The following is a 43814-nucleotide window of genomic DNA, read 5'->3' as shown; positions in this document are numbered from 1 at the left end:
CAAACCTTCGCGAGAATCGATTATTTGCGAACGAATGGCAGTTGGTGAGCAAAAATGGCATTCACAATGTTAAATTTCACGCCGTTTATTTTACATTCTCTAAACCATAAAGTAAACGGATATAGAGAAAAATGATAAAAGAAGATGGCGCAACACCCCCCATTAAAAGCAATTTAACCCAAAAGAGTGATTAGAATAGCTTGGATTTTTAGTTTTGTAGTGCATATTGCTTGTGTTAGGCTTGAAGTCGATATGCACTACGCCAAAAGGATAACACAAGCAAGATGCCAATCAGTCACGACTTTGGGAGGTGCTTAAAGCCACAAGTGGCTAGGCATCCTTCCCCCGCATACACACCCACCGCCTTAATACTCGGTTTTCTCCACCTTCCCTTCCCACATTTTAAAAGCATTAATGGCCTCCTCGGGCAACAACAGCTCCATATTTTTGCTGCGTTCGTTAGGTTTAAGTGCTATTTCATGGTAGATGAAATCATCGTCGAAACCGATGTTGGCGGCATCTTCACGGTTATTGGCATAGTAAATGTTATCCAGTCGCGCCCAATAAATAGCACCAAGACACATGGGGCAAGGTTCGCACGAGGTGTAAATGTCGCACCCAGCGAGGTTAAACGTACCCAATTTACGGCTAGCCAATCGTATAGCACTCACTTCGGCATGTGCCGTTGGGTCGTTATCGAGCGTAACACGGTTAGCCGCTTCGGCCACAATCTCGCCATTTCGGGCAATTACTGTGCCAAAAGGGCCACCACCATTATTCACACTTTCTTCGCTCAAGGCAATGGCCCTGCGCATCAGTTCGTTGTTGTTCATTTCTATTCTTGCTGTATAATCTTAAGGTAATCGTCGTAAGGAATGAAGCGTCCACCCATCGAGCGCAGGTGAGCCGTTTCGAATTGGCAGTCGATGAGCAAGCCTTCATGTTCGTGCATGTAATGCGCTAAGAAGATAAGCGCAAGCTTACTGGCACTAGGAACAAGCGAAAACATACTCTCGCCAAAGAAGCATCGGCCGATGGTAACGCCATAAAGACCACCCACAAGGCGGTCGCTCTGCCACACTTCAACGCTGGCTGCAAAACCCTGTTCGTGCATTTTGCGGTAGGCTTTTATCATATCAACGCCCAGCCAAGCACCCTCTTCTTTGATACGCAGACGGCTACAATGTTTCAGTACATCGTCGAACTGCTGGTTAAACGTAACATTGTATGTGCCCTTATTAATTAAGGAGCGCATAGAGTGCGACACATGCACCTCTTCGGGGAAGATAACAAAGCGCTCCATGGGGCAATACCAAAGTATTTTTCGGTTATAACGGAAGGAGTACCAAGGAAAAATGCCATAGCTGTAGGCCAGCAACATGCGGTCTACAGAAAGGTCTCCGCCAACGGCTAACAAGCCATCGGGTTCTCCCAAGTGTGGGTCGGGAAACCAAAGTGTTGAATCAAGCGCGAACACCATAGTATAATAGGAATTTGGTTAACACCATCCGCGCGCTGCCCCAGTACATAAGCAGGTGTGTGGCCTGTGGAGACAAGCTCCAGCATAGCGCGCAGTATTCCCCCCTCAACGACCTTTTCAGCCCATTGTACGCGTAAAGAATGCTATATGTAGAAACAAACTTGGGCATTGCGAGAGAGATATTTTAAAACGATGTTAGCGATAGTGCAGCTCATTTTGGCACGTCGAGCACCAGCTGCATATTGGTGTCGTCGGGTGTTGGCGGTTCATTGGTCAGTGTTTTCACGATGGCCTTTCCGCCTTTTTTCAGCTTTCCGAAGAGAATTTCTCGGGTAAGCAGAGGTTTAAGCTTTGCAGCGATAACGCGATCCATCTCGCGAGCGCCGTACAAAGGTGTGAATCCCACCTTCAACAAATAGTTTTCGGCCTTCTCGTCGAGCGTTAGTTCCACGTTTCGGGCAAGCAATTGTTGCTTTAGGGCATTGATTTTTTTCTTTAATATCAGTCGAGCCATTGGTTCATCCATATCGTGGAACACCACGGTAGACGACAGTCGGTTGATGAATTCTGGTTTAAAAGTCTTCTTCACCTGTGCCATCATGGCTTCTCCGCGCGATATTTTGCTAGCAAATCCCACGTTGGCTTGGGATGCAAATTGTGCACCAGCGTTGCTCGTCATGATGAGAACCACGTTGCGGAAGTCGGCTTTCTGCCCTTTATTATCCGTCAAACGCGCATAATCCATCACTTGCAAAAGGATGTTATAGATATCAGCATGCGCCTTTTCTATTTCGTCGAGCAGCAGCACACAGTTGGGCGACTTACGTATAGCATCGGTAAGTAGTCCACCATCTTCATAGCCCACATATCCAGCTGGCGAGCCAATGAGCTTAGCAACGGCATGTTTTTCGGTGTATTCGCTCATATCGAAGCGCACCAGTTCGATGCCAAGTTCGGCAGCTAGCACGCGAGCCACCTCGGTTTTTCCCACACCTGTGGGGCCCACGAAGAGCATTGCGGCCAGTGGTTTTCCCTCTTCGGTGAGTCCAGCCTTAGCCGTTTGTATGGCTTGAGTTACCAGTTCTATGGCCTTATCCTGCCCATAGATTTGCTGTTTCATACGTTTTTCTAGGGTGAGCAGAGCCTCGTTGCCCTCGTCTTTGAGAGCCACGGCCTGCACTTTGCACACCTTTGTAAGCACATCGGCCACGAGTTCCTTGTCTACCTTTTGTCGTTTGGTGGGCAGTGGGTGCATTTGTCGGTAGGCACCAGCCTCATCTATGAGGTCGATAGCTTTGTCGGGCAAAAACCTATCGTTGATATATTTAGCGCTAGCTTTCACGGCAAACTCAATCACCTCTGGCGCATAGGTCACGTTATGAAACTTTTCGTATTGTCGTTTCAGTCCGCTAAGGATTTTCACAGCCTCTTCGGGCGAAGGTTCGGGCACGTCAATTTGTTGAAAGCGACGCACAATACCCGCGCTTTTTGCAAAATAACGATTATATTCGGCATAGGTGGTGCTTCCGATAAAGCGCACATCTCCACTTTCGAGATAAGGTTTGAGCATGTTCGAGGCATCCATTGAGCCTTCGCTTGCACGCCCTGCGCCCACAAGGTTGTGTATCTCGTCGATGTAAAGGATGGTATTTCCCTCCTCCAGCAGCCCGTCCATCACCTGCTTAATGCGTTTTTCGAGATCGCCGCGGTATTGTGTTCCTGCGAGCATTGTGCCCATATCCATCTGATAGATGCGACAGCCTTTGAGTCGTTCAGGCACATCTCCGTTTTCAATCATTGCAGCAAGTCCGTAAACCAGCGAAGTTTTGCCCACTCCAGGCTCGCCCACGTGCAGCGGATTATTCTTTTCTTTTCGGCAAAGCACTTGAATGGTGCGTTGCAATTCGTTTTCTCTACCGATGAGCGGGTTATGTTTTTTATAGGTTTCGTTTACGCAAGTAACCAGCGAGCGCCATAGTTCTTCGCGCTCTTCATCCATATCGAAATCGTCGTTAAAGGCGTCTGTATCGCCATAACCCGACAAGCCGTCGTCGCTATCATAGAGACTAACCAGTTCGGCGACAAAGCTTGAAGTGTTTTCTCCTAGCTGTTTGCCCAGTAAATAGGCAGCATTCGAATCTTGCAAACCCAGCAAAGCCATCACTAGATGGGGCACTTGCACCACCTGAACCTCGGCCAACATAGCCAGTTTATGCGCATTATCGAGCAACAGTTCCATCTGCATGGAGTGGTTAGGCAACTGATTCCAATCAACAGGCACAGTCTCCATCTTCGTCACCACATCCACTAGTTCGGCATTTAGTCTTGCTACGTTACCTCCCGACGTTTGCAACGAGAGCGCAAAGTTTTCTAAGCCCGTTAACGCCAGAAGCAAATGTTCGGGTGTAACGAACTCATTCCTATAGAGTACGGAATAATTTCGTGCCCCATTGAGAACCAAGTCGGTATCGTAAGAATTGATATATGCTGGCATAATGATTACCCAGGTTGACAGGTTAAACGTAAAGGGTAGCCTGCTTGGCGTGCCATAACAGTGGCTTTTCCCACTTTAGACATAGCCACATCGTAGCTATAAACGCCCACAACGGCTTTATCACTTCGGTGTACGGCGAGCATGAGCGATTCAGCTTCGGCATCTGACTTAAAGAACACAACCTTTAATATCATCACGACGAAATCCATTGTGGTGAAATCATCGTTATGAATTAACACCTTATACTTGCGCGGCTCGTGCAGGTTGGTACGCACACGCTCTCTAATTGCTTCTTGTTGCTTTGCCATACTGCTGCAAATATAGCGCGAAAGCTTGAAAGATCAAAACTTTTTAGCGTAAATCATTGTGTATAACTGCAGTTTTTCGGATTGTGATACAACCTAACAGCCATCGGGAACAACATTCGCTCGATCGACACCCATAACAGTAGGTATTTGCTTCTCTAATCCCTATCGCACAAGGATATGTTTCTTAGGTATTTTCATCGGTTAATTTCGTTGCTTTTTTAGTTATACAACAACACGAAAACAGACCAATTCTATGCCAAAGATTATGAACAGCATCCTTATTTATTGCTCCCCTATTCTTAGTAGACACGAAAGAAAGGTGTGTAAACATTTACCTAAATTTCGGTATTGCACAACTTGTAAATTATTAAGACCTTTGCAGCGATTTATAAACGTTATATTATCTAACAGCTGCAAATGTAAATAGCAATGCCCGCAACACCTGCTGGCAAGAAGAAAGCGTCTGATTAAGACACCACTCACCAACGTTTACAAGTAAATACTACGTTTATCTACAAACGTTACATACCTGCAACGCTTATATATAATAAGGTATAGGCATGTTTGGCGAAATTCTTAAACAGGCAAACTGCAACTACTACACACCGACCCACAGATAACGAGCCGGCCAAAACGGCCCCTTTCGAGAGGCCATTACTAATTAATAGGGAAACAATAACTCTACGTTATCTATAAACCAATATGAAATTAAATGAAACAAACAAAAGGTGCACTGCCCCTTGGGCTTGTTATGCTCGGCATGTGGCACTGTTCTTCACCCTTGCCTTGTGCTTAACGGGCATGCCATTGTGGGCCTATGCCACAGAAAACGTGTGCCTGCAATCCCCCACCAGCGATGATGCCATCATTCAAAACGTGGTGGTGGTGAGCGAAAGTTCTGGCGAACCCATTGCTGGTGCTGTGGTTAGATGCAACGCGGCCTTTGCTCCTGTAGTAACAGATGTTAATGGGCACTGCCAACTTAAACTAAAAGCCAATACCGAAAAGGCTAGAATTGAGGTATCCTCAGTGGGTTTTAAACGGCTTGTGCGCTCGTTTGCGCCCTCCCTTTCGCAAACACTTACGCTAAAAATGGCCGACGATGCCAAGATGATTGGCAACGTTGAGGTGACGGCAATGAAACGCCATACCAACCAAATGCAACAAACGGCGACTATAGGAAGCGATGCGCTGGAGAAAGGTGGAGCTACTTCGCTGGCCAAACTGCTTGAAGCGGTGCCGGGTGTAAGTTCTATCAGTACTGGCAACACCATCGCCAAACCTGTTATTCAGGGCATGCACAGCAGCCGAATTTTGCTTATGAACAACGGTGTTAGACTGGAAAGCCAAAGCTGGGGGGCTGACCATGCGCCCGAACTAGACTATACGGGGTCGAGTATGGTTGAAGTGGTGAAGGGTGCCGAATGCATTCGCTATGGCTTTGGCGCCATGGGTGGCGTGGTATTGCTTAACGATGCGCCACTGCCTTGGGGCAATAAGCACCTTACCACCAAGGGAAACGTAAACTTGGGCTACGACACCAACGCACGAGGCGCTAGCGGTAGCGCCACTGTTGAGGCGGGTTATGGTCGCTGGGGGGCACGAGTTCACGGCATGTACACCAAAGGTGGCGATTACAGCACGGCCGATTATCGCCTTAACAATACGGGATATAACACCATTAGCCTATCGGGGATGCTGGGCTACGAAGGCAAACACATCACGGCCACAATCTTCTCTAGCATTTATTATCAACGAAGTGGCATCTATTACGCCAGTAAGGTGAGCGACTTAGACCAACTTGTGAAACGCTTTGAGTATGGACGCCCCGACCCTCAAACCATTCAACCCTTTTCTTACGAGATTAAACCGCCTTTCCAACAGTCGCAACACGTCACGCTAAAGGGCGAACTGAAATGGCGACTCAACGCCAATCATCAGGTGGATTTCACACTGTCGTTTCAAGAAAATCTGCGTCAAGAGTTCGAAAATCGTAAAAAAGCACAATGGAGTTGGATACCCATGCAAGACCTCATCCTTAAAACATACAAGGGAGATGTGTTGTGGCACGCCAAATGGAAACTGTGGAAAATGACCACCGACGCTGGACTTTCTAACACTTATCAAACCAACTATAACTACCCTGGCACCAAACAGCCTGCCTTTGTGCCCAACTTTGCAGCCCTCTCCATGGGTGGATACTTCTTACACAAGGCCGAATGGGGCAAGCTGCAGATGGCTTTGGGTATGCGATACGACTTCCGCGTGATGTCGGTTAACGGCTATACCAGTTTGAGTAACTATACTTATTACGACGATTTTAAACTTTATAGCAACTTCACCGCTAGCCTGGCAGGCCATTATCAGCTTAACGACAACTGGGATATGAGGGCGAATATCGGTTGGTCGTGGCGTCCACCAGACATCAATGAGCTGTATGCCATCGGCCTTCAAGAAGGCTCTTACTGGGTGATTGGCAACAGACACCTGGCCAGCGAAAGAGGATATAAGTCGGTGGTGGGCGTGAGATATCGCAACACGTGGTTCAATATCGAACCCAGTTTCTTCTACCAACGCATCAATAGTTATATTTACGACCACATCGGAACGGGCAAAGACCGATTTCATAACCACCCTAGCGGCAAGTACCCCAAGTTTATTTACGACCAAGATGATGTGCAACTAACGGGTGGCGACATCGAAGCTACAGCCAAACCGATTGAAGGACTCACACTCGTGGCTAAAGGAGAATGGATGTTTGCACGCAACATCACACGCAACGACTGGCTGCCCTTTATGCCATCCGACCGCTATGGACTCTCGGCCACCTACACCCGACTGCTCAATAAAAGCGGTAAATGGCGCGCAACGCTGTCGCTATCGGGAATATATGTAACGAAACAAACTCGATTCGACCCCGATAAAGACCTCGTAAGCGACTCGCCCGACCCCTATTTCTTGCTCAACGGCACCGCCGAAGTGGCTTGGCGCATGCCCCAACACCGCGAACTAAAACTGATGCTCGTGGGCGATAATGTGCTGAACAATCTTTATAAGGAGTACACCGACCGCTTTAGGTACTACGCACACGAACGTGGAGCCAACTTCTCTCTGCGAACGCTCTTTAAATTCTAAAGACGTCGCTACTTCAACTATCACATAACAAGAAACGCTATGCTACACATATCATTTAAAAATGCTGCTGCAACGCTAGGCTTTATGATTCTTGCCTCTGCCTGCAGCAACGAACAGGTGGACGATTTCTTTAAAAAAATTATCCAAGCTCCTCCCTCGTCTATCGAAAGAGACGTGAAAGGACACGACCAGATATACAGCGTGCACGCCATTTTAAGAATGGGATATAAAGGCGGACTTATCGGTGTTGGACCGAATGGCGACGACTCCGTAACCGTTTACAACACATATCACGTGGCTACAGATAGCACCGTGGTGCCCATCACGCAAGAAATAGACATCGTAAAAGACGATAACGGAGAGATGACCGTCACAACGAGCCGACAACAATTTGATGTTGTGGCTGCACCCAACATCTATTATGGACTGGAATTGAGGTATTACGACCAAAACGGAATGCTCATCAATCACCAATTCTCGGCCTATCCCTTCATCAAAGATAAAGATGGGGTGAGTGTTCCTGACGAAAACACCTCTACACTGATGATGCACCAACACTTTTTTGGCATTGGCAACACCACGCTTGCTGCCGACGACTCGCTGAAACTTAACTCCAGCGCTGCGCAACAAGGCTTGCAACTGGCCTACCCACGCACACTTACACAGCCCGCCACCTACATCGACCGATACACTTTTAGGGAAGATGGCGGACAGGCTGTTGCTGCCACCAAGTTCTCGGCCACAAATATCTTTGCGCCCAGCAACTTTGGCTATGGCCAAAACAATGTGGTTTACAACCCCGAACTTGCTTGGAAAGCCATAGAACGCTCTGGAAAGCCCGAAGCTACACAGCCTTACACCGCTGACGATGGCAAAACATACAACCTTTTTAGGGTGATTGACATGATGGAACTAAATAAACTAACACCAGAAGTGTTTACCTACGAGTATAGAGACACCGACCCCGTGGAGGAAGAATTGGGAAAACTCTTCGTTGATTCGTACAACGACGACTTTACCGACCCCGACACTGATGCACCAAGGCAACGCTACGGAGAAACAGTGGGACTGCTAAGGCAAGCACGAAGCTTAGATGCCGGCGCTCCTTTAGACAGACTGGGCTTTAAAGGCGTGCTGCAATTTAAGCTGGCCCACATCTGTTTTTCGCTGCAAGTAAAGATTTGTAACATCCTTAATAAAGGTCAACAGCACGTGGGCGAACCCGAAAAGCCAGCCAAATACGTGAATGCTGCCAATAGCGAAAATGGTTATCTATGGGACTTTAACCAAATTCAGTCGGGATGGGACAGCTTCGACATCGACTATCCCCTACCCGTTAGAGTGATTGCCGATGTGAAAGACGGACAAGAGAAATGCGTTGCCGATGCCAAACGCTTCTATCCCAGCATCGACGCTGCACAACTTTGGATGCTGCTAACACAGCCTTCTTCCTTCTTTTACAAACATCGCAGAAGCGTGGTGGCCATGTAATTAGCCACAAAAGGCCTAGCCCAAGAGGTGAAGGCCATAACATTCAACTACAATAAACAGACTCATGCACTATATAAACCTATCCGACAGCGCACATAAGGCGCAACAACAGCCTGCCAAACGCTGCCTTCGCACGCAAATAATGGCTGTTTTGGTGGCCATAACTGCCTTAACCACTCTTGTGGCTTGCGACGATTTCGTGTTCGGAAACGTGAACATCAACTACAACGACAACCCTCTTGAGGCCAAACCCATACCTCATAGCGGAGCCGACAAGTACGTTGATAGCTTAAAAAAAATACACATCGCCGAACCTCTTACTAATAACGACCCCAACGGCGCCTTCGCTAATTGGGCTACTTGCTTGGCAATGTTCAAAGAAGGTCACTCGCATGGCGATGGGATGATGCACGGAAACTTTGTGTATCACAATGCTCCTTGGCGACAAGAACAGTTTGCTATTATCCACAACAACAACGCTACATGGCCCGATGTGCAGGTACAAAAACAAAGCACTGTTACTTATCTGGAACAGTATGCTGGCAAAGAGGGACCTAACTACATTCGCATCATTGGCGGACGACTGAAGCGATGGGGATTGTGCCTCTATTTCTTCGACAAAGATGGTAAGCTAATGAACGACGATATTCTAAACCACTCGGACGAGTATCAAATATTCTTCACCGTTAGCGATGTAGACGATAAAGGAAACCCTTACGAAATAACCGACTGCCGTGGCACTTGGCACCCCAAACGCAATAGGTTTGGCGAATGGAAAAAAGGCGGAACGATTGACAATACGCCCGTTGCTTCGCCTTTCTTTGCCGACAAAACCACCTGGAAACAACGAGCCGACGCCACACCAAAGATTTTTGAATACACCTATCGAGATACTTGGATACACGATGCTATGGGCGATGGCGCTCGCGAATTGTTTAATCAAAGGTTGCTCGCTCCCTTAACACGAAAGGATGCCGACTGGGCTGTGGCTCCCTACGACCAAGACCGCGTGGGACTTAAAGGACACTTTAACTTCGACCTCGATGCCGATGAGAACGACGACTTGCATAGCGAGTGGCCACTGGAAATTACAAAACGCACCGACCCCGCCACTGGCGAGGCTGGAAAATACACACGCCCTTCATACCTGCTGCCACAATTCTACCTCTCGGTGAGGGTGATGAAGTGTCCTAAAGGCAAAAAAGCACTCATACCACGCAACGAATATCTGCGCCGACACTCAACCTACGAGTTTATTAGTGAACTTATCTGCGCCGACTGGTTCAACCCCGACGAACCAAAAGAGTATGGTGCAGACTCGCAATGGCAAGAGGTGATACGCTTTAACATTCCCATAAAGGTGTATTGCAGCAGCTTCGATACCGACCCAACGGCCATCGACCCCAACGACCCGTTCTATTATTACCTGGGACTTGAAATTGGATTAACACCCGCCGAAGCACTCGAAGCCTCGCAAAACCTGCAAACCCACGGCGTGGGCGGTGGCTCGGGATTTGGAAACTGGTTTCTATAACCTGCTCATAAACGCTTGACACAACGCTTCAGATAACAATTAACAACAAAACAACATGAAACAGCTTGCAACGCTCATGCTCCTTGCCTTGCTTACAGGATGCGTGCGCAACGAATTGCCCGTTAAACAGTCAAACGCTAAAACCAAGGTCGACCACCTTATTATTAAAGAGGTGTTCTACATTGGCCACTATTGGGTGCGCGATGTGAGGCAATGGGGCTTTAAAAACAATAACAATAACTACAACGACGACCAATATATCGAGATTTATAATCCCACCGATGAGGTGCAATATCTCGACAATTTGGCCCTCTGCGCACACGCCATCGACCCCACAAAGGTTATCACCTTCGCCCCGAAAGACGATTTTGTAAATCGCTATTACGGCATTAATGCACTTGCCTTTTTCCCTGGAAAAGGTAAAGATCTGCCCATACAACCCAAACATTCTATCATCGTTGCAAAATATGCCGTAGACCATAAGGCTGCTTTCGAAAAAGAATTGGAAGGCGAAGACTTGTCGATGTACAAGGGCTTGGAGGCTTTTCTCGACCTGCGCAAGGCCGACTTTGAATGGACTAATGCCGACTACGACCACTCGGGTAAAAACAATCCGAACGTGCCAGACCTGAAAGCAATCATGACCAGAAAAGACCAACGCGGGAATATCTTACCCTCGTTCGACCTGCAAGAGGTGTCGGAACATGGCGGTATTGCACTCATTAAGTTGCCGTGGACTCCCGAAGACTTTGCACAAAACTATAAAGAAACAAAAGACAAACCGGGCTATCTGCACTATATCACTATCACCAGCAGCGCCTTTGCCGACTTTGAGGCTATCGAAATTCCGTTTGCCGATGTGATAGATTGTATCACCATTTGCCCCAAAAGCCAATTTCAAATGCGACCGTGCAAACTGGATAAGGGCTATAACGCCGTTACCGACGTGCCGTTTATCAGCATCAAAAATATTGATTACCCCACTTATTCGGGATTGGCGCTTACTAGACGCTGGGACGGTAGAAAGTTTGTTGACGACGATAACACCAAATCCGACTTCAAAGTGCAAGTGGCTTCGCTCTCAAGGAAAGACGATAAGGGCAACCCCATTAAATAATTGCACGTCGATAATTTGATGTTTCCGTCTACATTCCTTATCTTCTGCACACTGTTGATAAAAGTTTGTTGCTTCAGGGTAAAAACTTTTATAAGCTAGTAACAACAAGGGCTGACACTTCGCACGAGGTGTCAGCCCTTTTGTTTAGCTTTAACCCAAATGGTTATTAGAGCATAAACAGATTATGTTTTAATGTCGAACAGATTGCCTGTCGTTATAATGCAGGCGTAGCGGGCTACGTAAGTTGCAAAGACATACAAGAAAACTCGGGTTTGCAGCACTTTTATTGCTGCTCGCACGGGGGTGGCTTGTGGTTCTACAGACAACTAATCTCGTTCTACAACACAACTAATCTCGTTATACAACAGATAATGCACAGTACAGGCTATCTTGTACTGCTACTACAAGCCACTTGTACTGCTACTACAAACGGCTTGTAGTGCCAGTACAAGGCGCTTGTAGCAATGCTACAATCAGCTGGTACCCCACTCTATAGCCCCAAAAGCTAACGCGAAAAGACGAAAAGGGTAAACAAAAAATGCGCAGGGAGACGCCTCACGCGTGCCCTGCGCCACCATTAAAATTGAAACATTAAATTTAACCCTTAAAATATAAACTCTGAAAAAGATTGAACTAAAGGGAAGGTTGCCAGCTATGCGCCAACAAAGCGCAACACTGTGTGCAACAATGAGGCAGAGCGAGCACCCTACTAGCGCACCTCTACCATTGCCGAAGGTTCGCTCTCGGCATTATCTTTCTTGCTAACAGCCGTAACAAAATAGGTTCCAGCATCGGCCAAAGCCACTTCTTGCTGGCGTGTTACGGCCACCGTTACGGCTTCTTTTCCGACTCCATTGCTACGATAAACGGCATAATAAGCGCCTTCTGCGCCATTCCATTGCAGGGTTTTGCCGTTAGCCCTCACGTTTGTGGGTGTGGCAGGCAGCGTAGCAGTGTACTTACCGAGGTAAGGCAGCACAGCAGGAAGTTTGTAAGCCTCTTTAATAGCCGCGAGAATGTTAACAGGATTTTCGGTTAAGTCTTTGGCACTATAAAGCACACTACCCATAACCTTCTTGTATCTCTTGGCAAAAGCAAACTGGTTGCTCAACTCTGCGGCACTTTGATAGGCTGGCGTTTGAACTGAACCAAACTTATAAGTGCCATAACCCACAAAGAGCGCATTGTTAAAGGTGAACTGTGACCACCAATGCAGACGATGATTGAAGTTGGTTTGTGCACTTCCCATAGGGAAATACAACTGCGGGATGATGGCTTCGGTCCAGCCCTCGCGCGACCATTTCAGCACATCGGCATACATACGGTCGTAGTTATAAGCGGGATCGGCAGCAGGGCTCACGGTGAAAGCCACCTCGGGACGAGTGGCTTGTATCACATCATGAATGCCCTTCACCGTGAGGTCTACATTGTTTCGGCGGAAATCTTCTATCGTGATAGAAGGTTTGCCCTCGCCATCCTTCGGTGCAAAACGCATAAAATCGTTGGCATCCTTGATGCTTTCGCCAGCAGTGAGCGCAGGATAGAAATAATCATCAATGTGCACACCATCAACATTATACTTGGTGATAAGGTCTTTCACGATGTCGAAGATGCGTTGGCGCACCTCGGGCAATGCAGGATTGTACACCCTAATGGTTTTATAATCCACCGTCATTGTCTGCGGAATGCGGCTATCCAGTTCGGGGAAGTTGGCATCGGTGGCTTTTTTAGTAGACACGCGATAAGGGTTGAGCCAAGCATGAAAGGCAATACCGCGCTTATGTGCCTCGTCTATCATAAACCGAAGCACGTCGTATCCAGGGTCTTTATCAGCTTCGCCGGTGATGTATTTGCTCCATGGTTCGTAGTCCGACTTATAAAATGCGTCGGCCATGCCTCTTACTTGCACGAACACGGCGTTGATATTGTTTTGTTCGAAGAGGTCCATATAGGCCACATAACTAGCCTTTTGAGCATCGGCGTCGTAGTTACCGCGAGGCCAATCCAGTCCCCACACGGTGGCCATCCATACGCCACGCAATTCTTTTTGGGGCAAAAGGGGTTGGGTAGCGGTTTCGGTTTGGCTGTTGTTGTCGTCGTGATGACAAGCCACAACCAAGACGGTGCTCAGTGCCAGAGCTATTTTTTTCCAGGTTTTCATATTCCGAATGTTTAAAATTGTGATGGTTCGAACTAGAAGAGCGAAGCAATAAGGCGGTTGCACATGCTTCGCCCTCGAAGCTTATAAGCCATTTGCATTTAACTTTGAATTTTAAAGTGAGGCGACAGACGCCTTTAAAGCGCCAGGCCAGCAGTTATTAATCATCCTTATCCTGCGCCAGTGGCACCTCAACGATAACAAAGCCCGACTCAGCTCTCGATGCAAAGAGATATAGTTTGGCGTCTTTGCCGTTGGCATCTTGCTCAATATAGAAGTTGGTGGTGGGCGATGGAGCTGCATTTCCTGCACCACCCAGGATAAACGAGTAAACAGGTGTGTGCTCGCTTGCCGCCTCAAAGCGTTCTAAAGCTTCGGCTAGGTTGTTGCCTTTGCTAATGTCGTAGACGTAAAGCGTGGGCGTGGCCTTACTGGCACTACCAAAACCAGCTGCACAGGTGATGAGATAGCGTTTTTTATTAAACATAAATGCACGTGCAGCCACGGCCTCAGCGGGTTGGTTCTCAGCGCTTAGACTAAACTTTTTCTCAGCTGCGTTACCCGTAAGTGTGATGGGCATGGCCAGTCCGCTATATAGATAATCGCCCGTATTGGCATAACGGTAGATGTTCATGGCCACCTTCATCTTAGCGTCGGCAGGTAAAATAGTGGGGTCGCCCACTGTTTTATGATCAGACACGGTGAGTCTTAGGATGTTTTGTGCCGTGTTTTCGCCAAAGAAGATATAGCCATCGCCATTCTTATCAATGTTCAACGACATGTTATCGCCATAGCGTTTACCCGATTCGGGGATGTCTTGCACTACAGAACTGAATATCAGTTGGGGTACAGATGTGGGTGTTTCCCAGTAATAAATCTTCAAAGGCGAAGGCTTACCGCCTGCCAGCGAGGCCATATATACATGTCCATTGGCCAGCGCACCCATATTATAGGGGAATGTACCACCGCTAACATCGGTGAGATCGAGTGGCAGACGGTTAATAACACCCGCCTTCAAATCGTCTACTTTCAACAAGTGCGGTTTGTTAGCCGAACGAGTTACCACCAGAACATGTTGCCCATCAAAGTCGGCACAACGTGTGCTGAGCGTGTTAAAGTCTTCGTAACGATTGTCTCCTGTAAAGCTATAAACCTTAGCTTCATTAAATTCAGCTCCTGTAGGCGGTATGCGTTTGCGCACCGTCATAAAGTAATCCTTATAGCGATTGTGGTTAAGCACGCGAATGGTGAGTTTCTTTTGTTCGTCGTCGCGAGCCATTTTGCAGTCTACAATGGTGTTTTCGAGTTTCGCTCCATCAGAGAGCGTAGCCTCAAGTTTCAGTGCAGCGAAGTTGGTTAGGGTGTCAAGCTTCGGGAACGACACCTCTTTTTTCTCTTCATCAATCTTTCCTTCTACTGTTTTATCGCCATTGGCGCCCACGTTCACTATCTTAATCGACAGCAAGTTGGTGTCGTATGGTGCATCCATACTGTTTGGATAGTTGTCGCCACACGATGCGAGAGCAGCCATCATCATCATAGCTGCCGCCAATCCTATGTTCTTAAGCTTATACATGCTTTTTTTGAGTTTAAAGTTTGTGTGTGATGAGGGAAGGGGGAGTTAGGATTTGGGGTGTGTTGCTTAAGGCGTGAGTAAGTTAAAGTCTAAGGAGCGATTACCAATGCCCGTTGGCATGGTGAGCAGTAGCCTAGTTTTATGGTGCAACATGCTCCTTTTCGCTTGTCAAGCAAGTAAACTTCTTGTCACATTATCCTCATTTCACCCTTTCATCTTTCCCCTTTCGCACTCATACTTTATATTAATATCCCTCGGGCCATCCCTTTGTTTGACTTAGATGGTATCCCTCTTTGGCGTAATTCTTAATATCGTTATAGCCGATGGGCGAGAGATAGGGGTTAACGTTAGGCAGGTTAAGGAAAGGCAATCGGCCAATCGTTTCTTTCGGATAGAAGAAACCCTTCATCAGATTGGCATTTTTACCATTATAGGTAACCAGTTTTCCTGCTGCATTCATCACGCGATAAGCTCCCACAGTTTTATCGTTAAGCACCTTAGGTAGCTCGGTTGGGAAGTTCACCCAAGTACCCATCAGTAGGTCGGGGTTAGCATCGGTGTCCATATAGTTAAGCTTCTTCCATCTACGCAGGTCGATAACGCGCGAGAATTCGAAAGCAAACTCCATGCGTCGTTCGCGTCTTATTTCCCATAGAAGTGGCGAAACATCGGCGTCGCGCTTTGGGTCGTTATTCAAATCATCTAGTTTCATGGCCGCCGTTTGCTTCACGTGGCGTTCTATTGCTTCGGCATCGAGTGGGCGTTTACGTATGGCGTTAATAGAACGGTCGATGTCTGCCTGCGTAACAGCTGCTTCGCCCAAGGTTGCTAGTTCTGCTTTAGCCTCAATCCAGTTGAGCAACACCTCTGCATAACGCATCACGGGATAGCCCGTTACGTTTTTATCGCCCTGAAATTCGGGTGCAGGTGAGCCACCGGTTATGTTGAGATACGAGAGTGCCGAGCGTGGAATAAACTTGGTAACATATAGTCCGCAGCTCTTTGCATTCTCTGTTGGCTTGTGATAGAACGATGCTTCGAAACGTGGGTCACGCGTTGCTATCAAGCTATCGAGCGTGAAATCTTTGGCGGCAGTCATTGTGGTTGAGTTCCAATCTTTGCCATCGTTGCAGATAAATGCCTTGATAAGGTCGAGGTTTGGCCCCATATCTGTGGGCGAATTAAGGTTGCAATACGATGCCACACAATGTGTTACGCCCTGTTCAGCATCATATTTACGATAGAAGATGCAATCCTTAGCCTTGGTTAAATCGGTAGAACCGAAGAGCGAACGGAAGTCGGTTGCGATGGCATACCTATCACTATTCATAACCACCTGCGCAGCTTCAACGGCTAGATTGAAGCAAAGTTTGGCGCGTTCGTTGTTTTGATAGTGGTATTTTTGCCAGCTACCTTCAAACAAGGCCCATCTCGAAACAAAGGCGGCCACCACATATTGGTTTACATATTGTGCGCCATCGTCTTGTTTTACGTTTTGCAGGGCATAGCGGAAATCGGAAAAAACCGAGTCCATCACTTCGTTTCGCGGATTGCGTTCTTTGTAAATCTCGCTCAGTTGGTCGCGATGTACTTCGTGACTATAATAAGGAACATCTCCGAAAACGTTTACCAATCGGGCATATTCCAGAGCATGAAAGAAGCGTGCGATGCCCAACCAGTGGCGGAATTGCTCGCCCGTGAGTTTGTCGCCCATTAGTTGTTGGATTCGGTCTTTCATCACACAGGCTTTTCTAACCCATGCAAAGTTCCACGACGGACCGGTAAACTGGCTTTCCCAATCGAGTGTAAGCTCTATGCTTCCTTTCGAACTAGGCACCGCCCGACTAAATTGCGGTTGCGAACCTTTAATCACAACATCGTCGTTAAAGTTGTATTGACCATTAGGTGTGTATGCCGTTTGGCCATATCCCACGCCATATCCAGGGAAGAAGTTTGGATAAAAGGCGTTGGCATAAAGGCGAACATTGGTTTCGTTCACCCAATATTCAGGGTCTTCAGCTGTGGTCTGTGAGGGTCTATCCAACACATCGTTGCAGCTAGTGCAAGCAAAGGCACAGGTGGCGATGAATGAAAATATCTTTAGTTTCATAAGAATGTCATTTAGAAGGTGAGCTGTGCGCCAAACGATAGCGACTTAAACACGGGTGTTCCTGTACCAGTTCGGCCTAGGTTGTAGGTGTGTCCCGAGGTAAACATCGAGTAACCCGAGATTGCTTCTGGGTCTACAGGCAGTCCGCGCAGGTTATCAAAAGTAATAAAATTCTCTAGCGAGAGATAAAGTCTTGCCTTTGTGAGTCCCACTTTGTTAATCAAGTTCTGTTGGAACGAATATCCTAGGTTGATATTCTTAACACGCAGGTAGGCCATGTTCAGCAGATACTTGCTTTGGCGTTGCATGCTAAAGCCCGTATTATTGTTACCCAAGTCCCATGCACGTGGGTAAAAAGCATCTGTTCTGTCTTCTCTCCAGTAGTCGGTTGCAAAAGCTTTGGGTATTGCTCCTTCCTTAGCGTTAAATCCGGGGATAGCCAATTGGCCCGAACCCCATATCTTGCGTTTGCCAATACCTTGGCAGAAGATAGAGATATCAAAACCTTTATAGTCGGCTCCGATGCGGAAACTATACTCGTAACGTGGCGTAGAGTTGCCAATAACAGCCAAGTCGCCGTGGTCGCCATTGGTTGCCGAGCCAGCATTGATATATCCATCGCCGTCCAAATCTTTAAATTTCACGTCGCCAGGTGCAAACACCAGTTTGTCGCCATCTTCGTATTGCACTTGATAAACGGGGTAACGAGCCGTTTGTTTGTTGGTAGAACGGAGCGTACCTTTATAAATAACGTTGGTGCGAACGATGTTTTTGCCTGTGGCATCGTATTCAAAATCCTCCTTTTGGAACAGTCTATCGGTAACTAGTCCATAGATATCGCCGTATCTACGACCCGTTGAAAACTCGTCGTAAACACTTCTCACTTCCCATGGCTTGTGATAATCGGCGCCTTGAATGACGGTTGTGATAGCATCCGAGAGCGAGAAAGTGGCGTTAACGCCCACTCCATTGGCAAAGCGATGGTTGAAATCGAGCGACACTTCCCATCCTTTGGTTTGCAGATGTCCGAAGTTACCTTTGGGCGAAGATGTTCCTAGTGTCACTGGTAGTTCGTTTCCAGGCACAATCATGTCTTTCGTATCGCGCTTAAACCAGTCGAATGTCACACCCAGTTTATTGTCTAAGAAACGCAAGTCAACACCCAGGTCAAGTGTTTCGATGCGTTGCCAAGTGATATTTCTATCAATCAACGCTGGTGTTCCAAACAAAGGCATGCGTTTGTTGCTGCCATCAAGCCATGTGCTTGTGGCATTGGCCATTACGGCACGATACAAAGTGTTGGGCACAGATTGGTCTCCGATGCTTCCCCACGATGCTCTGAACTTACCAAAGCTCACCACTTTGGTGATGCTTTGCGCAAGAGGCTCGTTGGTAAACACCCATCCTGCTGAGAAAGAAGGGAATGTGCGCCAGCGCAAATGCTTAGGAAACTTCGACGAGCCGTCGCGTCTTACGTTGGCTTCGAGCAAATAACGGTCGGCATAAGCATAGTTCACACGTCCAAAGAAGCCCAATTGTCCTTCCCAGTTGCGGTTGCCATCGCCGTTATATACACCTCCAGCCAAATGGAATTGCGGGTTTGTTTGGTCGATTAGTCCGCTACGTTCGGTTTGATGCGAGCTCCATTTGCTGGTTACTTGGTTCATACCAGCCATAAATTTAAAGGCATGTTCCTTCTCTGCCCCCAGTCGTAGGTTGTAAGTGGTATAGGCATTAATGGTGTTATTGTCGGCAGCACGAGTGTTTTGTCGTACATAATTGGCACTAATATTCGAGTAATAGTCTTCCACGGGGAAGCGATAAGCGGGTATTCCGCCCGTATCGGTTCGGTTCCCATTCTCGTCTACGTACACGGTATAGCCGTTATCTAGCCACTCAATGGGGTTATACCACACTTGTGCGGCACGATATTGCACTGTCGACTCGTTTGTTTCTAATGCGCTATGGTCGTAGGTATAATCCACTTTGAAGTCCCAATTCTTCGTAATGTTAACCGTTAAGCCAAGGTTAATATTAAAATATTTGTCTTGACGGTTATTAGTATTGGCTGCTCCCAGTTCGTAAGAAGGCTCACGAATGGCGTTGCCATCACTAGTTACACCAATGGGGAACTGTGGACTCCAGCGGTAAAGATAGAGCCAAGGGTCGGAAGCAGTGGTTCCAACGCCTGGATAACGTTTGTTACGGTCTGAGTATATAGAACTCATTCTCACCGTAACCCACTTGTTAAGTTCTGATTGCAACGACAGCGAAGCGTTGTAACGGCGAAAGTCGTCGTGCTTAGCAGTGCGCGACATTCCATCTTGTGAGAAATATCCCAGACCTATATTATAAGAGGTATTGCCCGACTTACCATTAACCGAGAGGTTGTGTGTCATTGAAGGAGCCCAGCTTCTCACCATGGCTTTCACGCCATCGTAGATGCGATAGCCAAATTTTTGTCCTCCTATAACCTCCCAGTCGCGACCGTATTTCACAGGGTCGTCCCAGCTAACGCTACCGCCATACTTCTCTTGCCACTCGCGCATGCGTTGCAAACTCTCTGCACTGATGCGCCAAAATCCACCAGCGGGCAGGGGTGCACCGCGGTTAATCTGCGCATCTAGGGTGTATTGCAAAGCGTCGATGCCACCCATCTCCAGTTTTCGGGCTGGGTCTTGAAACGAGAAGTTATTAGAATAGTTCACCTCCAAGCGGTTGCTCTTTGCTCCATTCTTTGTGGTTATGAGCACAACACCAAAGGCAGCCTTAGCACCATAGATAGAAGCCGAGGCTGCATCTTTAAGTACAGATATGCTTTCCACATCATTGGGGTTCACCACTTGAATGCTAGGTATTTCCACATTATCAAGCAAAATGAGTGGGGCATTGTTTCCTTCGATAGACCCAATCTGTCCGCGAATCTTGATAAGTGGGTCTGAACCCACCTCACCCGTGGGAACGCGCACGTTCATACCGGGCACAACGCCCTGCAGTCCACGACCAATATCGGCGATAGGCCTACTCGTGAGACTCTTATTTACATCTACACTGGTAACAGCTCCTGTAAGATTGGCTTTCTTTTGTGCGCCATATCCCACCACCACCACTTCGCCCAAGGCCTTGCTATCTTCTTTTAGCACGATGCGCATATTGGTTGTAGCCTTCAGGGTTTGTGGCAAGAAGCCCACATACGACACCACTATTTGGGCGTTAGCCGACGACAGTCGCAGTTCAAATTCGCCGTTCACATTGGTTACATAGGCGTTGTTTGTACCCTTTTCGGTTACGCTGACACCAATTAATGGTTCACCATTGCTGTCGGTCACAACACCTTTGGCCACTTTGCTTTGCTGTTGCAGGGTGGCGTTGCCCGAAAACTGGTGCGTGGCAGCCACGTTTTCGGCGTGAGCCTTTGGCAAAACAGCCCCAAACCCAAGTGCAAGGCACAGCATGAGCGAAGCTTGCCGAGGCATAAAGCTTAACCCAAGTCTTTTTCTTTGGAATCCTTTGAAGAGGTTGTCCGTTCGGTTAGAATACTCGTTCATGTTGTTTACATATATTAAGATTTGCAGCGCGCACCATAATTAGCCCGCTTGGGCGACTTTGTTTGTTGCCTGGGGTTCACTCCATGCCGTTGTTTGCACTGTGTGGGCAACGTTTTAAGCTGCCATTGTGCATACTTTGCATGATAGTTGTTATAGATACGTGCTTACGTTTTTAGTTTTTTGTTATTGCTCGCTTGGTTTTTCGAGCGCTTTCTGGCGGATAGTTGTTCGCTAAATGGTTTTGGTTAGCAGTTTTGTGCGTGTCGTCGTCTCCTTATGCTGCATGTTCTTACACTTACTGCCGAGACCTGGCACTGCTCCTACCCATTGGCGAGGGGCGAATTGTTGAGTCTGAGTCTATAAAGGTTGTTTTTTAGACACTCAATTTGTTCGTATTCCTTAATAAAGGTTTTACAAATATAGGTCAAATATCTGTAGGTTGTTAGGTTTTATGCAATAATTAATGTTTCTTTTCGTATTGTTAATACATTTTAAGATTTAAATCAGGGCGTATTATTTGCCTTTCCTTGTGTCTGTTTACTATTTTACACCTTGCTTTTTGTGTTTACTCGGGGGCTGTGCGCAACAAATGCACGTAGATAAACATACCTTATCGATTGCCTTTTGCAGGGCATACCCTACTAAACAATGTGTGAAACGAAAATCTCACCACTCTTAATGTGCCCAACATAACGCGTGCGAGATGGTTAATAAACGCACCTCACAATTAATACACTCACACCAAGTGGCTAATAAACACGCATTCGCGGTAAAACAGCAAACTTAACGATGCCGTTTTACCGCGAATGGGTGTGTAATTAAAGATGTATGGCAAGGTGTTGCGGCTATCGTAGTAGCGTTTCTGCCGCATGCTTCTTACGAATATGTTACCTTGTCTACTTACATCAGAAGCAAATCCACTTTCTTACTCATCCACTTACAACCTTACTACCTTACTACCTTACTACCTAATAAATAGCAATTCTCGATACTTAGGCAGTGTCCAAAGTTCGTCGGCCACAAGCAATTCCAGTTTATCCACTTCGTAACGAATGGTTTCCATGCGAGGAGCAATGTTGTCGTGATAGGCAATAGCCTTTTCTCTTTCGCAAGAAATATTGTTAGCCAACTTACGTGCAGCCACCAATTCTTCCACTTTTGTTTCGATGGTTTGTGTGCGCTGGGCAATCTCTTCAATGATTTTCACGTTGCGCGAGGTGAGAATACGCGCCTTTTCGTTACCAAAGATGCCGAACATACTCTGCACGTTCTTGGCCAATCTGCTTTGATAATGCGTGGCAACGGGGATGATATGGTTCATGCAAAGGTCGCCCAATACGCGTGCTTCTATCTGAATTTTCTTGGTGTAAATTTCCCATTTCACCTCGTTGCGGGCTTTCAGTTCGTTGCGTTTCATCACGTTTAGACTTTCGAACATCTGCACACTGGCTTCGTCGAGATACCTATCAAACACCAGCGGACAACTTGTTTCGGTATCCAAACCGCGGCGTTTGGCCTCTTCTACCCAAGCTTCTGAATAGCCATTGCCATCAAAAACGATGGGTTTGCAAGTGCGAATATCGTCGCGCAACACGCTCACAATGGCCGATTTCAATTCTTTTCCTTCGTTCACCAGCGCATCAACACGTTGTTTAAAGCTGTTGAGCGCTTCGGCCACAGCCGAGTTTAGCACGATAAGCGCCGACGAACAGTTGGCTTCCGAACCTAATGCGCGAAACTCAAAACGGTTTCCTGTGAAGGCGAAAGGCGACGTGCGGTTACGGTCGGTGTTATCGATTAGCAACTGCGGTATCTGTTCGATGTCTAGCTCCACGCCCTTTTTACCTGCCACGGCAAACTCTTCGCCATCGTCGGCACGCTCTATTCGGGTTAACAGTTCGCTTAGATGCTTACCTAGAAACGAGGAGATGATGGTCGGAGGGGCTTCGTGTCCGCCCAAACGATGGGCATTGGTAGCACTCATTATTGAGGCTTTGAGCAAACCATTATGGCGATACACACCCATAAGTGTTTCGACAATAAAGACGATAAAGCGCAAATTTTCGTCAGACGTTTTACCCTGAGCGTGTAGCAACACGCCTCTATCGGTAGAAAGACTCCAGTTGTTGTGCTTGCCACTGCCATTAACGCCAGCAAATGGTTTTTCGTGTAACAGCACGCGGAAGCTGTGTTTGCGTGCCACCTTCTTCATAAGCGACATCAACAGCATGTTATGGTCTACGGCCAAATTGGCTTCTTCAAAGATGGGTGCCAGCTCAAACTGGTTGGGCGCCACTTCGTTGTGCCGTGTTTTGCAGGGTATGCCCAGTTCTAAGGCTTGTATTTCGAGGTCTTTCATAAAGGCTTGCACACGTTCGGGTATCGTTCCAAAATAATGGTCGTCCATTTGTTGGTTCTTTGCCGAGTCGTGTCCCATCAGCGTTCTGCCTGTAAGCATCAGGTCGGGGCGAGCAAAATACAAACTCTCGTCTACCAAAAAATATTCTTGTTCCCAGCCCAAGTTACAGGTAACCTTCGTTACTTCGGGGTCGAAATATTGTGCAACGGCAGCTGCAGCGGTGTTAACGGCATGCAACGAGCGCAGCAAAGGTGCTTTATAGTCGAGCGATTCGCCCGTATAAGATATAAAGATGGTGGGAATACACAATGTGTCGTCGATGATAAACACTGGCGATGTGGGGTCCCAGGCCGAATAACCACGAGCCTCAAAGGTGTTGCGAATGCCACCATTGGGGAAAGAAGAGGCATCGGGTTCTTGCTGAACAAGCAGTTTTCCTGAGAATTCTTCAATCATTCCACCCTTTCCGTCGGGTTCAACAAAGGCATCGTGTTTCTCTGCCGTGCCCTCGGTGAGGGGCTGAAACCAGTGTGTGTAATGCGTCACACCGTGCTCGTTGGCCCATTGTTTCATGCCTTTGGCTACAGCATCGGCAATAGAGCGGTCTAGACGCGTGCCATTGTCGATAACGTCTGTAAGTTTTTCGTAAACATCGGCGGGTAGATATTTGTACATTTTCGCACGATTGAAAACATACTTTGCAAAAAACTCTGATGGTCTTTCTGCTGGTGTAATCACTTCCAGTGGTTTCTTTTTGTAGGCTTCTGCCACAACTTCAAATCTCAAGTTTGCCATTGTTGATATGTTTTTATCTAATTGGTGTGGTTCTTAAAGGGCATTCGGCACAACCGTTTATTTACTTACTGTTGTTCCACGCTGCAAAAGTACAACTTTTTGCGTTAAAACACCATGTTTTTATGGCATAATGAAGCACAAGTTAGGTTATTTTTATAAGTTTGTTTGGCTCATGCTGTGGCATATACCTTGCTTGGAGCGCTAAGCGCTGTGAGCTGGCGAGACGATAAACTGGCGGGCAAAATGCAACGAGCCAACAACGCGCCACCGATTTGTAAAGTTTTACTACATAGATTTAACACATTTCTAGCCCGTTTTATCCATCACGCCACCCTCTTGCCGAAAATTATGGCGTATTTTCAAAGTTTATAACCACGTGATTTTCAAAACATTACTCTCAAAAACTAGCAAAAACACCCATTTTTGGCCTTTTTTTCGTTGTTTTATGCATTTTCCAACACTGGATGCGCATAAATATTGGGGTTGTCAGAATTAAAGACTAAAAATGTGTTATAGAGCACCTTTCTAGCCGTTTTCTTCGTGTTTGGCGGGCATTTTCTACCTTTAACCGCGCAAAACATAGGTTTTTACCCTGCGTTTTGCTGCAAATAGCTCTGCGTTTTGCTGCAAATAGCCTTGCGTTTTGCTGCTAAACGCGAGGTGTTTTGGTGCTAAACGCATTACTAAATGGTGGTTTTTGTTCAACAAAGATTTGCATATTCTTTCGCCGTTTTACTTCAAATGGCGTAAAAATGGCTCAAATTGACCTACTGAAAATCATGACAGGCAACCTTTCTAGAAGACTAAAATGCGGCAAATAGCCATAAACTAGCCGTTTTTTGGGGTAACCACCTCGCCAAAAAATGCTTTTTTGTGTGCTTTTTGTACACTTTTTGCCCTCCTTGTGCGCTAGAAGGGTGACTCCGCAAGGGTAGGTTTTGTAAACTTTCATTACTTCACTTAACACAAAAAAAGACTTGCAACCTGCTAAGGGTTGAAAGCCTAAGTGGTGTTATTGCTCATTGAGGCACACAAAACGCCAGGAAAAGGTTCATTCTGATAATCAACAAACTAAGAATAAACAAAGAACGAATGGGTTACCAATTGCAAACGAGCAAGTTACTTTTCCTTTCTTTATTCTGCATTGCTTCAAAAAATTCTTTATTCATTCTGCAAAGATACTCGTCTCATCGTTTATTCTGCAACGATTTATGCGTATTTGCACTTGCTTGTTGAATTCACGTATTGAAAAATAATGGGGAAAAATAACAAGAAATATTTTTAAAGTTAAAAAAAATGCGTCTTATAAGCATATTATTGATAACTTTGCAATTATCTATTCATGATTGACATAGAAAATACCTATATAATAATGAAACAACTTTTGGGAATATTATTATGCATGATGCTGGCTTTGCCTCAGAAATCATTTGCGCAACAGCCTTCATCTACCTCTAAAAAGACGCGAGACATGAAAATGTACGGGCGTGTGGTAGACAGTTTTACAAACCTTGCCATCGTCGATAGCAAGATAACATTGATGACTTTGGATAGTACGGTGGTTGATACTTGTTCCACACAGGCATGGAACAAGAATGCCATTCACCCAGAAGCCTATTTCTTTATGACACCCAAGGTTTCCGAAGGCAAATATATCATCAAGGTGGAAAATCCCAAATACGAAACCACTTACTACAATCATGAGATTAGCTTCAAGACTCGTGCAACGGTGATTGACTTGAAAGACCTTACCCTGAAACGAAAACGAATGGAAGATGTAGAACATAACTTGGGCGAAGTAGTGGTGAAGAGTACCAAAATCAAAATGGTTAACAAAGGCGACACCATTGTCTTTAATGCCGAGGCCTTCAACCTTCCCGAAGGTAGTATGCTAGATGCGCTCATTCGACAACTGCCTGGAGCAACGATGAACAGCAATGGTGAGATATTCATTAATGGCCGTAAACTCGATTACCTCACACTCAACGGAAAAGATTTCTTCAAGGGTAACAACAAACAACTCATCGAAAACCTACCCAATTACACCGTTAAAGACCTCAAAGTGTTTGAAAAGAGCACCGAAAAGAGCCAAGCTATGGGCATTGACGTAGAGAAAAAAGACTACGTGATGGATATTCAACTGAAGAAACAATACGAAAAAAACTTCATCGGTAATGCCGACATTGCGGGTGGAACCAATAGTAGATACGCCCTCAAGTTGTTCGGCTTGTATTTTACACCACGCATACAAGTCTCTACCTTTGCCAATATCAACAACGTAAACGAAGACCGAAAGCCAGGCGAGAAGGGCGACTGGGATCCTACCAAGTTGCCAAAAGGACAAGTAACCCGAAAGACCATCGGTCTAAACTTTGCCAACAGTAACGAGAAGAACACGGTAAATAATAGTCTATCGACAAGTGTTTCATGGCTCAGCACCCATAATATCACACACACGGCAGCTGAATCTTTCTTGGGTACCGCTAACAACAACTTTACACGACGCATTAACAATAGTACCACCAAGAATACTATTTATGAGCTACATGATCAGTTTCGTGTCAATAAGTCATACCAACTTATGGCTATGCTGTGGTTGAATTATAACAAGTTTGATAACTTAAGTACAGACAAGTCTGCCTCTTTCCAGACTGCCCCCAAGAGTTTAGGATCAACAGAAGCTATCCTTGACTCTGCTTTTACGCTTCGCCTTCCACAACTCTCCACCTATAAAGGCATAAATAGGCAATTATCTCAAACACTCGGCAATGGTCATACACTCAGTTCAGCATTGGATATATACTTGGGAAAGCCTTTAAAATCGGGTGACAGAATAGGAGTTCAAGTCAAAAGCACATACGAAAACATCAAGAATTATAACTTCAGCAAATACCAATTAGACTACCTCCAGGAGGCGGGAAAGAAAGATTATCGCAATAGATATGACGAATCACCTTCTTATACCTATTCATATACTTTTAATCCTCAGTACATATTTGTTCTCCCCTCAGGCTTTAACATCATCACCGGGTATGAATACAGGCAAGCTGGCAATTATCGAAACAACAATAAATATCGATTAGACCGCTTGCAAGAGTGGCAAAATGAAGACCATAGTATTGGAAGTTTGCCTTCTTTGCGGGATTCCCTCTTACGTTCGTTAGACCTCAATAATAGTTATACAGGCTACTATATGAGTAAACAACATATGGGAGTACTGGGTGTACATTATATGAAAAGAAAAGGAAAAGGGTCCTTTACATTTGGCGTATTTACGCCTCTAAGCTATAAAAAAGAACAATTGGATTATAGAAGTGAACCGATAACAAAAGCCATCTCTCAGAGTAATTGGATCAAACAAATAAACTTTTCAGGTCAATTGGTTCATAATGAATATGAATTTATGGCGTGGGGTAATTCGACAACCACTACTCCCGATATGTATTCGTTGATTGATCGCCGCGACAACTCCAACCCTTTAGCCATCTCATTGGGAAATCCGAACTTAAAAAATGGCAGACAGAGTTCATTGGGAATAAGATTTAGCGATAAGCATAATAGACGATACAATTTACCTTCCATCTACTTCGGTATTCAAGAAACGCACAATGCCGTGGCAAACGGGTTCATCTACGACCCACAAACGGGTGTATATACTTATAAACCCGAGAACGTAAACGGCAACTGGTCAGCACATAGCGAAATTTATTATAATGTTCCGTTGGATAGCATGAAATACTTCAACTTATTCACCGAAACAGAATATAACTACGACCACAATGTAGACTTGACGGGAGTTGCAGGACAAACGAGTAGCGTATTGAGCAAAGTGAATAACCACACTACCCGACAACACCTGGAGCTTAAGTACCAAAAAGAAACCTTAAGCTTGAGTTTGATGGGACAGCTCTCATGGCGAAACGTCAATAGTACCCGTAAGGGCTTTACACCCTTCAACACCTACGACTACGAATATGGCTTCATCGGTTCGTATAGCATGAAAACGGGATTGGAAATGGGAATGGACCTCAAGATGTTTAGCCGCAGAGGCTATGCCGATGAGCAGATTAATACCAACAACTTGATGTGCAATGCGTACATTACTCAAAGCTTCATGAAAGGGAGATTTGCCGTGAAACTCGAAGCGTTCGACCTTTTCCATCAACTTAAAAGCGTAGATTATCAAGTGAACGGCCAAGGAAAGAGCGAGATACGCCACAACACTATCCCCCACTACATCATGCTACATGCTATTTATAAGATGAATGTGGGAGGGAAGAAATAGGGATACCGTCAATGCTCTCCGTTCAAGTCAGGCAGACATCGCATATCCTTATAATGGAATTGTTTATCAAACATCAGCTATTTTGCGGAGATATTATTTAAACACTAAAGACATCAAGGTCCTCTATAAAAAAAATAATATGCTTTATTTTCTTTGCAATCAGCCAATATATGGAGGTGACGTATTTGTAAATAGGAAAAATATATTGATATGAACATGAAAAATGAAAGACATTATGGATGGGGGAATGAATATTATGACTGCTATAATAGATTCACAAACCTTGGAAATAATGTATATAGGTTTGATGCTCCTTTATTCCATCTATGTCATCCGAGAAAAGAGAATAGTTCTTTCCGCCCAAAAACATTTCACCATATATTTTCCAATGAATTATTTAGAATATCAAATAGCTCAAATAAGAGCTACTGAATTACATAAAATCATTTAAATACGATATTTTTAAAAGATAGTGTTGATTATGAATATACTAGAAACCAACCATCTCACTTTTAACTACAGAAATCATTCTGTATTAGAAGACATTAACTTGAAGATTCCAGAGGGTTCCATTTATGGATACTTAGGCAAGAATGGGGAGGGTAAATCTACTACGATAAAGATACTTTTAGGATTGGAGCAAACCCCAAAAAACACGGTATTCTTCAATCAAAAAGAATTTCATTCTAACAGATCGTATATCCTTCAAAATATAGGATGCCTGGTAGAACAACCATTTTTCTATGCAGATTTGAGTGCCTATGAGAATCTAAACTATCTGGATATGCTATATCATTGTGGACAAAAGCGCATTAAAGAGGTTTTAGAACTTGTGAATTTGACTAAAGATAAAGACAAAAAAGTTAGAAAATATTCTACAGGAATGAAACAACGCTTGGGAATTGCGATGGCAATGTTTCATAATCCTAAATTACTCATTCTTGACGAACCACTCAATGGACTAGATCCGCAAGGTGTTTATGAAATGAGGGAGCTAATGCTCAAACTTCAAAGCGAAGGAAAAACGATTTTCATATCAGGACATATCTTAGCTGAACAGGAGAAAATATGCACACATATCGGAGTATTAAATAACAAAAGATTATTGTTTCAAGGAGAAATTAACAGTCTACTCAATCAGAAAAAGCTTTCATATTTAATATATACAGACCAGCCGGAACGAGGCATGGAGATATGCAAAGAGCACTTGATACCCGTAAATAGAATTTCTGACAGAACGTTTATAATAGAAATAGAACAAGATGGATCTTTTGACAGTTTTAGAAATTTAATGCAACAAAACAACATTCAAATTATATTTGCAGATAAATGCCAAGAAAAATTGGAGTCTGTATTCCTTCATCTAATAAAATCCGACTTATGAAACCAGTATCATTCTTTACCATTCTTAAAAGCGAACACTATAAATTAAGATTTAACATTGCCATTTGGCTCTTCTTGTTATTTCCTTTTATCATTACTTTATGTATTGATGTATATATCCTGTTTAAACATGCTGATGCTGTCAATAATCCGGCAATAACTTTTGATTATAATCCTTGGGTATGGTTATTGGGTAGATACATCTTTGAATTCTATGCTCTGCTTTATCCAATTCTTGCTGCCGTTTTGAGTTATTCTTTATGCGATGTAGAATATAAGAATTATGGATTTAGACTTCTTTTTACAAGACCTATGAGCAAGGTGACAGTTTATTCGAGCAAAATTGTCTTCCTTTTAGAGATTATCTTTATTTCTTCCCTTATAGGTTATCTTACTTTCCTCCTGTCTGGTTTTGCTCTGGATAAGTTATTACCTGGATATAAATTCTCCAGTTATAATGATAATATCCTAATGGTTTCATATTTCTTGTATTTGTTTATAGCACTTTCTGCTGTTTCATTTATACAATATTCTCTTAGTTTGATTTTTAAGAGTTTTGTTTTACCTATTGGGTTTGCTAGTCTCATGACGATTTTTGGTATTATTGCTCAAAATAAAGATTATATCTACCTTATACCCTATAGTACAGTGTGGAGATTAAACTATTGTATTTATAGCGGAATAATAAACTTTTCGAAAGGCGAATACGTAAACATAGCCTATGTGCTATTCTTTGTCGTTATCTCATTTTTTGTATTTATAAGAAAAAAATAAAAGATACCCTTCGATGAAAAAATCAAATAAATAATTAGTCCTCCCTTACAAACCTAATATTTCTCTGATTCATAGTATATTATACAATAAATTATTTGCTTATATCTGCCGTTTTTTGTACCTTTACATTATAATTCTTGCAAATATTTAGTCCTCCCTTAACAGGTACAAAACGACTAACGTCGCCCCACTGATTTTTCATAACGAGCGTATCCTTGCGAAATGAAATATGTTGTACGATAGTTGTTCCGTCAGCGTCTATAGTCATACTATCGCCTGCAAACTGATAAGGTATTGCCACAATAGGATATTCATCTACATAATACAAACTATCCTTATCGATTTTTAACACAGTAACCTCATCACCACTTGGCGCCCAAAAACCAAATAATCGGGACTGCAGACTCTGTTGAGGCGAAGAGGCCATGCAAGACAGCATAATAAAAGCTGCTATTGAAATAAAACATTTTTTTTTCATACTTGAATACTTTATATATTATATATAACGCAATTATTAAAAAATAGCATAATTGATCTTCTCTTTTCAAAAGAGACTATCAATTTTTAAAGCTATAATTAGTACTGTTTGATTTCTATATGAAATGCAGGATCTTTAGAATTAAATTGATCTAATAATATGTTCACTCGCTTCAACTGCGCATTATGAAATACTCTTCGTTTATCCACGGGAACTCTCTGCCAGGACATATCAATAACATTTATTTTTTTAGTGTTTCAGGTGTTCCACAATGATGGGATACATTATACCGTCCAAGTTCATAGATTTTATCTATCATCTTTTGTTTATTTGGATAGCATTCCTGAACTTTTGTTCCAGCTTCTTTATAAAATGCAGTCCCTAGGGTAATATTACAACAATCCTTTTATGAATACTGTTAACACCATTGAAATCAACAGTAAAGCTATACAAGGACAAACATATAAATACCAAAAATACAATAACAACTTGGTAACGATTGAATTCAGCTACAATTTCAGAATTGGAAAGACTCGCAATCTACAAAAACAAATAAACAACACAGATACTGATGCCGGGGTTATTAGATGAGTATGAACATAAAACGCGCCAAGCAACAGTCCCCAGCCTTTACCCTGGAGCTAAACATTTAGATAAAACCCAGCAAACGCAAGATGGTGGGCGTGAGTAAGGCCGTGAAAATGCCGTTGAGGGTGATACCCAAACTGGCAAAAGCGCCGTATTTGTTGCTAATACCCATGGCCGTGGAAGCACCAACGGCATGCGAAGCCGTGCCCATTGATAAGCCGCGAGCGATAGGACTGTTGACATGCCCCATGGCTAAGGTTTTAAATCCTAGTATTGCTCCAAGTATTCCGGTTATCACCACCACTGCAGCCGTGAGCGAAGGAATACCCCCTAGGGCCTGTGTAACCTCCATGGCAATGGGCGTTGTTACCGACTTGGACGCCATAGAGATGATAACCACATCTGATGCATTAAACAATTTGGCTATCAACACCACGCTAACAATACCCACCAAGCAGCCCACCAATTGCGAAAGCACAATGGGAAGCCATAGCTTTTTGATGGCTTCGAACTGCAAATAAAGCGGTACACCTAGGGCCACAACGGCGGGTTTGAGCCAAAAGTCGATTAGGCTGCCGCTCTCTTCAAACTTTTCGAACGACACACCCGTTATTTTTAAATAGGCTATCAGCAGCACGATGGCTATGAGAATGGGGTTGAGCAATATCCAGCCTGTGCGATATTGCAGTCGGCGGAAATAATAAAACACGGCAAAAGTGAGTGCCAAAATAATATATTGGTTGGAAAAAAGCTGTTGCATTGTTTACAAGGAGAGGGGTAAAAGTGATAACTTAAAGTATAGCGCGCTGCATCAATATGCCTTAACGCCAGTAAAATAGCGAGGGGAAAACCTAAAGATCATCTATAACAGGCCATTTTATCATTTGTTTAAACCTGTATTTCGTTTTCTTCTGAAACACATTCGGCGTTGCTGTTTTCTTTTGTCTTTTGTTTTTTGCGCAGGTTCATCGCCATGATTTTACGTTCGGCTTTAACCACAAACTGGTGCATATGGCCCGTAACCACTAACACAAGAATGGTGCTTAGCACGGTGGCCATGACTATAGGCCACAATTCTTTTTGAATAACGTCGAGATAAAGCATAATGGCAACGCCTGGTGGCACGAAGAAGAAACCGAGGTTTGCCAGCAAGAATTGGGAAAGCTTTTCTACCCACTCAAGCTTAACAATCTTGGTTTTAAGAAAAAATGTGAGCAACAACATGCCAATGATGCTCGATGGTAGTTTGATGCCTGTGGCCCAAACAATAACCTCGCCAAGTGCAAGGCAACCGAAGATTACAAAAAACTGTTTAGCCATTAAAAACCCTTTAAAATAGGAGTTTACGTTTAACGTTGATGTGAATTGTTCGCTACTGGACGCCAACTTCTGTGTTGGCTTTGGCGGTTTCCCCAAAAAGCATTGCGCCACGTATGGGCGTTGTTTTTGTGCGCTGCGCAAGAGCAATGCGCCCCTTTCGCCCACTTTAACGAAAGCAAAACAGCTACAAGAACCGTTTTTTAGAACTCGCCTTTATCTTTGAAACGATGCAAAGGTAAGATTATTTTTTGAATTGTGAAAACAAAAGCCACGAGCAAGCGTCATGGCGTTGCACGCTCTGCAACGCCCTAACGATACCCAAGTGGTGATTTGCCACTAATTCATAAGCACAACACCTTCGCCCTTCATACCATCCATCAAGATGCGCAGCGCACGGGGAAAACGCACGTGGCGCACATGTTCGGTTTCTTCTACTGCGGGCAAGGCATCTAGCACCTCTTTGCGAAGCAGGCCATCGGGTACATTGGTGTCGATGGTGAAATAACCCACTCCAAAGCTTGTTAGGTTTTGAAAAAAGTGCGTTCCCTGACTGGGGTCTACGCGATAATTCTTCAATGCCACCTCTACAATGATGCGCGCTGCACTGATATGTGGCCACTTAACGGGCACACCCAACCAGAAATCGCTCGAACCCCAGCGCCCAGGACCGATAAGAATGTAATTGCGGTCGGTGCCAAGAAACTTGTTATTGATGCTTTCTACCTCTTGTGCCACACTATAATTATGGGCAGCCGAGAAATGATCATCGTATTTTACATACACCACATCAGTGACATCGTCGCTAACACCATGGCCCAACGAGTTGTGCGAACGCAACAAGCATTGTTCATCGGCAATGGCAGCCACATCCTCGTCGAGCATTTGTTTCGAGTCTACGATGGGGCGAATTTGCAAGAGATTAAATTCGCCAGTGCGGTCGGCATTGATGTTGCACGCAAATTCTATCTCCACGGGTCGCTTCATGGCCTCTTCGCCATAGCGCATGGCCATCTGCATAATTTGCGGAAGCGGGAAAGCATCGTGTTTGAGCACGCCCCCAAAGGTGATAACCTTGCGCCCTTCGGGATAAATAGCTTCGCGAATAATGCCATCGTTGGCATCGTAGGTGGCAGCAATATAGTGCAAAGCATTGTCTTGCTCGGCCTCTTTCAATCCCAATTTCAAAATATTAAACCCATCGTCGACGGCAAAGTCGGTGGCAGGATGGGCGGTGTCGAGGGCATAAAAATGGGTTTGGGTGTCGCGCAAGGCCGTTTTTAGTTCGCTGGTTTGAAGCACTTGGTTGGGGTGATACGGACTAACGCGAAGAGTTTGTCCACCATCAACAATATATTTGCCTAAGCCTAAGGCCAAATTGGCAATGCCCTCTTCGGCCTTTTCGTTGCCCACGGGATAATAATTTATTGAGCGAAGCACACCGCTCACATTGGGATAATAGTGCCCGCCATGGTCGTTGCCCACCACAGCTTGCAAGATAACGGCCATTTTCTCTTGGTCGATAACATTACTCGTGGCCGACATATAGGCCTTAGAGTCTTTATAAAACACCGAGGCATACACACCTTTGATGGCCGCTTCGAGCATTTGCAACATGGTTTCGCCATCGTCTATATAGGGAATCATGTAGGTGCTGTATATTCCAGCAAAGGGTTGATAGTGGGCATCCTCGAGCAACGAACTAGAACGAACGGCAATGGGGCAACGTGTGGCCTGGAAAAAAGTGGTAAAGTCGGCTTTCAAACTGTCGGGCAATTGCGCTGCAAGGAAGTGCTGAAGTATTTCGGCATCGCTGGCATCGCTTAAAGCCACCTGATAAAGGTTGTTTTGTTCCATAAACTGGTCGAAGAAGTCGGTGCAAAGCACTACAGTTTTGGGGATATGAACCTTTACGCCAGCAAAGCTATTAAATTCGGGATGGCGCTTGATAACATTGTCGAGAAAAGCCAGTCCGCGCCCTTTTCCACCCAGCGAGCCATCGCCAATGCGCGCAAAGTGAGCATAACGGTCGAACTTCATACGGTCGAACACGGCCACAACGCCCAGGTTTTTCATGTTGCGATAGCGCACAATGGCTTCGAAAATAATTTGTCGGTGAGCATCAACATCCTTTAATTTGTGCCACGTAACACCCTTAAGGAAAGCCGAAACGGGGAAGATGCCACGAGCAGAAAGCCAACGACTAACGTGATTTCGACTGATGTGAAACAGCATCGAATCGTAGGGAATATTGAAAATATTATCTTGTAGCTCTTTAAGCGAACTAATACGGGCCACCTCTTGTCGCGTTTTGGGGTCGCGAAAAATAAAATCACCGAAGCCCATGTGCTCTTCCATGAGGTGACGAAGGTCGAGACTCATCTTCTTAGAGTTCTTATCAACAAAGCGAAAGCCTTCTTTTTCGGCTTTCTCTCGATTGTGCGACTCAGAACTTTCCATTATCAGCGGCACGTACTCGTCGCGTTTTCTTATCTCGCGCAGCAGCTTAAGCCCGGCCTCGGGGTCTTTAACACCATCTTTGGGAAATCGCACATCACTGATAACACCCAATATATTATTAGGGTATTTTTCGTAATAAGCCAAAGCCTCTTCGTAGGTTCGGGCGAGCACCACCTTGGGTCGGCCCCTCATTCGCAATGCAGCAGCATGGCGGTTGAGTGCTTCGGTGGATATACGTTTGCTCTGAATCAAGATATAACTGTAAAGATTAGGCAGGATAGACGAATAAAAACGGATGCTATCTTCAACAAGAAGAATGGTTTGCACGCCCGCCTCTTCGATATCGTGGTCAACATTCATCTTGTCTTCGATTAGTTTGATGATAGAGAGAATAAGGTTGGTGTTGCCCAACCAGCAAAAAACATAATCGAAGATACTGAGGTCTTCGTTTTGCATACGGTGCGTAATGCCGTGCGAAAAGGGTGTGAGCACCACACAAGGCACTAGCGGGAAGCGCTCTTTCACGGCATGAGCCACCGCAAAGGCATCGTTATCGGCATTGCCTGGCATACAGATAACAAGGTCGACACTAACGCTCTGCATCACCTCTTCGGCCTCTTCGATGGTGCTAACCTGGCGAAAGGTGGGCGGATAGCGCAACCCCAGTTCCACATATTCGTTATAAATCTTTTCATCAATGCGGCCATCGTCTTCGAGCATAAAGGCATCATAAGGGTTGGCCACGATAAGCACGTTGTAAATGCGGTGCTTCATCAAGTCGATGAAGGTTACATCCTTAAGCAGGATGTCGTTCCACTCTTGGGGTATCTTGTTATCCATGTTGCAAGGGTTTGGGTTTAGGTGTATATTGGGGTTTGTTTTTACTGGCGAGGGGCGAACCTTTTGCAGTGTTACAAAATTAAGACAATAGCACCGAACACCCAAAATATTTGGGCAGAACTTGTTAAACAACAGGCAAAAAACAACGCAACCCGAAATTACGAGCAACTTAAACCCCAATCGATTATTAGACAACAATGTTTCTAGAACTTTTGTTTTTGTGTTGTTTCCTAACATCTTGTATTTTTTTGTCGGTGTCTTGTTTGTCTTTGCAACTTGACATAGCCCACTACACCTGCACTACAAAGACAGCCACTCTGCTCGACAATAAAACAAAATCTTTTAAGGCGCTAATGACCGAGATTTGGGTTAATGCCACTCACGCGGGAATTTAATAATTTTAAATATCAAACTTGAGAAAAGATATCGCGTACATTTTACGCCCTAAAACACCTAACTCTATATGTGGCTTTATATTATAAGGTGTAGAAAAAGCACAGCAACTGCATGCTTCAACCAACAATCTAACATGAAATTCACCTGAAACGACAAATAATTTGGAAATATAAAACAACCTAAACAACACCTCTTTTTATTACACCCTGCAAGACAGAATATGTTTTTACTTAGCAAACTAAAGAAAATACTATATCTTTTTATCTTACATTTTGAAAGGTTTTGCACGAGAAACCTACTTATTCTGCATCAATAACATTATATTTATTATCAAATTACAGTATTTTTCACAAAAAATATCGTAACTTTGCACACAAAATAAAACGAGTTAAAAGTAAAGGGCGTATTCTTGCGTGAACAAGTTGCCCAAAAAAATCAAGAAAATGAACACAAAAAAGACATCATTTGGAACGCTGTCGCTTCTTTTTATGCTGACAGTGGCACTATTCTCAGGATGCGCCAACAACACTATTCCCGCAACTGAAGACAACGAGACAGTAAGTAACACTGGTGATGGAGGAAACGTTACATTCGATTTTGTTACCTCAAGCGAACACGCCAACTACATTGCTGGCAACCCCACATCAGAAAATGCAACGCGTGCAGCTAATACAAACAACCAGGGTAACGTAATTGCATCGGGTGCAGAAGACCTAGGCAATGGACTGGAAGCACTGGTTGAGGTGGTTGAAACACCCCAAACAAAAGCTACTACTCGCGCTATCATCAAAGCTCCTGCTGGTAAGTACACCGTACTGGCTTATCAAAACGGCGAACAAAAAGCTAAATGGGTGCTTAAATACAATGGCTCGAGCTACGAAGCTATAGAAGGAACTAAGGCCGAACAATTTTTGGCTAAAGGCGAATACACATTCTATGTATTTAGCGAACACCTTACACTTGAGAATGGCAAGATTGTTGCAAGAAATGGCAGCGACAAACAAAAGGCGCTTTACTTCTCTGGCACATCTACAATCAATGAAGCTAAGGGCAAATCGAAAGTTCAATTTGTGCTTAAACCATTCTTTGCACAAGTATTCTTCAAAATTAAGGCTTTCTCTGGGGCTGCATTTAATGGACCTACGACTGGAAGTTTCACCTTTGGAGCAAACGCCATTCCCACCACTTGCACCATCGACCCCACCACTGGCGCCAAAACGGTAGAAAACAACACCGCTGCAGGCGAGCTTGCCTTTGGCAACTTCACGGGTAACCAAACAGAAGGTACACCCGTAAAATCGTACATCCAAAGCCAAACGGCACAATACATGTTGCCTGGCACAGATGTAACTAACATGAAATTTAAGTTTAGCACTCATTCTTCTGGTACTATTTACAACAAAGCCATTAAAGACAAAACACTGACTATCACCAATAAGATAGATGGTAACCTGAAAGAAGGACAAAGCTATATCGTAGCCGTAACCGTTTATTACACTGCCACCTACCTGTTTAGCGACGGAACCACTGGCACTATGGGTAAAAAAGGTACACGCACACCTATCGCATTGGTTGTGGGAAAACCAGCAGGACATCCTTATACGTATGCAATAGCGTTGAAAGATGCTAGTGGAGGCAGCAAATGGAGCACTAGATACGATAACAAAAACAAGGTTTCTGCAAATCAAGTTAATACAGCCATTAAACAGTATAACGGATGGGACAATACCTATAATCCACTCTTCACCAGTAATACCAGTATAATAAAGGGTGAGAGCGAGTATTTCCCAACATTCAAGTACGCGGCTACATACAACCCCGGAACAAAGCTAACAGGAAAAATTCAAAATGAGAAATGGTTTTTAGGAGGCTTAGGCGAATGGGAATTGGCACTTAACACTTTTGGGGTTGAGTCGTTAATTAACTCTAAAGATAAGAAGGACTTAAAGTACACGAACCCTCTAAACTACAACTTAGTACGAATACTATTTGAACAAGCAGGAGGCGACCCACTAAGTGGCTTCTTCTGGACAGCTGACTGTCATGGTTTAGCGCACACGATTGTACTTCGTCCTGATCAATTGAAGAAAGAAGTTGCTACCAAAAACACAAATTCTGGAGCTACTCGCGCTTTCATCCGCTTTCAATAACACCTAACATAAGGGAGAGATTGCTAAACAATCTCTCCCTTATTGTTTTATCCCACAAAGAAACTTTAGCTTAACAAATAGGTAAGCTCAAAAGAGCGCAATGCAAAAATCATCAAACAACGCTAGCATCACAATAAAAACATCATGCAAACTTCTATCGAAAAATATTAATACCACAATAACAGCAAACCATAAGCCCAAAACAAAACAACAAACAGAAAGCTAACCTTTACCTTGAACGCAAAAAGTAAACAAATCCCAATACAACAACGCGCAAATCTTTCTCTCCACGCATGTTTTGCGTTTCAACTCGGCTACTACTAAAACCGTCACAAACAACAACACGCACATAAAAAACATCGCGCCAACAACTGTTATACTGTTGTTGGCGCGACTTTATTAGCCTACTGGCCATAATTAAACCGAACTATTCGGCAATAACTTAAAGGCATGGAGCGAAACTTATTCGCATTGCCTTGAAAAGAGTTTTTGAGTTGGGCAAAAATATTATCTATAACAAATAGAAAATTGCCACGTTTTTGTTGTTAGTGATTATACCAACTGAATACTACAGATTGGGCAACTTGACTTTTTTGTATATGTATAAACGCTCTCTTATAACTAGATTTTAGAAGACTTATTAGTAAATTGCTTATAGCGTTTATACTTTACAAGTCGTTATCTTCGCCACCAGCATCGTGCTCAATCGATGGGCCGTAACCCGTATCTGCTCCAGCAGAGTTATCTGATTCTTTGCTTATGCTTGTTACCGTGGTGCTACCGCAAAGCATTCCTAAAACATCCATATTGACGCAGCTTACTTTTGGGCGTATATACATCTGCTTAATTATCCTCATAATTTCAAAGATTAATTTAAATAAATATTAACGTTGTACCTTTTTACTCTCTTGCAAAGTTACAAAATAATTACGATTTAACCGCAAAACTGCCCTCTTTTTTACCCCACTTCATACTTATATATCTTGTTTAACCTAACAATTGTAAACAAAACTAACACACAATTGATGCACATCAATCAACTTTCACCAACAACCAACAAAATACAAAACAATCATCGTATAAACTTAACAAATACCTATTGGCATAATAAACCCAAGTTTCGGCATACGAAACAAGCACATGCCGCTTTTTTTTTGTACTTTTGCAACGGCATTGAACAATGATGCTACATGCCAAAACAAAAGACAATAAGCAAATACACATTATTATATACAGCACAATGGAACAAAAACAATACAAACGAACCACCGTAACGGCTGCCCTGCCCTACGCTAACGGTGGCGTACACATCGGACACTTGGCTGGCGTGTATGTGCCTGCCGACATCTTCGCAAGATATCTACGACTGAAAAAAGAAGACGTGGTGTTTATCGGTGGTAGCGACGAACATGGCGTGCCCATCACCATCAGAGCAAGAAAAGAGGGCGTTACACCGCAAGACGTGGTGGATAGGTTCCACTCCATGATTAAAAAAAGCTTCGAAGACTTCGGCATTTCGTTCGACATCTATAGCAGAACGACTTCGCCCACACACCATGATATGGCCAGCAACTTCTTTAAAAAGCTTTACGATGATGGAAAACTGCTGGAAAAAGAAACCGAACAATACTACGACGAAGAAGCACACCAGTTTCTGGCCGATAGATATATCACGGGCGAATGCCCTCACTGCCACAACGAAGGAGCTTACGGTGACCAATGCGAAAAGTGCGGACGCGACCTGTCGCCTACCGAACTGCTACACCCACGCTCAACCATCAGTGGGTCGCAACCTGTGATGAAGAAAACAAAAAACTGGTACCTGCCACTAGATAAATACCAAGACTGGCTGAAAGAGTGGATTTTGGAAGGACATAAAGAATGGAGACCCAATGTATACGGACAATGCAAGAGTTGGCTTGACCTAGACTTGCAACCAAGAGCAATGACGCGCGACTTGGATTGGGGTATACCTGTGCCCGTGAAAGAAGCAGAGGGAAAAGTGCTTTACGTGTGGTTTGATGCACCTATTGGATACATTTCAAACACCAAAGAACTACTGCCCAACTCGTGGGAAAAGTGGTGGAAAGACCCAGAAACACGCTTGGTGCACTTCATCGGAAAAGATAATATCGTGTTCCATTGCATCGTTTTCCCCGTGATGCTTAAAGCGCACGGCGGCTATGTGATGCCCGAAAACGTGCCTTCTAACGAATTTCTGAACCTGGAAGACGACAAAATATCGACCTCGAAAAACTGGGCGGTGTGGCTACACGAATACCTTGTGGATTTCCCCGGTAAGCAAGACGTGCTGAGATATGTGCTAACGGCCAATGCTCCCGAAACAAAAGACAACAACTTTACGTGGAAAGACTTCCAAGAGCGAAATAATAACGAACTGGTGGCCGTGTATGGCAACTTTGTTAACAGAGCACTGCAGCTGACAAAGAAATATTTCGACGGGAAAGTACCAACTTGCGGCGAACTCAACGACGTGGATAAGCTGGCACTAGATGAACTTAAAGATGTGAAAGAGAAGGTGGAAAGCTTGCTCGACACTTATAAATTCCGCGACGCACAGAAAGAAGCCATGATGCTGGCTCGCATCGGTAACAAATATATCGCCGAATGCGAACCCTGGAAAGTGTGGAAAACCGACCCTAAAAGGGTGGAAACTATTCTCTACATCTCGCTGCAACTGGTGGCCAACCTGGCCATCGCCTTCGAACCTTTTTTGCCCTTTAGTAGCGCCAAACTGCGCAATATGCTGAACATGCCACAAGTAAACTGGAACGAATTGGGCAACACCGAAATTTTAAAACCTGGCCATCAGCTGGGCGAACCCGAACTGCTGTTCGAGAAAATTGAAGACGAAGCCATCGAATATCAGTTGAAAAAACTGGCCGATACAAAAAAAGCTAACGAGGCAGAAGCCTATAAAGCTAAAGAGATTAAACCCGTAATAGACTTTGCCGACTTTGAAAAGCTTGACCTACGCGTGGGCCATATCCTAGCTTGCGAGAAAGTTAAAAAGGCTAATAAACTGCTTAAATTCACCATCGACGACGGTAGCGGAAAACCAAGAACCATCGTTAGTGGTATCGCTAAGTTCTACGAACCCGAAGAACTGGTGGGAAAAGACGTGGTGTTTATCGCCAACCTTGCTCCCAGACAATTGATGGGAATCGAAAGCCAAGGCATGATTCTATCGGCAGAGAACTTTGATGGCGACCTTAGTGTGCTGTCGCTGTTGAAAGAAGTGAAACCAGGCAGCCAAGTGGGCTAAACAAAAACTTGGTAGCGAAACACTAACACACTACATAACCACATCCCCCACCCTTCTCCAAACAGAGAGGGGTGGGACAGGATGTGGCAAATATTGGTACTTACTAACCCTTTTCTACTCCATTTCTTATTATTTGAGAAGAAATAACCCTGTTTGTTTGGCAGACTTGAAGTTTTTTTATACTTTCGTCTGCGTAAACTACACATCTGATAAAATGAACACCAACAACAACTATTGCCTGATCTTGGCAGGCGGTCGAGGGCTTCGCCTTTGGCCTTATAGTCGAATGTCCTTCCCTAAACAATTCGTCGACTTCTTTGGAGTGGGACGAAGTCAACTGCAACAAACCTTCGATAGATTTGCACAACTAATAGATACATCGCATATTTTTGTTAGCACAAACGAGTCTTATGCCGACATCGTGCGCAACCAACTGCCCGAATTGCCCAGCGAAAACATATTGGTGGAACCAATATACCGCAGCACAGCTCCAAGTGTGGCGTGGGCTTCGCACCGTATCCTTAGACTTTGTGCAGACGCAAATATCGTTGTAACACCATCCGACCAAGCTATTCAGAAAGAAGACGCGTTTCAAAGAGATATCATTAGAGGCTTGGAATTCGTGTCGAGAACCGACGGAATGCTCACACTTGGCGTGAAGCCCACGAGACCCGAGCCCGGATATGGCTACATACAAATGGGCAAAGAGGTGGAAAACGATGTTTTCGCCGTGCAGTCGTTCACAGAAAAACCCGACCGCGAATTTGCACAAATGTTTATGAAAAGTGGCGAATTCTACTGGAACACGGGCCTGTTTCTCCTTAACGCACGGTTCGCCTTCAAACGTTTCAGCGAACTTCTGCCTCCCGTCCTTAGACAATACGACGCCGAAAATCCGCAATTCGACATACACAAAGAAGCAGCTTTCATCCGCAAAAACTTCCCACTCTATCCCAACTTGTCTATCGAACACGGCATATTGGAATCGACCAACGATGTGTATGTAATGCAATGCCACTTCGGTTGGGCCGACTTGGGCACATGGCACGGCATGTACGAGACCATGAGAAAAGGCGAAAAAGACAATGTGGTGATAGATAGCGACGTTATTCTTGAAGATAGTAGCAACAATATTATCAAGCTTGCCAAAGGCAAACTGGGCGTAATAAATGGGCTCGACGGCTTTATCGTGGTAGAAAAAGACAATGTCTTGCTTATCTGCAAAAAAGAAGACTCGTCGGCTAAGGTTAGAAAATACGTCAACGAAGTACGCCTAAAAAAAGGCGATGGCTTTGTGTAATTGCCACTTCCAACTATAAAAAGCAAAGAGTTCCACACTAGATAGGTTATGTCCCTACGTGGATAAAATCTAACGAAGCATGCTTAGTCTCATCCTTTCTAAGCACGCATCACTTATATTTAAAAGACAACACTGCCACTGACATCGTTTTGCGCGACGAAAGACATGCGCTAAACGATAGAGTTATTGAAGAAAATCCTATCGTTCATTAAATAAAAGGGATGAGAAAGACTTCAATCAAACGATAGAATGGCTAAGCATCGTAATTTTATTTAAACCCAAATAGGTCATTAGGCCACAATGTTTCCTAAACTCTTGTTTTTCTGTTGCTTCCTAGCATCTTTAATTTTTTGTCTGCATCTTGTATGTCTTTGCAACTTGCCGTAGCCACTATGCCTGCGTTACAATGACAGGCAATCTGCTCGACAATAAAACAAAATCTGTTTAAGCTC

The 43814-nt window shown here is 44.6% G+C and carries 26 protein-coding genes; 11 read left to right on the top strand and 15 right to left on the bottom strand.

What is annotated here, in order from left to right; genetic code table 11:
* Nucleotides 1-365 precede the first annotated feature (365 nt).
* The 4 genes from QME03_RS06855 to QME03_RS06840 all read right to left on the bottom strand — a co-directional run bounded on the left by QME03_RS06855 (nt 366) and on the right by QME03_RS06840 (nt 4282).
* Nucleotides 366-833, bottom strand: a complete 468-nt coding sequence (locus tag QME03_RS06855; RefSeq protein WP_281723878.1) for a nucleoside deaminase — start codon at nt 831-833, stop codon at nt 366-368.
* 2 nt (nt 834-835) lie between these two features.
* A complete protein-coding gene (gene aat, locus QME03_RS06850; protein ID WP_281723877.1) occupies nt 836-1480 on the bottom strand; it encodes a leucyl/phenylalanyl-tRNA--protein transferase in 645 nt (214 codons plus the stop codon).
* Nucleotides 1481-1691: 211 nt separating this feature from the next.
* Nucleotides 1692-3974 carry an AAA family ATPase gene (locus tag QME03_RS06845; protein WP_281723876.1) on the bottom strand — a complete coding sequence of 761 codons (2283 nt, stop codon included), beginning with the start codon at nt 3972-3974 and terminating at the stop codon, nt 1692-1694.
* A gap of 5 nt (nt 3975-3979) precedes the next feature.
* Nucleotides 3980-4282, bottom strand: coding sequence for an ATP-dependent Clp protease adaptor ClpS (locus QME03_RS06840; RefSeq protein ID WP_025815425.1), 303 nt, complete (start codon nt 4280-4282; stop codon nt 3980-3982).
* Between the two features lie 702 nt (nt 4283-4984).
* Here QME03_RS06840 and QME03_RS06835 point away from each other — a divergent pair.
* The 4 genes from QME03_RS06835 to QME03_RS06820 all read left to right on the top strand — a co-directional run bounded on the left by QME03_RS06835 (nt 4985) and on the right by QME03_RS06820 (nt 11559).
* Nucleotides 4985-7417, top strand: coding sequence for a TonB-dependent receptor (locus QME03_RS06835; RefSeq protein WP_273146489.1), 2433 nt, complete (start codon nt 4985-4987; stop codon nt 7415-7417).
* Between the two features lie 39 nt (nt 7418-7456).
* Nucleotides 7457-8908 (top strand): hypothetical protein, encoded by a 1452-nt coding sequence (locus tag QME03_RS06830; protein WP_025815426.1) that lies wholly within the window; start codon nt 7457-7459, stop codon nt 8906-8908.
* 142 nt (nt 8909-9050) lie between these two features.
* Complete coding sequence (locus QME03_RS06825; RefSeq protein WP_281723879.1) at nt 9051-10442, top strand: hypothetical protein; 1392 nt, start codon at nt 9051-9053, stop codon at nt 10440-10442.
* Between the two features lie 55 nt (nt 10443-10497).
* On the top strand, nt 10498-11559 hold the full coding sequence (locus QME03_RS06820; RefSeq protein ID WP_281723875.1) for a DUF4876 domain-containing protein: 1062 nt from the start codon (nt 10498-10500) through the stop codon (nt 11557-11559).
* A gap of 709 nt (nt 11560-12268) precedes the next feature.
* Here QME03_RS06820 and QME03_RS06815 read toward each other — a convergent pair.
* From QME03_RS06815 to QME03_RS06790, 6 genes are all read right to left on the bottom strand, one after another.
* Nucleotides 12269-13720, bottom strand: a complete 1452-nt coding sequence (locus QME03_RS06815; protein WP_281723874.1) for a glycoside hydrolase family 10 protein — start codon at nt 13718-13720, stop codon at nt 12269-12271.
* Between the two features lie 157 nt (nt 13721-13877).
* Nucleotides 13878-15293 carry a DUF4623 domain-containing protein gene (locus tag QME03_RS06810; protein ID WP_281723873.1) on the bottom strand — a complete coding sequence of 472 codons (1416 nt, stop codon included), beginning with the start codon at nt 15291-15293 and terminating at the stop codon, nt 13878-13880.
* A 244-nt stretch (nt 15294-15537) separates the two neighbouring features.
* On the bottom strand, nt 15538-17403 hold the full coding sequence (locus QME03_RS06805) for a RagB/SusD family nutrient uptake outer membrane protein (protein ID WP_281723872.1): 1866 nt from the start codon (nt 17401-17403) through the stop codon (nt 15538-15540).
* An 11-nt stretch (nt 17404-17414) separates the two neighbouring features.
* Nucleotides 17415-20858 carry a SusC/RagA family TonB-linked outer membrane protein gene (locus tag QME03_RS06800; protein ID WP_410521761.1) on the bottom strand — a complete coding sequence of 1148 codons (3444 nt, stop codon included), beginning with the start codon at nt 20856-20858 and terminating at the stop codon, nt 17415-17417.
* A gap of 829 nt (nt 20859-21687) precedes the next feature.
* Nucleotides 21688-21822 (bottom strand): hypothetical protein, encoded by a 135-nt coding sequence (locus QME03_RS06795; RefSeq protein WP_281723870.1) that lies wholly within the window; start codon nt 21820-21822, stop codon nt 21688-21690.
* A gap of 93 nt (nt 21823-21915) precedes the next feature.
* Entirely contained in the window at nt 21916-24105 is a 2190-nt protein-coding gene (locus QME03_RS06790) for a glutamine synthetase III family protein (RefSeq protein ID WP_273112811.1), read from the bottom strand.
* A gap of 1372 nt (nt 24106-25477) precedes the next feature.
* Here QME03_RS06790 and QME03_RS06785 point away from each other — a divergent pair.
* The 4 genes from QME03_RS06785 to QME03_RS06770 all read left to right on the top strand — a co-directional run bounded on the left by QME03_RS06785 (nt 25478) and on the right by QME03_RS06770 (nt 30547).
* The gene (locus QME03_RS06785) at nt 25478-28390 is read left to right on the top strand and encodes a hypothetical protein (RefSeq protein ID WP_281723869.1); all 2913 of its coding nucleotides are present in this window, start codon (nt 25478-25480) and stop codon (nt 28388-28390) included.
* A gap of 223 nt (nt 28391-28613) precedes the next feature.
* A complete protein-coding gene (locus QME03_RS06780; RefSeq protein ID WP_025817416.1) occupies nt 28614-28841 on the top strand; it encodes a hypothetical protein in 228 nt (75 codons plus the stop codon).
* A gap of 30 nt (nt 28842-28871) precedes the next feature.
* Nucleotides 28872-29774, top strand: a complete 903-nt coding sequence (locus QME03_RS06775; RefSeq protein ID WP_025817414.1) for an ATP-binding cassette domain-containing protein — start codon at nt 28872-28874, stop codon at nt 29772-29774.
* Nucleotides 29771-30547, top strand: coding sequence for an ABC transporter permease (locus QME03_RS06770; protein WP_281723868.1), 777 nt, complete (start codon nt 29771-29773; stop codon nt 30545-30547). Before QME03_RS06775 ends, QME03_RS06770 begins: the two co-directional genes overlap by 4 nt.
* 91 nt (nt 30548-30638) lie before the next feature.
* On the opposite strand, the gene QME03_RS06765 is transcribed toward QME03_RS06770, so the two are convergent.
* From QME03_RS06765 to QME03_RS06750, 4 genes are all read right to left on the bottom strand, one after another.
* Nucleotides 30639-31025, bottom strand: coding sequence for a hypothetical protein (locus QME03_RS06765; RefSeq protein ID WP_281723867.1), 387 nt, complete (start codon nt 31023-31025; stop codon nt 30639-30641).
* Nucleotides 31026-31674: 649 nt separating this feature from the next.
* On the bottom strand, nt 31675-32373 hold the full coding sequence (locus QME03_RS06760) for an LrgB family protein (protein ID WP_025817411.1): 699 nt from the start codon (nt 32371-32373) through the stop codon (nt 31675-31677).
* 128 nt (nt 32374-32501) lie between these two features.
* On the bottom strand, nt 32502-32933 hold the full coding sequence (locus QME03_RS06755; protein WP_281723866.1) for a CidA/LrgA family protein: 432 nt from the start codon (nt 32931-32933) through the stop codon (nt 32502-32504).
* Between the two features lie 336 nt (nt 32934-33269).
* A complete protein-coding gene (locus QME03_RS06750; protein WP_281723865.1) occupies nt 33270-36230 on the bottom strand; it encodes a PEP/pyruvate-binding domain-containing protein in 2961 nt (986 codons plus the stop codon).
* Nucleotides 36231-37069: 839 nt separating this feature from the next.
* Between QME03_RS06750 and QME03_RS06745 the strand changes: the two genes are divergently transcribed.
* Nucleotides 37070-38776: a hypothetical protein gene (locus QME03_RS06745; RefSeq protein ID WP_281723864.1), complete on the top strand. Its 1707-nt coding sequence runs from the start codon at nt 37070-37072 to the stop codon at nt 38774-38776.
* A gap of 668 nt (nt 38777-39444) precedes the next feature.
* Here QME03_RS06745 and QME03_RS06740 read toward each other — a convergent pair.
* On the bottom strand, nt 39445-39633 hold the full coding sequence (locus tag QME03_RS06740) for a hypothetical protein (protein WP_146210649.1): 189 nt from the start codon (nt 39631-39633) through the stop codon (nt 39445-39447).
* A 383-nt stretch (nt 39634-40016) separates the two neighbouring features.
* On the opposite strand from QME03_RS06740, the gene metG reads away from it, so the two are divergent.
* Together metG and QME03_RS06730 are read left to right on the top strand one after the other, a co-directional pair.
* Nucleotides 40017-42062, top strand: a complete 2046-nt coding sequence (metG, locus tag QME03_RS06735) for a methionine--tRNA ligase (protein WP_281723863.1) — start codon at nt 40017-40019, stop codon at nt 42060-42062.
* Nucleotides 42063-42276: 214 nt separating this feature from the next.
* The gene (locus tag QME03_RS06730; protein ID WP_110370517.1) at nt 42277-43362 is read left to right on the top strand and encodes a mannose-1-phosphate guanylyltransferase; all 1086 of its coding nucleotides are present in this window, start codon (nt 42277-42279) and stop codon (nt 43360-43362) included.
* Nucleotides 43363-43814 lie beyond the last annotated feature (452 nt).

The sequence above is a fragment of the Hoylesella shahii genome, from assembly GCF_937990675.1.
In the GTDB taxonomy this organism is placed as follows: Bacteria; Bacteroidota; Bacteroidia; order Bacteroidales; family Bacteroidaceae; genus Prevotella; species Prevotella shahii.
The sequence above is the reverse complement of the archived record's forward strand: the minus strand, read 5'-3'. Positions and strand labels throughout refer to the sequence as shown.

Excerpts from the sequence above, each read along its gene's own strand:
- QME03_RS06835 (WP_273146489.1), top strand. The coding sequence starts at position 4,985 with ATGAAATTAAATGAAACAAACAAAAGGTGCACTGCCCCTTGGGCTTGT.
- QME03_RS06845 (WP_281723876.1), bottom strand. The coding sequence starts at position 3,974 with ATGCCAGCATATATCAATTCTTACGATACCGACTTGGTTCTCAATGGG.
- QME03_RS06830 (WP_025815426.1), top strand. The coding sequence starts at position 7,457 with ATGCTACACATATCATTTAAAAATGCTGCTGCAACGCTAGGCTTTATG.
- QME03_RS06730 (WP_110370517.1), top strand. The coding sequence starts at position 42,277 with ATGAACACCAACAACAACTATTGCCTGATCTTGGCAGGCGGTCGAGGG.
- QME03_RS06755 (WP_281723866.1), bottom strand. The coding sequence starts at position 32,933 with ATGGCTAAACAGTTTTTTGTAATCTTCGGTTGCCTTGCACTTGGCGAG.
- QME03_RS06825 (WP_281723879.1), top strand. The coding sequence starts at position 9,051 with ATGGCTGTTTTGGTGGCCATAACTGCCTTAACCACTCTTGTGGCTTGC.
- QME03_RS06775 (WP_025817414.1), top strand. The coding sequence starts at position 28,872 with ATGAATATACTAGAAACCAACCATCTCACTTTTAACTACAGAAATCAT.
- QME03_RS06780 (WP_025817416.1), top strand. The coding sequence starts at position 28,614 with ATGAAAGACATTATGGATGGGGGAATGAATATTATGACTGCTATAATA.
- QME03_RS06815 (WP_281723874.1), bottom strand. The coding sequence starts at position 13,720 with ATGAAAACCTGGAAAAAAATAGCTCTGGCACTGAGCACCGTCTTGGTT.
- aat (WP_281723877.1), bottom strand. The coding sequence starts at position 1,480 with ATGGTGTTCGCGCTTGATTCAACACTTTGGTTTCCCGACCCACACTTG.
- QME03_RS06810 (WP_281723873.1), bottom strand. The coding sequence starts at position 15,293 with ATGTATAAGCTTAAGAACATAGGATTGGCGGCAGCTATGATGATGATG.
- QME03_RS06760 (WP_025817411.1), bottom strand. The coding sequence starts at position 32,373 with ATGCAACAGCTTTTTTCCAACCAATATATTATTTTGGCACTCACTTTT.
- QME03_RS06800 (WP_410521761.1), bottom strand. The coding sequence starts at position 20,858 with ATGCTGTGCCTTGCACTTGGGTTTGGGGCTGTTTTGCCAAAGGCTCAC.
- QME03_RS06750 (WP_281723865.1), bottom strand. The coding sequence starts at position 36,230 with ATGGATAACAAGATACCCCAAGAGTGGAACGACATCCTGCTTAAGGAT.
- QME03_RS06790 (WP_273112811.1), bottom strand. The coding sequence starts at position 24,105 with ATGGCAAACTTGAGATTTGAAGTTGTGGCAGAAGCCTACAAAAAGAAA.
- QME03_RS06785 (WP_281723869.1), top strand. The coding sequence starts at position 25,478 with ATGAAACAACTTTTGGGAATATTATTATGCATGATGCTGGCTTTGCCT.
- QME03_RS06770 (WP_281723868.1), top strand. The coding sequence starts at position 29,771 with ATGAAACCAGTATCATTCTTTACCATTCTTAAAAGCGAACACTATAAA.
- QME03_RS06740 (WP_146210649.1), bottom strand. The coding sequence starts at position 39,633 with ATGAGGATAATTAAGCAGATGTATATACGCCCAAAAGTAAGCTGCGTC.
- metG (WP_281723863.1), top strand. The coding sequence starts at position 40,017 with ATGGAACAAAAACAATACAAACGAACCACCGTAACGGCTGCCCTGCCC.
- QME03_RS06745 (WP_281723864.1), top strand. The coding sequence starts at position 37,070 with ATGAACACAAAAAAGACATCATTTGGAACGCTGTCGCTTCTTTTTATG.
- QME03_RS06765 (WP_281723867.1), bottom strand. The coding sequence starts at position 31,025 with ATGAAAAAAAAATGTTTTATTTCAATAGCAGCTTTTATTATGCTGTCT.
- QME03_RS06820 (WP_281723875.1), top strand. The coding sequence starts at position 10,498 with ATGAAACAGCTTGCAACGCTCATGCTCCTTGCCTTGCTTACAGGATGC.
- QME03_RS06795 (WP_281723870.1), bottom strand. The coding sequence starts at position 21,822 with ATGCGGCAGAAACGCTACTACGATAGCCGCAACACCTTGCCATACATC.
- QME03_RS06805 (WP_281723872.1), bottom strand. The coding sequence starts at position 17,403 with ATGAAACTAAAGATATTTTCATTCATCGCCACCTGTGCCTTTGCTTGC.
- QME03_RS06840 (WP_025815425.1), bottom strand. The coding sequence starts at position 4,282 with ATGGCAAAGCAACAAGAAGCAATTAGAGAGCGTGTGCGTACCAACCTG.
- QME03_RS06855 (WP_281723878.1), bottom strand. The coding sequence starts at position 833 with ATGAACAACAACGAACTGATGCGCAGGGCCATTGCCTTGAGCGAAGAA.